Annotated in this window: 51 protein-coding genes and 1 pseudogene (2 of these 52 cut by a window edge); 23 read left to right on the forward strand and 29 right to left on the reverse strand. The window is 55.2% G+C overall.

All coding sequences use genetic code 11. From position 1 onward, the window contains the following. A protein-coding gene (tdh, locus tag JZ655_RS00555) for an L-threonine 3-dehydrogenase (protein ID WP_040077852.1) crosses the window boundary here: on the forward strand, positions 1–732 show its 3' portion. The gene continues 297 nt to the left of window position 1, outside the view; only the last 732 of its 1,029 coding nucleotides appear in the window; its start codon lies off the left edge, out of view; it ends in the stop codon at positions 730–732. 241 nt (positions 733–973) lie between these two features. Next, positions 974–2,008, forward strand: a complete 1,035-nt coding sequence (locus tag JZ655_RS00560) for a glycosyltransferase (RefSeq protein ID WP_046886294.1) — start codon at positions 974–976, stop codon at positions 2,006–2,008. Here the strand turns inward: JZ655_RS00560 and JZ655_RS00565 are convergent. From JZ655_RS00565 to gpmM, 3 genes are read right to left on the reverse strand one after another with little or no spacing between them, the layout of a single operon-like run. Then, positions 1,995–2,960, reverse strand: coding sequence for a divergent polysaccharide deacetylase family protein (locus JZ655_RS00565; RefSeq protein ID WP_207292742.1), 966 nt, complete (start codon positions 2,958–2,960; stop codon positions 1,995–1,997). The two genes, JZ655_RS00560 and JZ655_RS00565, sit on opposite strands and share 14 nt — an antisense overlap. A 3-nt stretch (positions 2,961–2,963) precedes the next feature. Next, positions 2,964–4,223 carry a murein hydrolase activator EnvC gene (envC, locus tag JZ655_RS00570; RefSeq protein WP_242637326.1) on the reverse strand — a complete coding sequence of 420 codons (1,260 nt, stop codon included), beginning with the start codon at positions 4,221–4,223 and terminating at the stop codon, positions 2,964–2,966. A 33-nt stretch (positions 4,224–4,256) separates the two neighbouring features. After that, positions 4,257–5,801 (reverse strand): 2,3-bisphosphoglycerate-independent phosphoglycerate mutase, encoded by a 1,545-nt coding sequence (gene gpmM, locus JZ655_RS00575; RefSeq protein WP_207292743.1) that lies wholly within the window; start codon positions 5,799–5,801, stop codon positions 4,257–4,259. A gap of 247 nt (positions 5,802–6,048) precedes the next feature. Between gpmM and JZ655_RS00580 the strand changes: the two genes are divergently transcribed. The 5 genes from JZ655_RS00580 to cysE all read left to right on the forward strand — a co-directional run bounded on the left by JZ655_RS00580 (position 6,049) and on the right by cysE (position 9,233). Further along, positions 6,049–6,480: a rhodanese-like domain-containing protein gene (locus tag JZ655_RS00580; protein WP_207292744.1), complete on the forward strand. Its 432-nt coding sequence runs from the start codon at positions 6,049–6,051 to the stop codon at positions 6,478–6,480. A gap of 14 nt (positions 6,481–6,494) precedes the next feature. Beyond that, complete coding sequence (grxC, locus tag JZ655_RS00585; protein ID WP_040077862.1) at positions 6,495–6,746, forward strand: glutaredoxin 3; 252 nt, start codon at positions 6,495–6,497, stop codon at positions 6,744–6,746. Between the two features lie 34 nt (positions 6,747–6,780). Continuing rightward, on the forward strand, positions 6,781–7,248 hold the full coding sequence (gene secB, locus JZ655_RS00590) for a protein-export chaperone SecB (protein ID WP_014168079.1): 468 nt from the start codon (positions 6,781–6,783) through the stop codon (positions 7,246–7,248). Then, entirely contained in the window at positions 7,248–8,279 is a 1,032-nt protein-coding gene (gene gpsA, locus JZ655_RS00595) for an NAD(P)H-dependent glycerol-3-phosphate dehydrogenase (RefSeq protein ID WP_046886289.1), read from the forward strand. Before secB ends, gpsA begins: the two co-directional genes overlap by 1 nt. Before the next feature lie 132 nt (positions 8,280–8,411). Further along, a complete protein-coding gene (cysE, locus tag JZ655_RS00600) occupies positions 8,412–9,233 on the forward strand; it encodes a serine O-acetyltransferase (RefSeq protein WP_040077864.1) in 822 nt (273 codons plus the stop codon). Here cysE and trmL read toward each other — a convergent pair. The 10 genes from trmL to JZ655_RS00650 form a co-directional block, all read right to left on the reverse strand. Then, positions 9,230–9,703: a tRNA (uridine(34)/cytosine(34)/5-carboxymethylaminomethyluridine(34)-2'-O)-methyltransferase TrmL gene (gene trmL, locus JZ655_RS00605; protein ID WP_040077865.1), complete on the reverse strand. Its 474-nt coding sequence runs from the start codon at positions 9,701–9,703 to the stop codon at positions 9,230–9,232. The genes cysE and trmL overlap by 4 nt on opposite strands. 43 nt (positions 9,704–9,746) lie before the next feature. Further along, positions 9,747–10,934 carry an FMN-dependent L-lactate dehydrogenase LldD gene (lldD, locus tag JZ655_RS00610; protein ID WP_040077866.1) on the reverse strand — a complete coding sequence of 396 codons (1,188 nt, stop codon included), beginning with the start codon at positions 10,932–10,934 and terminating at the stop codon, positions 9,747–9,749. After that, complete coding sequence (gene lldR / locus JZ655_RS00615) at positions 10,931–11,704, reverse strand: transcriptional regulator LldR (protein ID WP_040077867.1); 774 nt, start codon at positions 11,702–11,704, stop codon at positions 10,931–10,933. The genes lldD and lldR overlap by 4 nt, the downstream gene beginning before the upstream one ends. After that, on the reverse strand, positions 11,701–13,356 hold the full coding sequence (gene lldP, locus JZ655_RS00620) for an L-lactate permease (RefSeq protein ID WP_207292745.1): 1,656 nt from the start codon (positions 13,354–13,356) through the stop codon (positions 11,701–11,703). The genes lldR and lldP overlap by 4 nt, the downstream gene beginning before the upstream one ends. 276 nt (positions 13,357–13,632) lie before the next feature. Next, a complete protein-coding gene (locus JZ655_RS00625) occupies positions 13,633–13,890 on the reverse strand; it encodes a hypothetical protein (RefSeq protein ID WP_207292746.1) in 258 nt (85 codons plus the stop codon). Positions 13,891–13,897: 7 nt separating this feature from the next. After that, positions 13,898–15,045 (reverse strand): IS3 family transposase gene (locus JZ655_RS00630; RefSeq protein ID WP_089620201.1). Its coding sequence is split into 2 segments (ribosomal slippage): positions 13,898–14,808 and positions 14,808–15,045, totalling 1,149 coding nucleotides; the frame shifts between segments, so codons are not numbered across the junction. A gap of 244 nt (positions 15,046–15,289) precedes the next feature. Then, positions 15,290–15,652, reverse strand: a complete 363-nt coding sequence (locus JZ655_RS00635; protein WP_040077869.1) for a YibL family ribosome-associated protein — start codon at positions 15,650–15,652, stop codon at positions 15,290–15,292. Between the two features lie 59 nt (positions 15,653–15,711). Beyond that, the gene (gene mtlR, locus JZ655_RS00640; RefSeq protein ID WP_040077870.1) at positions 15,712–16,302 is read right to left on the reverse strand and encodes a mannitol operon repressor MtlR; all 591 of its coding nucleotides are present in this window, start codon (positions 16,300–16,302) and stop codon (positions 15,712–15,714) included. Continuing rightward, a complete protein-coding gene (gene mtlD, locus JZ655_RS00645) occupies positions 16,299–17,447 on the reverse strand; it encodes a mannitol-1-phosphate 5-dehydrogenase (RefSeq protein WP_483423525.1) in 1,149 nt (382 codons plus the stop codon). The genes mtlR and mtlD overlap by 4 nt, the downstream gene beginning before the upstream one ends. 102 nt (positions 17,448–17,549) lie before the next feature. Then, positions 17,550–19,457, reverse strand: coding sequence for a PTS mannitol transporter subunit IICBA (locus tag JZ655_RS00650; RefSeq protein WP_040077872.1), 1,908 nt, complete (start codon positions 19,455–19,457; stop codon positions 17,550–17,552). Between the two features lie 516 nt (positions 19,458–19,973). On the opposite strand from JZ655_RS00650, the gene JZ655_RS00655 reads away from it, so the two are divergent. The 3 genes from JZ655_RS00655 (at position 19,974) to selB (ending at position 23,918) form a co-directional block, all read left to right on the forward strand. After that, on the forward strand, positions 19,974–20,582 hold the full coding sequence (locus JZ655_RS00655; RefSeq protein WP_040077873.1) for a glutathione S-transferase: 609 nt from the start codon (positions 19,974–19,976) through the stop codon (positions 20,580–20,582). Between the two features lie 103 nt (positions 20,583–20,685). Then, entirely contained in the window at positions 20,686–22,065 is a 1,380-nt protein-coding gene (gene selA / locus JZ655_RS00660) for an L-seryl-tRNA(Sec) selenium transferase (protein WP_207292748.1), read from the forward strand. Beyond that, on the forward strand, positions 22,062–23,918 hold the full coding sequence (selB, locus tag JZ655_RS00665) for a selenocysteine-specific translation elongation factor (RefSeq protein WP_207292749.1): 1,857 nt from the start codon (positions 22,062–22,064) through the stop codon (positions 23,916–23,918). Before selA ends, selB begins: the two co-directional genes overlap by 4 nt. Here selB and JZ655_RS00670 read toward each other — a convergent pair. After that, on the reverse strand, positions 23,915–24,802 hold the full coding sequence (locus JZ655_RS00670) for an ROK family protein (RefSeq protein WP_046886282.1): 888 nt from the start codon (positions 24,800–24,802) through the stop codon (positions 23,915–23,917). The genes selB and JZ655_RS00670 overlap by 4 nt on opposite strands. Positions 24,803–24,966: 164 nt before the next feature. On the opposite strand from JZ655_RS00670, the gene aldB reads away from it, so the two are divergent. Next, positions 24,967–26,505 carry an acetaldehyde dehydrogenase ExaC gene (gene aldB, locus JZ655_RS00675; RefSeq protein ID WP_207292750.1) on the forward strand — a complete coding sequence of 513 codons (1,539 nt, stop codon included), beginning with the start codon at positions 24,967–24,969 and terminating at the stop codon, positions 26,503–26,505. On the opposite strand, the gene JZ655_RS00680 is transcribed toward aldB, so the two are convergent. After that, positions 26,502–27,464 (reverse strand): LysR family transcriptional regulator, encoded by a 963-nt coding sequence (locus JZ655_RS00680; RefSeq protein ID WP_207292751.1) that lies wholly within the window; start codon positions 27,462–27,464, stop codon positions 26,502–26,504. The genes aldB and JZ655_RS00680 overlap by 4 nt on opposite strands. Before the next feature lie 117 nt (positions 27,465–27,581). Between JZ655_RS00680 and JZ655_RS00685 the strand changes: the two genes are divergently transcribed. Next, the gene (locus JZ655_RS00685; protein ID WP_207292752.1) at positions 27,582–28,322 is read left to right on the forward strand and encodes a MipA/OmpV family protein; all 741 of its coding nucleotides are present in this window, start codon (positions 27,582–27,584) and stop codon (positions 28,320–28,322) included. Positions 28,323–28,431: 109 nt separating this feature from the next. Here JZ655_RS00685 and JZ655_RS00690 read toward each other — a convergent pair whose 3' ends face one another. Together JZ655_RS00690 and JZ655_RS00695 are read right to left on the reverse strand one after the other, a co-directional pair. Continuing rightward, entirely contained in the window at positions 28,432–30,387 is a 1,956-nt protein-coding gene (locus JZ655_RS00690; RefSeq protein ID WP_207292753.1) for a glycoside hydrolase family 127 protein, read from the reverse strand. A gap of 10 nt (positions 30,388–30,397) precedes the next feature. Continuing rightward, positions 30,398–31,798 carry an MFS transporter gene (locus JZ655_RS00695; protein ID WP_207292754.1) on the reverse strand — a complete coding sequence of 467 codons (1,401 nt, stop codon included), beginning with the start codon at positions 31,796–31,798 and terminating at the stop codon, positions 30,398–30,400. 226 nt (positions 31,799–32,024) lie between these two features. Here JZ655_RS00695 and JZ655_RS00700 point away from each other — a divergent pair, with 226 nt between their 5' ends. Together JZ655_RS00700 and JZ655_RS21295 are read left to right on the forward strand one after the other, a co-directional pair. After that, positions 32,025–32,843, forward strand: a complete 819-nt coding sequence (locus JZ655_RS00700) for an AraC family transcriptional regulator (RefSeq protein ID WP_040077884.1) — start codon at positions 32,025–32,027, stop codon at positions 32,841–32,843. A gap of 126 nt (positions 32,844–32,969) precedes the next feature. Then, positions 32,970–33,044 (forward strand): annotated as a pseudogene (locus JZ655_RS21295) (4Fe-4S binding protein); the annotation flags it as partial. Between the two features lie 68 nt (positions 33,045–33,112). On the opposite strand, the gene avtA reads toward JZ655_RS21295, so the two are convergent. Both avtA and JZ655_RS00710 read right to left on the reverse strand, forming a co-directional pair. After that, the gene (avtA, locus tag JZ655_RS00705; RefSeq protein ID WP_207292755.1) at positions 33,113–34,366 is read right to left on the reverse strand and encodes a valine--pyruvate transaminase; all 1,254 of its coding nucleotides are present in this window, start codon (positions 34,364–34,366) and stop codon (positions 33,113–33,115) included. 175 nt (positions 34,367–34,541) lie between these two features. Next, positions 34,542–36,572 (reverse strand): alpha-amylase, encoded by a 2,031-nt coding sequence (locus JZ655_RS00710; protein ID WP_207292756.1) that lies wholly within the window; start codon positions 36,570–36,572, stop codon positions 34,542–34,544. 313 nt (positions 36,573–36,885) lie between these two features. On the opposite strand from JZ655_RS00710, the gene JZ655_RS00715 reads away from it, so the two are divergent. After that, the gene (locus JZ655_RS00715; protein ID WP_207292757.1) at positions 36,886–37,707 is read left to right on the forward strand and encodes a protein bax; all 822 of its coding nucleotides are present in this window, start codon (positions 36,886–36,888) and stop codon (positions 37,705–37,707) included. A 59-nt stretch (positions 37,708–37,766) separates the two neighbouring features. Here JZ655_RS00715 and xylR read toward each other — a convergent pair whose 3' ends face one another. From xylR to xylF, 4 genes are read right to left on the reverse strand one after another with little or no spacing between them, the layout of a single operon-like run. After that, the gene (gene xylR, locus JZ655_RS00720) at positions 37,767–38,945 is read right to left on the reverse strand and encodes a D-xylose utilization transcriptional activator XylR (protein ID WP_040077890.1); all 1,179 of its coding nucleotides are present in this window, start codon (positions 38,943–38,945) and stop codon (positions 37,767–37,769) included. Between the two features lie 43 nt (positions 38,946–38,988). Beyond that, positions 38,989–40,170 carry a xylose ABC transporter permease XylH gene (xylH, locus tag JZ655_RS00725; RefSeq protein WP_040077891.1) on the reverse strand — a complete coding sequence of 394 codons (1,182 nt, stop codon included), beginning with the start codon at positions 40,168–40,170 and terminating at the stop codon, positions 38,989–38,991. Then, the gene (locus tag JZ655_RS00730) at positions 40,148–41,689 is read right to left on the reverse strand and encodes a xylose ABC transporter ATP-binding protein (protein WP_207292758.1); all 1,542 of its coding nucleotides are present in this window, start codon (positions 41,687–41,689) and stop codon (positions 40,148–40,150) included. Before JZ655_RS00730 ends, xylH begins: the two co-directional genes overlap by 23 nt. A gap of 58 nt (positions 41,690–41,747) precedes the next feature. After that, positions 41,748–42,740, reverse strand: a complete 993-nt coding sequence (xylF, locus tag JZ655_RS00735; RefSeq protein WP_040077894.1) for a D-xylose ABC transporter substrate-binding protein — start codon at positions 42,738–42,740, stop codon at positions 41,748–41,750. Positions 42,741–43,111: 371 nt separating this feature from the next. Between xylF and xylA the strand changes: the two genes are divergently transcribed. Continuing rightward, complete coding sequence (gene xylA, locus JZ655_RS00740; RefSeq protein WP_207292759.1) at positions 43,112–44,434, forward strand: xylose isomerase; 1,323 nt, start codon at positions 43,112–43,114, stop codon at positions 44,432–44,434. A gap of 63 nt (positions 44,435–44,497) precedes the next feature. Further along, positions 44,498–45,952, forward strand: a complete 1,455-nt coding sequence (gene xylB, locus JZ655_RS00745) for a xylulokinase (RefSeq protein WP_207292760.1) — start codon at positions 44,498–44,500, stop codon at positions 45,950–45,952. Positions 45,953–45,983: 31 nt separating this feature from the next. Here xylB and JZ655_RS00750 read toward each other — a convergent pair whose 3' ends face one another. Then, the gene (locus tag JZ655_RS00750) at positions 45,984–46,979 is read right to left on the reverse strand and encodes an acyltransferase (protein ID WP_207292761.1); all 996 of its coding nucleotides are present in this window, start codon (positions 46,977–46,979) and stop codon (positions 45,984–45,986) included. A 190-nt stretch (positions 46,980–47,169) separates the two neighbouring features. On the opposite strand from JZ655_RS00750, the gene JZ655_RS00755 reads away from it, so the two are divergent. The 4 genes from JZ655_RS00755 to JZ655_RS00770 all read left to right on the forward strand — a co-directional run bounded on the left by JZ655_RS00755 (position 47,170) and on the right by JZ655_RS00770 (position 52,460). Then, the gene (locus JZ655_RS00755; RefSeq protein ID WP_412098751.1) at positions 47,170–47,466 is read left to right on the forward strand and encodes a YsaB family lipoprotein; all 297 of its coding nucleotides are present in this window, start codon (positions 47,170–47,172) and stop codon (positions 47,464–47,466) included. A gap of 159 nt (positions 47,467–47,625) precedes the next feature. Continuing rightward, the gene (glyQ, locus tag JZ655_RS00760; protein ID WP_003860141.1) at positions 47,626–48,537 is read left to right on the forward strand and encodes a glycine--tRNA ligase subunit alpha; all 912 of its coding nucleotides are present in this window, start codon (positions 47,626–47,628) and stop codon (positions 48,535–48,537) included. Positions 48,538–48,546: 9 nt separating this feature from the next. Next, on the forward strand, positions 48,547–50,619 hold the full coding sequence (gene glyS, locus JZ655_RS00765) for a glycine--tRNA ligase subunit beta (protein WP_207292763.1): 2,073 nt from the start codon (positions 48,547–48,549) through the stop codon (positions 50,617–50,619). Between the two features lie 221 nt (positions 50,620–50,840). Beyond that, positions 50,841–52,460: an ABC-F family ATP-binding cassette domain-containing protein gene (locus JZ655_RS00770; protein WP_207292764.1), complete on the forward strand. Its 1,620-nt coding sequence runs from the start codon at positions 50,841–50,843 to the stop codon at positions 52,458–52,460. Between the two features lie 37 nt (positions 52,461–52,497). On the opposite strand, the gene JZ655_RS00775 is transcribed toward JZ655_RS00770, so the two are convergent. Beyond that, entirely contained in the window at positions 52,498–52,788 is a 291-nt protein-coding gene (locus JZ655_RS00775; protein WP_046886264.1) for an HTH-type transcriptional regulator, read from the reverse strand. 330 nt (positions 52,789–53,118) lie between these two features. On the opposite strand from JZ655_RS00775, the gene JZ655_RS00780 reads away from it, so the two are divergent. Together JZ655_RS00780 and cspE are read left to right on the forward strand one after the other, a co-directional pair. Then, complete coding sequence (locus tag JZ655_RS00780; RefSeq protein WP_040077902.1) at positions 53,119–53,829, forward strand: DUF3053 domain-containing protein; 711 nt, start codon at positions 53,119–53,121, stop codon at positions 53,827–53,829. Positions 53,830–54,073: 244 nt separating this feature from the next. After that, positions 54,074–54,286: a transcription antiterminator/RNA stability regulator CspE gene (cspE, locus tag JZ655_RS00785; protein WP_032615822.1), complete on the forward strand. Its 213-nt coding sequence runs from the start codon at positions 54,074–54,076 to the stop codon at positions 54,284–54,286. Between the two features lie 58 nt (positions 54,287–54,344). On the opposite strand, the gene ghrB is transcribed toward cspE, so the two are convergent. The 4 genes from ghrB to JZ655_RS00805 all read right to left on the reverse strand — a co-directional run. Then, positions 54,345–55,319: a glyoxylate/hydroxypyruvate reductase GhrB gene (gene ghrB / locus JZ655_RS00790; protein ID WP_207292765.1), complete on the reverse strand. Its 975-nt coding sequence runs from the start codon at positions 55,317–55,319 to the stop codon at positions 54,345–54,347. Between the two features lie 25 nt (positions 55,320–55,344). Then, positions 55,345–56,625 (reverse strand): MFS transporter, encoded by a 1,281-nt coding sequence (locus JZ655_RS00795; RefSeq protein ID WP_207292766.1) that lies wholly within the window; start codon positions 56,623–56,625, stop codon positions 55,345–55,347. Between the two features lie 75 nt (positions 56,626–56,700). Beyond that, positions 56,701–57,639 carry a sugar kinase gene (locus tag JZ655_RS00800; protein ID WP_207292767.1) on the reverse strand — a complete coding sequence of 313 codons (939 nt, stop codon included), beginning with the start codon at positions 57,637–57,639 and terminating at the stop codon, positions 56,701–56,703. 3 nt (positions 57,640–57,642) lie between these two features. Further along, on the reverse strand, positions 57,643–57,671 hold the end of the coding sequence (locus tag JZ655_RS00805) for a sugar phosphate isomerase/epimerase family protein (RefSeq protein ID WP_040077906.1). 721 nt of this gene lie beyond the right edge of the window; 29 of the gene's 750 nt are visible here — the last part of the coding sequence; its start codon lies beyond the right edge, outside the window — the gene reads right to left on this strand; the stop codon is at positions 57,643–57,645.

Consider the following 57,671-nt stretch of genomic DNA (forward strand, 5'->3'; position numbering starts at 1 on the left):
CGCGGTGGACGTACGCACCTGTGTCGTAATACCGTCGGTGTAGGGGTGAACCGTCCGGGTTGTTTCGCAGAATATCTGGTGATCCCGGCGTTCAACGCCTTCAAAATCCCGGACAACATCTCTGACGATCTGGCCTCCATCTTCGACCCGTTCGGTAACGCGGTCCATACCGCCCTCTCTTTCGACCTGGTGGGCGAAGATGTGCTGGTCTCCGGTGCCGGCCCGATTGGGATTATGGCGGCTGCGGTTGCGAAGCACGTGGGTGCGCGTAACGTTGTTATCACCGACGTGAATGAGTATCGCCTGTCGCTGGCACGTAAAATGGGCGTGACCCGCGCGGTAGATGTTTCGAAAGAAAGTCTGAATGATGTCATGGAAGAGCTGGGTATGACCGAAGGTTTTGACGTCGGTCTGGAAATGTCCGGCGCGCCGCCAGCGTTCCGTACCATGCTCGACACCATGAACCACGGCGGTCGTATCGCGATGCTGGGTATTCCGCCTTCGGATATGTCTATCGACTGGAACAAGGTCATCTTCAAAGGGCTTTTCATCAAAGGCATTTATGGCCGTGAGATGTTCGAAACCTGGTACAAGATGGCGGCGCTGATCCAGTCTGGCCTGGATCTGACTCCGATTATCACTCATCACTTCTCTGTCGATGAGTTCCAGAAAGGCTTCGACGCCATGCGTTCCGGTCAATCCGGCAAAGTCATCCTCAGCTGGGACAAATAATAAAAAAGGCCGAGTTATTCGGCCTTTTCTTATAAGGCTTGTCTGAAATGTTGTAAATAAATGTCATTTGTCATAAATATTGCGTAATTGAGTTATTGTCTCGTTGTGCTGCTAATTTTAATTACCTAACCTGAACGTCAATACACTTTACACTTAGACGCCGCATACATTGCCAGCCTTAATACTTTCTTAATATAAGGGCTGTACAATGCCGCGTAACCTCAAGGGTATTTGGTAAGTGATGATGAATAGTTCAATCAGGCTCAGTGTGATTATTCCGTTGTACAATGCGGCAAAGGACTTTAATGCCTGCATGGAATCATTAATCGGGCAAACATGGACTGCTCTGGAAATTATTATTGTCAACGACGGTTCTACAGATAACTCCGTTGAAATTGCACAATATTATGCTGACAACTACCCCCACGTTAAGCTGATTCATCAGAGTAACGCCGGGGCCTCTGTCGCCCGTAACCGCGGGCTTGCCGTCGCTACAGGCGACTACGTCGCCTTTGTCGATGCGGATGACCTGGTCTATCCAAATATGTACGAAACGCTGATGAAGATGGCGCTGGAGGACGATCTTGATGTCGCCCAGTGTAATGCTGACTGGTGCGTGCGAGAAACGGGCAGTACCTGGCAATCCATCCCCACCGATCGTCTGCGTTCTACGGGTGTATTAACCGGCCCGGACTGGTTGCGCATGGCACTGGCATCACGCCGCTGGACGCATGTTGTCTGGATGGGTGTATATCGGCGTGAGGTTATTCTCAAAAACAAAATCATGTTTGTTCCGGGTTTACACCATCAGGACATTGTGTGGACCACTGAATTTATGTTTAACGCTGTCCGCGCAAGATATACCGAAGAATCTTTATATAAATATTTTTTACATGACCAGTCAGTAAGTCGTCTTAAAAGACAAGGGGATAAAAACCTTAATTACCAGCGTCATTATATGAAGATCACACGATTACTTGAGAAATTAAATCGTGACTATGCAAATCGCATTACGATTTATCCTGAGTTTCATCAGCAAATCACCTATGAAGCATTGCGCGTATGCCACTGCGTACGTAAAGAAAAAGATATCTCAACGCGCCAACGTATGATTGCTGAGATTTATGCTTCCGGGATGTATAAACGTATGGTCATGAACGTGCGCAGCGTGAAACTGGCCTGGCAGGCGATGCTGTGGACATATCGCCTGTGGAAATGGCGCGACAAAACGCTGTCGCCCCACCGTATTACCCGCAAAGTGCTCAATCTACGCTAACGTTTTTGCTACCGGGGGATCGCCCCCATCCCTGCCACTGATGCTGGAAATAGCTCACCAGCATGCTTTGAGCGATGCTGTCGCTCAGTACGCTAAAGAATCGGTCTGCATATACCGGCGCAGGCGCCCCCTTCGGTTTACAGATATTCACGCCGCGGAACGGATTTCGCGGGGTGTCAGGTGCATTGCCTTTCGGCGGCGTCATATTGGGTGTGGAAGTATCCACCTGCGGCTCGTTTAACAGGCTGCTTGGGCGCACCAGCGTAATGTCAGAGGGCAGCGTCGGTAGCATCTGCTGCAATACGCGTACGGTAGAAGGGTGGGGATGCCCAATCGCAATGGCAGAACCATTGCGGCGTGCCAGCTGAACGGCACGATTAAACTGCACGCGGATATCCGCCTCGTTTTGCGTATCGTCCAGGAACACTTTGCGCTTAATCACTTTCACGCCTGTACCCTGTGCCGCACGCATCGCCTGGCTGTTGCCAATGGTCATGCTGTCGAGGAAATAGAGGTTATAGCGCTCCAGCGCCTGCATCACCTTCTGCATTCCAAACAGGCTTGAGGTCATGGCGCTGCCCATATGGTTGTTCAGCCCCACCGCGTACGGTACTTTGCCGTAGGCCTCCCGGATGATCCGTTCAACCTCGTCGCTGCTCATTTCCGGGCGCAGTGTATCTTTTTCTAAGGGCTGTTTGCTTAGCGGTGCCATCGGCAAATGAATCAAGACCTCGTGACCGCTATTGTGCGCTTTGGTGGCCATTTCGCGAGCGTGGGGCGCGTTCGGTAATACCGCTACGGAGATAGCGGGAGGCATCGCCAGCACCTGATTTTCATTGTGCGGACGATAACCGAAGTCATCAATGACGATGGCAAGTTTGCCTGCGTAAACGGGTGCAACCAGCGCCAGTGCGCTGGCGACGGAGAGAACGATACGACGAAATTGAAGCAAAACTTATCTTCCCAACCACGGCTGTGGATTGACCGCCTGACCCTGGCGACGAATTTCGAAATAGAGTGACGGGCGGCCCTGACCGCCACTGCTGCCCACAAGGGCGATGGGTTGGCCGGCGCGCACCTGGGTGCCCACGCTGACCAGAGCGCTCTGGTTATAGCCGTAAAGACTCATATCGCCTTTACCGTGTTCCACCACTACCACCAGCCCGTAACCCTGCAGCCAGTCGGCCAGAATTACGCGGCCATCGGCAATGGCTTTCACTTCGCTACCTTCAGACGCACCGATAACAATCCCTTTCCAACGTAGCTCACCCTGCAGTTGTTCGCCATAGCGATGCAGAATTGTACCGCGTACAGGCCAGTAAGCCTGACCGCGCGGGGAGCCCAGGCCACCGGTACGCGACATCAATGAACGTTCGCTTTCAGTTGGTTTGTAGGTGGTGCCTTTACGGGACGCTTCCTGCTGTTTGTTACGTACAGCCTGCGCCTCGCGCGCCTCTTTTTCGGCACGCGCTTTGGCAGCCGCTTCCGCACGGGCAATGCTGTTACGCAATTTAGATTCGTTAGCGCGCATTTCGCTGAGCTGACTCTGACCAGCCTGAATGGAAGACTCCAGCCCGCTCAGCGTTTTTTTACGCTCGTTGCGCGCCTGCTCCAGCTTCGCCTGCTGCGCCTGCTGTTCGTAGAGCAAGGTCTGCTGCTGGCTCTGCTTCTCTTCCAGCTCGGCTTTTTGTGAGGAGACCTCTTCGCGCGTCTGTTTCAACTGCGCAATGGTCTCCTGACGCGCCTGGTTCAGATAGCCAAAATAGGCCTGCAAACGCTGGCCACGCTGACTCTCTTCACCGCTCAAAATCAATTGAATGCCGGTATGTTCGCCCTGACGGAAGGCCGCGTCGAGCTGCGCCGCAAGATTACGCTCCTGGCTAATGCGCTGGCGTTCAAGTTTGGCGATCGACGCGTTCATTTCATCGATTTGCTTATTGAGCTGAGTGAGGGTGTTTTGAGTTTCGCGCAATTTACGCGTCGCGGCAGAAATCGCCTCTTCCTGCTGCTTAAGTTGCGCAAGCAGTGCGGCGCGTTGCTGCTGTTGCTGGCGTACCGCACGCTCTTTCGCGGCGATATCGGCCTGAATAGATTTAAGCTGATCCCGGTCATCCGCATGGGCGGACGCAGCGCACAGCAATACGCCAGCGCTGAGCGCGCTGGCGTAAAGCAGAGGTCTGACTGATAACCGTATCGGCTTCACGACCCATGTGATTGAAAAAATCGCCTTTCCCCTCATGGGGAAGGATTATTCCACGATGAACAGCGCCTTGCCAGTCATCTCTTTCGGGATTTCCATACCCATCAGCGTCAGCATAGTGGGCGCGATGTCAGAAAGCTTGCCGCCTTCGACCGCTTTCACTGATTTATCACCCACGTAGATCAGCGGAACGGGCAGGTTCGTGTGCGCCGTATGTGCCTGCCCGGTAGATGGATCGCGCATCTGCTCGGCATTGCCGTGGTCGGCGGTGATCAGCAGTTGTCCACCCACCGCTTCCACCGCTTTCGCGACCTGCTCAACGCAGTGATCCAGGGCTTCCACGGCTTTCACCGCGGCTTCCATTACGCCGGTATGACCAACCATGTCGCCATTTGGGTAGTTACAGATGATGGTGTCGTATTTCCCGCTCTCGATTGCCGCCACCAGTTTTTCAGTCAATTCTGCAGAGCTCATTTCAGGCTGCAGATCGTAGGTCGCTACTTTCGGGGAGTTAATCAGAATACGATCTTCGCCGCTGAACGGCTCTTCAACGCCGCCATTAAAGAAGAAGGTAACGTGAGCATATTTCTCGGTTTCGGAGATACGTAGCTGGGTTTTGTCATTCTTCGCCATCCATTCACCGAAGGTATTCTCCAGCGAAGCAGGGGGATAGGCGCAAGGGGCATTGATGTCAGCGGCGTATTCGGTCAACTGGATGTAGTCGAGGTTAACCACTTTCTTACGGGCGAAGCCGTCGAAATCGTGATTTACAAACGCACGGGTAATTTCACGGGCACGGTCGGCGCGGAAATTCATGAAGATCAAAGCATCGCCATCGTTCATGGCGGCATCAGGCTGGCCTTCAGCGCGAATGACGGTCGCTTTCACGAATTCGTCGTTTTCATCCCGTGCGTAAGCGGCTTCCAGGCCTTCGACGGCGGTCGCGAACTGGAATTCACCTTTTGCCAGCGTCATCAGGTCATAGGCCTGCTCAACGCGGTCCCAGCGATTATCGCGGTCCATGGCGTAGTAACGGCCGATGAGAGAAGCTACGCGCCCCTTACCCAGAGCAGCAAACTTCTCTTCAAACAGCTGCAGAGAGTGTTTAGCGCTACGCGGTGGGGTATCGCGACCATCAAGGAAGGCGTGAAGATAGATTTTTTCTGCACCGCGTTCTGCCGCCAGCTCGACCATCGCCAGAATATGATCTTCGTGGCTGTGTACACCGCCTGCAGAGAGCAGACCCATAATGTGTACCGCTTTGCCTGCCGCTACCGCTTTATCTACCGCGCCGCACAGGGTCGGGTTAGCAAAGAAAGTCCGTTCTTTAATTTCAACATCCAGACGGGTGAGATCCTGGTAAACAATGCGCCCGGCGCCCAGGTTTACGTGTCCGACTTCGGAGTTGCCCATCTGGCGATCCGGCAGACCGACTTCCAGACCGGAAGCATCAATCAAGGTATGAGGGCGTTTAGCCCACAGTGCATCCATGACCGGGGTTTTGGCGTTGAGAATGGCGTTATCCTGGCTCTCTTCACGGTAGCCATAGCCATCCAGGATCACCAGTACCATAGGTTTTTTAGAAACCGACATTGCGACAACCTCTGTGCGTAATAGACAAAAAATTTGCGTAATTTTACTACAGCTGAATCGTGCAAATAGCCGCAGAAGATCAAAGAAATCCGCGGGGCAGAGGTTCTTCAGGGCAATTTTGGTCTTTTTTTTCGTGGCAGGCCGCAGAAAATGGATTAGCTTAGTGTCGCTGGCTGTATTTGCTCCAACGCGCAGGTATACTCCTGTCCTGGTTTTTTATTCACTTAGTCGGGAGTCGTTACCCCCCATGCAAGAAATTATGCAATTTGTTAGCCGCCACCCCATACTTTGTATCGCGTGGATTGGTTTACTGGCCGCTGTGCTGTTCACTACTTTCAAAGGCCTCACGTCTAAAGTGAAAGTGATCACTCGTGGCGAAGCAACGCGTCTTATTAATAAAGAAGACGCGGTGGTTGTCGATCTGCGTCAGCGTGACGATTTCCGTAAAGGGCACATTGCAGGCGCTATCAACCTGCTGCCCGCTGAAATCAAAGCAAACAATTTTGGCGAACTGGAAAAGCATAAAGACAAACCGATTATCGTTGTGGACGGTACCGGCATGCAGGCTCAGGAGCCCGCCAATATTCTCTACAAGGCAGGCTTTGAAAAAGTGAGCGTCCTGAAAGAGGGTATCTCCGGCTGGAGCGGCGAGAATCTGCCTCTGGTTCGCGGCAAATAAACAGGAGTCAAGTCATGGCCAATATCGAAATCTATACCAAAGCGACCTGCCCGTTCTGCCATCGCGCAAAAGCGCTGCTGGACAGCAAAGGTGTCTCTTTCCAGGAGTTGCCGATTGATGGCGACGGCGCGAAGCGTGAAGAGATGATTAAGCGAAGTGGCCGCACGACGGTTCCGCAGATTTTTATCGATGCGCAGCACATTGGCGGCTGTGATGATTTATATGCGCTCGACGCGCGCGGCGGGCTTGATCCTCTGCTGCGCTAAGGCGTTTTAAGACAATAAAAAAAGGGTTTTTTTCATGTCAGAACAAAACAACACCGAAATGACTTTCCAGATCCAGCGCATTTATACCAAGGATGTCTCGTTTGAGGCTCCAAATGCGCCGCATGTTTTCCAGAAAGACTGGCAGCCAGAGGTTAAACTTGATCTTGATACCGCATCTACCCAACTGGCGGATGACGTGTATGAAGTCGTGCTGCGTGTGACCGTAACTGCTTCTCTGGGCGAAGAAACGGCGTTCCTGTGTGAAGTACAGCAGGGTGGTATCTTCTCTATCGGTGGCATTGAAGGCAACCAGATGGCGCATTGCCTGGGTGCATACTGCCCGAACATTCTGTTCCCGTATGCCCGTGAGTGCATTACCAGCCTGGTGTCTCGTGGTACATTCCCGCAACTGAACCTTGCGCCGGTGAACTTCGATGCGCTGTTCATGAACTATCTGCAGCAGCAAGCTGGCGAAGGTACTGAACAACATCAGGATGCCTGATGAGTACTGTTAATGCGTCAATGACTGTGATCGGTGCCGGCTCTTACGGCACCGCTCTTGCCATTACTCTGGCAAGAAATGGCCACCAGGTTGTGCTCTGGGGCCATGACCCAAAACATATCGCAACGTTGCAAGCCGATCGCTGTAACGTGGCGTTCCTCCCTGATGTGCCTTTCCCCGACTCACTGCACCTTGAAAGCGACCTCGCGACGGCGCTGGCGGCCAGCCGTAACATTCTGGTTGTGGTACCCAGCCATGTGTTTGGCCAGGTTCTGCGTCAGATAAAACCGCTGATGCGAGCCGATGCGCGTATCGTCTGGGCGACCAAAGGGCTGGAAGCCGAAACCGGACGTCTGCTGCAGGATGTGGCGCGCGAAGCGCTGGGGGATGAGATACCGCTGGCGGTGATCTCCGGACCGACATTTGCGAAAGAGCTGGCAGCGGGTCTGCCTACGGCCATCTCTCTGGCGTCCACCGATGAGACTTTTGCCGACGATTTGCAGCAGCTTCTGCACTGCGGTAAGAGCTTCCGTGTCTACAGCAACCCCGATTTTATCGGCGTGCAGCTGGGTGGTGCGGTGAAGAATGTGATTGCCATCGGTGCCGGGATGTCCGACGGTATTGGCTTTGGTGCCAATGCGCGAACAGCGCTGATCACCCGCGGCCTGACCGAGATGTCCCGACTGGGCGCTGCGCTGGGTGCCGATCCTACAACCTTTATGGGCATGGCGGGGCTGGGCGACCTGGTGCTTACCTGCACCGACAACCAGTCACGTAACCGCCGCTTCGGCATGATGCTCGGACAGGGCATGGATGTCACGGGCGCGCAGGAGAAGATTGGTCAGGTGGTTGAAGGCTACCGCAATACCAAAGAAGTTCGCGAATTGGCGCACCGTTTTGGTGTCGAAATGCCAATAACCGAGGAAATTTATCAGGTATTGTATTGCGGAAAAAATGCGCGCGAGGCAGCATTGACCTTATTAGGTCGTGCGCGAAAGGACGAGCGCAGCAACGAAGCCTCCCCGAAATAACCGGGGCCGCAGGGTAATAACCAATAACCCTGCAGCCTGATGTCGGACGGGGATAATCGCAGGGATCCTTTGTCATCCAACGACACGGCCAGCAGAGACTGGCCGGTCGTACCATTACGTCTGGAGTAAGCAATGCCGTGTGAAGAACTGGATATCGTCTGGAACAATATTAAAGCCGAAGCCCGGGCTTTGGCCGACTGTGAGCCTATGCTGGCCAGCTTTTATCACGCGACGCTCCTCAAGCATGAAGATCTTGGCAGTGCCCTGAGTTATATGCTCGCCAATAAGTTGTCTTCCGCCATTATGCCCGCCATTGCCATTCGCGAAGTGGTCGAAGAGGCCTATGCCGCCGACCCGGAAATGATCGCCTCTGCCGCCTGTGATATTCAGGCTGTACGCACGCGTGACCCGGCGGTGGATAAATACTCCACCCCTCTGCTTTACCTGAAAGGGTTTCATGCGCTGCAGGCCTACCGCATCGGCCACTGGCTGTGGAATGAAGGCCGCCGCGCACTGGCGATTTTTCTGCAAAACCAGGTTTCGGTCACCTTCCAGGTCGATATTCACCCGGCCGCGAAGATTGGCCGGGGCATCATGCTCGACCACGCCACCGGTATTGTGGTGGGTGAAACGGCGGTGATCGAAAATGATGTTTCGATCCTGCAGTCGGTGACCCTGGGCGGTACCGGTAAAACCAGCGGCGATCGCCACCCGAAAATTCGTGAAGGGGTGATGATTGGTGCCGGGGCGAAGATTCTGGGGAATATCGAAGTGGGGCGCGGTGCGAAAATTGGTGCCGGCTCAGTGGTATTGCAACCTGTTCCTCCTCATACCACCGCCGCAGGCGTTCCGGCGCGTATTGTCGGCAAGCCCGATAGCGACAAGCCGGCGATGGATATGGATCAGTTCTTCAACGGTATTCACCATACCTTTGAGTATGGTGATGGCATTTAACTTCTGAGGATGGCGCCGGCATAACCTAGCTGGCGCCAGGCTTCATAAACCACCACCGACACCGCATTAGAGAGGTTCATACTGCGGCTGTCCGGCATCATGGGAATACGAATTTTTTGCTCAGCAGGCAGCGCATCCAGAATCGTTGCTGGCAGACCGCGCGTCTCTGGGCCAAACAGCAGATAATCCCCTTGCTGATAGCTCACGGCACTGTGCGCTGGCGTACCTTTGGTGGTCAGTGCAAACATGCGCTGGGGTTTCTCTGCATCCAGAAAAGCCGCGAGATCCCGATGGCGAACCACGGCGGTAAATTCATGGTAATCCAGCCCCGCGCGACGCAGGCGTTTGTCGTCCCACGTAAAGCCCATTGGCTCAATGATATGCAGGCGAAAACCGGTGTTAGCGCACAGGCGGATGATATTGCCGGTATTCGGCGGAATTTCTGGTTCGAAGAGTACGATGTTAAGCATGCTGACTGCCCCCTTATTTGCGGGGGGCAGGATAGCATTTTCACTACGCCGCGTCGCCCTGCGACAAGGGTGCCAGTGCAGCCGGAAGCTTACTTAACTCTTGCACCAGAGAGTCTTTGCTGATCTCACTAATCGACCTCGCGCCGGTTAGCGTCATCGCCACCCTCATCTCTTTCTCGATCAGGTTCAGCAGATTCGCCACGCCCGCCTGGCCGTGCGTCGCCAGCGCATAGAGATAAGCGCGCCCCAGCAGCACGCTGTCTGCGCCCAGCGCAATCATGCGTACCACATCCAGCCCGTTGCGGATGCCACTGTCGGCCAGGATGGCGATATCCCCTTTCACCGCGTCGGCAATGGCAGGCAATGCCCGTGCTGAAGAGAGCACCCCATCCAGCTGGCGGCCACCGTGGTTAGAGACCACAATGCCATCGGCACCAAAACGGACCGCATCGCGGGCATCTTCCGGATCGAGGATCCCTTTGATCACCATAGGGCCGTCCCAGAATTCACGGATCCACTCCAGGTCTTTCCAGGAGATGGAGGGATCGAAGTTATTCGCCAGCCAGCCGATGTAATCCTCCAGCCCGGTGGGTTTCCCCAGATAGGTAGAGATATTCCCCAGATCGTGTGGACGGCCGTTAAGTCCCACATCCCATGCCCACTGAGGATGGGTCACAGCCTGCCAGTAACGACGCATCGCTGCATTGGCGCCGCTCATACCTGAGTGGGCATCACGATAGCGCGCGCCGGGGGTGGGCATATCCACCGTAAAGACCAGCGTCGAACAGCCGGCCGCTTTAGCGCGCTCCAGCGCGTTGCGCATAAAACCGCGATCGCGCAGGACATACAGCTGGAACCACATCGGGCGCTTAATGGTCGGCGCCACCTCTTCAATGGGGCAGACGGAAACGGTGGAGAGGGTAAAGGGAATACCTTTCGCATCGGCCGCCGCCGCGGCCTGCACCTCTCCACGCCGGGCATACATGCCGCACAAACCCACCGGCGCCAGAGCCACCGGCATCGAGAGCGTTTCGTTAAACAGCGTTGTCTCGAGGCTAAGATCGGACATATTCTTCAGCACGCGCTGACGCAGGGCCACTTCCGACAGGTCTTCTACATTACGGCGCAGCGTGTATTCGGCATAAGCACCGCCGTCGATATAGTGAAACAGGAACGGGGGCAGGATGCGCTTCGCTGCGGCGCGGTAGTCACTGGCTGCGGAAATAATCATGCTTTGGTCTCCCTGGTAGTGTCGTTGTCGCCAGGCAGACGGGTAATACGCGCCTGTCGGGCCTGATCTTCATCGAATTGTTTGATGGTGGTGTGGACAAAGCCCAGGTGTGCCATCATCGCCTTGCGCGCCGCTTCGGCATCTCCGTTCAGAATGGCGTTCAGCACCGCCTCGTGCTGCTCAGTCAGGCGGGCAAAGACCGGCGGCACCTGGTACATACGCTGGCGGCTCTGCTTCACGGAGGATTGCAATAGGTCGAAAAAACCGCGCATGGTCTGTAGCAGCACCACGTTGTGCGAGGCTTCAGCAATGGCAAGGTGAAAACGGACATCCGCCTGGGAGGCGATATCCGGGTCGGGGCTTTGCGTCGCGTCGAAGCAGGCTTTAAGCTTCTCTTTGTCGGCCTCCGTCGCCCGCATGGCCGCATGCCATGCCGTGCTGGTTTCGATCGCGTGACGCGCTTCCAGGATATCGAAGCTGTAGTCCGGATCGTTCTCCATCAGCGTTTTTAACGGTTGAACAATGTTTTGTTCCGACCAGTCATCATGCTGCCAGCGCACAAAAGTGCCGCCGCCACGACGGCTCAGCAGCACCCCTTCATTCACCAGCGTCGCCAGGGCTTCACGTAACGAGTTACGCGAAACGCCAAGCTGGGCTGCCAGCTGGCGCTCGGCGGGCAATTTCATGCCCGCCTCCAGCTGTTGTTCTTTAATCAGCGTCTTTACGCGAGAGGCAATCTCGTCGGAAAGACGTCTGGGCATCACTATCATGGAATCATCCAGGTTAAGACGTAGGCCTGTAGCGTGGTGATCACGCCCACCATACAGGTGAATATCAGGCTGTGTTTGACGGTAAAGCGGAACAAATCGGACTCCTTGCCCACCAGGCCTACCGCCGCACAGGCGATAGCGATGGACTGCGGCGAGATCATTTTGCCGGTCACCCCGCCGGTCGTGTTAGCCGCGACAAGCAGGACGTCGGAGACGCCAATCTGCTGGGCCGCCGTCGCCTGTAGCGCAGCAAACAGGGCGTTGGACGAGGTATCTGACCCGGTCAGGAACACACCCAGCCAGCCGAGGAACGGCGAGAAGAAGGTAAATGCGTGCCCGGTATGCGCCAGGGCCAGGGCCAGCGTCGACGACAGCCCGGAGTAGTTCGAGATAAACGCGAACGCCAGAACCATCCCGATGGAGTAGATCGGCAGCGCCAGCTCTTTCAGCGTGCTGGCAAACGTCTGCACCGCGGCGGCAGGCTTCATGCGCAGCCACACCACAGAAAGAATAGCGGCAAACAGGATGGCCGTACCGGTGGCGGAGAACCAGTCGAACTTATAGACCGCCGCATAGGGTGTCGCCTCGCTAACCACCGGCGGCATACGCGCGACCATCTTGTCGAGGAAGGGCACGGAGATATTAATCACCATGTCATACAGCGCGCCGCCTGGGGCGAACAGGGCTTTAAACGGCGGAACGCTCCACAGGGTGACGGTTGCCGTCAGGAACAGGAAGGGCGACCAGGCGCGAATGATTTGTCCAGGAGTATAACCGGTACGCGCCAGGGTCTGATCGACGTGTGAGGCGCCCATATCGGCAAAACGGAAAATACGCACCGGCTGCCAGCGCTTGAGGAACAGCGTCAGGCATACCAGAGAAACCAGCGACGAGATAATGTCCGGCAGCTCCGGGCCGAGGAAGTTGGAGCTGAGGTACTGAGCGATGGCGAAGGAACCGCCTGCGACCATCACCGCAGGCCAGGTCTCTTTCACGCCGCGCCAGCCGTCCATAATCGCCATGATCCAGAACAGCACAATAATGGTCAGGAACGGCAGCTGACGTCCTACCATCTGGCCAATCTCAAAGCTGTCCAGCCCGGTCACCTGACCGGCCACCAGAATCGGGATCCCCATTGCGCCAAAGGCGACCGGCGCGGTGTTAACGATCAGACAGAGACCGGCGGCATAGAGCGGGTTAAAGCCTAAACCTACCAAAAGGGCTGCGGTGATGGCCACCGGCGCGCCAAAGCCAGCCGCCCCCTCCAGGAATGCCCCAAAAGAGAAGCCGACAATCAGCATTTGCAGGCGCTGGTCCGGCGTGATGGAGAGAATCGACGAACGGATAATGTCGAACTGACCGGTTTTTACCGAGATTTTATAGACAAATACGGCGGCAATAATAATCCAGGCGATGGGCCATAGACCGTAGAAGAAGCCATAGACAACCGAAGCCAGCGCGCGATCGACCGGCATTTTATAAAAGAACAGCGCGACCAGCAGGGCGATGGCGACAGTCCAGGTCGCGGCAAGGTAGCCCTTCAGCTTGAGCTTAATCAGCGCAAAAAAGAAGAACAGAATGGGTAGCGATGCGATCAGGCTCGATAGCCAGATATTGCCGGCCGGATCGTAGTTTTGTTGCCAGAGGCTCATTGCAGGTCTCCTGAGGACCACCCGCCCTGTACGCGGTGAGTCTGCGCTCATCTCAACGTCACAATACGTGTAAAAGTGGTCCTGCCAATAGGGGGATGTAGGGGTAATGACAATGAATGGTTAACCAGATGTTATGGTTGGGCAACGATTTTGTGATGGAAAATAATGGAAATGTGAACCAGTGGACAGTCAAAGAGGGGATTGGTTGGGCCAATTTAGAGCGGGGCCCATCGTATAAAGTTGGGCCCCGCATAATCGTCAGTAGAAAATCATTTTTTAAACAGCACTTTGGGCAGAAGCAGGGTCTCCGATGACAATCAAACCATCTTGCTGTTTAAGATGGTTATCTTTAATTTCCTGCTCAATAACATCAGAGATTACTTTTCGAAGAACACTACTGGTTGATTTAAAACCCAGCATTCTTGAGACGGATGTAATGATTTCATCTTCAGTTGCTCCAAGGCTTGTGCTAACAATGTCAAAAGCACCGGAAGCTATTTCGATAGGCGCAATCAGTTCAGGTTGAATCGCCACAGATAATCTAGACACTTCCGAGCCGCTGATAATATTGTTTTTCGTATTCAGTTGGTGGCATATGATCACTCGAACCATGCCGACGCTTACTGTTATAAAATATTTCGATGTAATCAAAAATATCACCGCGAGCTTCTTCTCGCGTTCCGTAGATCTTTTTCTTTATCCGTTCACGTTTCAGTAGCTGGAAAAAACTTTCTGCGACTGCGTTGTCATGACAGTTACCGCGACGGCTCATACTGCCCTCCAGCCCGTGTGATTTCAGGAACGACTGCCACTCATAGCTTGTGTACTGACTGCCTTGATCAGAATGAACCAGCACCTGCTTTTGAGGATTACGTCGCCACACGGCCATCAGAAGTGCATTCAGGACAATATCCTTTGTCATCCGGGGCTGCATTGACCAGCCAATAACTTTGCGCGAGAACAGGTCAACAACCACAGCCAGATACAGCCAGCCTTCGTGAGTCCGGATGTAGGTGATGTCCGTTACCCAACGCTCATCCGGTGCTTCCGGGTTGAACTGCCGCTGGAGCCTGTTGGGCGTCACGATGCTGGTTTCACCCTTACGTGCCCGTGGGCTACGGTACCCGACCTGAGCCCTTATCCCGGCACGCTTCATCAGTCGCCAGACACGGTTAACTCCGCACTGTTGTCCGGTATCCCGCAGGTCGAGGTGGATCTTGCGATAACCATAAACGCAACCCGACTCCAGCCAGAACTGCTTTATCAGCCCCGTCAGCCTCAGGTCAGCATGATGCCGCCGTGAATCCGGCTGCTGAAGCCAGGCGTAAAAACCACTCGGATGCACATCCAGCACCCGACAAAGCAGTCGGACAGGCCAGCAATAGGTGTTGTCACGGATAAAGGCGTACCTCAGTCGGACAGCTTTGCGAAGTACGCCGCGGCTTTTTTTAATATGTCCCGTTCGTCGGTAACCCGCTTCAGCTCTTTCTGGAGGCGTCGGATCTCAGCCTGAGCGTCTGACTGGACTTTATTGGTTGAGGAATCCGGGCCATATGCCTTTATCCAGGCATAAAGACTGTGGGTGGTGATACCGAGACGTGTTGCCACGCTGGAAACAGAATGGCCGCGATCAACAACCTGTTTTACCGCTTCAATTTTAAACTCTTCGGGATAACGCTTACCGCTCATGGGCACCTCTCTTTAAGTCATCTTAAATGACTCTGAGGTGTCTGTTAAACCCGTGGCGATTCAAGTTAGATTTCAAGAAATGGATAACTACTTTACTCTTATGATACAAAATTGGGAACCTACTGATTGTAATATTACTGATTACCGCATCGGAATAGCAGAAAAATATTTTGCGCCCATAAAAAAGCCCAACGCATTCTTATGTGAATTTATTGGGCCGCTATTTCTAACTTAACTTAAATTATCAGAATGGCGTCTTACAAAAGCCCGTCATCTCTTTCAGGCCCATTTCACGGCCAAGTTCGGTCATCGGGTGCACGACGACCAGACCACGAACGCTTTTCTTCAGCTTGCCCATATCAGCCTGCTCTTTTTTGGTGATCGGGCGGCGGTGCGGCATGTCCATCAGCTTCTGCGCTTCTTTACTCAGCTTGTGGTTTTTCACTGCGCGCAGGCGATCAATTTCGGCTTCCAGCGTCGCGGTCTCTTTTTCCAGCTCGGCATACTTCTCGGCGGACTCAACCAGCGAGAGGCCAGCCATCTGGTGGCGGATCAGATCCAGGCGGTCGCTCAGGCGTTTAATTTCGTTCTTTTCGACTTCTTTCATCACAAATAACTCTAAAAACGGGGGAGATTACAGGGAAGGATACACCAATGTGCGCAGGCTTACTTCTGAAACGCTTTTTTTAAGCTGATCCGGGAAATCAGCTCAGTTAAAGAGAGCACCATGGTGGAGCGCACCATCTGCTGATAACGCTGCTTCTGCATGGCGTAAAGCTCAGGATCGCTGGTATCGAACTGCGGCGCCGGGGGAAGGGCCGTGACGCAATGTAGCTCACCCAGCGGCCCGAGGATCTCGTCGTCGGTGAAACCATACTCATTGCCGTCGTGATTTAGCTCTTCCCGCAAGGCCATCAACAGCTCGGCATCTTCGTACTCCGGTCGGCTAATAACGCCCAGACCGTAGATTAACTTCAGGCGGACAGATAAATCGCCCAGCGGTCCGTCGCCGTCCAGTAACGGTTCTACCGCATATTTCACCGCGTAATCGTCTTTGCGAAACACCTGAAGCACCAGGATATTCACCGCCTCGGTGAGTAACTCGACGGCGGAAATCAGGAAACTTCGTACAGTTTTGCCAGCATTCAGACGTTCAAGCACACGATTTTCAAAGGCCTGGGTTTGTTCCATTATTGCCTGCATATCTGACAATCTTTTATCCGGGCGCAGGATGACCTGCGCCAGTTCCTGCATCATTTGGTTGCGTTGTAAACGTTAACCGCCTCCACAACCACTTCGCTATTTGCATCCAGTCCGGATACCTGCGCCAGTGCGGCCTGTGGGCCATTATCGTTAATTAATTGCGCCAGTTCCTGAGCCTGCGGATCCTCTGCGCTACGGTAATGCATGGCGGCGGCAATCCCCTTGACCAGGTTTTTGTTAGGCAGGCCATATTCCAGGGTGCCCAGTACCGGCTTAATCAGACGGTCGCCTGCGCTTAGCTTACGCAGCGGCTGACGGCCCACGCGCTCGACGTCATCTTTCAGATACGGGTTTTCAAAACGGCCGAGGATTTTCTGAATGTATGCCGCATGTTTTTCGGCATCAAAACCGTAGCGTTTGATCAGCACCGCGCCGCTCTCTTCCATGGCACCTTTTACCACAGCGCGAATTTTCTCATCGAGAATCGCGTCACGGATGGTCTGATGGCCGGCCAATTTTCCGAGGTAGGCGGTTATAGCATGCCCGGTGTTCAGCGTGAAGAGTTTGCGTTCGACAAAGGCCATCAGGTTGTCGGTCAACTCCATACCTGGAATGGTGGGCAGGGCGCCTTTGAACTGGGTTTTATCGACGATCCACTCGCTGAAGGTCTCAACGGTCACTTCCAGCGGGTCATTGGTCGCGGAGGCAGACGGCGGCACAATACGGTCTACGGCAGAGTCCACGAAACCAACGTGCTCTTCAACCCAGGCTTTATCTTCTTCAGCCACGGCGGCCAGCACATGGCCTTTCAGCTGGGAGGTGCCACGCACCATGTTTTCACAGGCGATAATGTTCAGCGGCGCGTTGTTGCCCTGGGCTTTACGTTTGGCCAGCCCTTTTGCTACGGCGGGGGCGATACGTTCCAGGACGACAGGGCCAACGGCGGTGGTTACCAGGTCGACTTCAGCGATCAGGTCAATGACCTCGTCGCCAATGCTGCTAACCGCGTTAACACCGCTCACGGTATCTACCTGTTCGTTTTCACCCACCACGTGCACCTGATAGCTATGACGGGCATTCAGGGCATCGAGGACTACCTGATTCACATCGGCGAATGTCAGCGTAATGCCCGCGTCTGCCAGCAGTTTGCCGATAAATCCACGACCGATATTACCTGCGCCAAAATGTAATGCTTTCATAGTGTTAACCTTCATTAATGTTTTACCCGAGAGGGCTGGGGTGAGGAACTTTTCCCCTCACCCTAGCCCTCTCCCCCATGGGGGAGAAGGAAGAGAACGAACTTACTTATTCAACAGCGCCAGCACTTCTTCAACGCTGGTGGTGTTAGCCAGACGCTCAATGACGGTTTCATCGTCGAGGGCGTTGGTCAGGCTGGTAATCACCTGGATGTGCTCGTTGTTGCGTGCGGCGATACCAATCACCAGACGGGCGATGTCATCTTCTTCTTCACCGAAACGTACGCCCTGCGGATACTGGCAGAACACAACGCCGGTTTTCAGCACGCGGTCTTTCGCCTCAACCGTACCGTGTGGAACCGCAATGGATTCGCCCAGGTAGGTCGGGGTCAGTTTTTCACGTTCCAGCATCGCTTCAACGTATTCTGGCTGAACGTAACCGCCGGCAACCAGCTGCTCACCCGCAAAGCGAATGGCTTCTTCTTTCGTAGTAGCAGTACGGCCAAGGAAGATGTTTTCCGCGCCCAGTCGGAACAGATGCGCGTTGCTCTCGTCGAAGCTGTCCTGCAGGCTGGTACGCACTTTCACTTCGTTGCTTTCGTGACGCTGCGCAGCAACCAGACGTTCGGTCAGGCTGGTATACAGGCCGCTGTCGAGGAAGTTGGTCAGCGAAATGTGCTGCGCCTGCGGCACCTGGCGCATCGCGCGTTCGGTCAGGTCGCGGTGGGTGATGACCAGGTCAACGTCCCCTGGCAGGCTGTTAATAGCACTGTTGGTGACGGAGATGTTGGTCAGGCCCGCGTCCTGCACTTTCTTACGCAGTACGCCTGCACCCATTGCGCTGGAGCCCATACCGGCGTCGCAGGCAACGATGATTTTACGCACGTGGCTCAGGTCGTTAGAGACATCGCCTGCCGCCAGCGGGGTTGCGCCTTTGGATTCCGCTTTCATGTCGTGCATACGACGGGTTGCCGCTTCGATATCGTCTTCTTCTTTCACCTTGCTGGTTTTCAGCAGGATAGCCGAGACCACGAAGGAGACCGCCATGGCTGCACAGATAGCGGCGATGTTAGCGAAGTAAGCGCCTTTCGGGGTCATCGCCAGTACCGCCAGGATAGAACCTGGGGAGGCCGGAGAAACCAGACCACCGCCCAGCACGCTCAGGGTGAACACGCCGGTCATACCGCCAAGGATAACGGCAAGGATCAGACGTGGGTTCATCAGCACGTACGGGAAGTAAATTTCGTGGATACCACCCAGGAAGTGGATGATCGCCGCGCCGCCTGCAGACTGTTTTGCACTGCCGCGACCGAAGAACATATACGCCAGCAGCACGCCCATACCCGGGCCCGGGTTGGCTTCAATCAGGAAGAAGATGGACTTGCCGAGGTCATGCGACTGCTGAATACCCAGCGGGGAGAAGATACCGTGGTTAATGGCGTTGTTGAGGAACAGGATTTTCGCCGGTTCAACAAAGATAGACGCCAGCGGCAGCATGTCGTGCGCCACCATGAAGTTAACGCCTGCCGCCAGAATTTTGGACAGAACTTCAACCGCAGGGCCAATGCCGAGGAACGCCAGAATCGCGAGGATCATCCCGATGATGCCCGCAGAGAAGTTGTTCACCAGCATTTCGAAGCCGGACTTGATCTTACCATCCACCCAGACGTCGAATTTCTTAATCGCCCAGCCGCCCAGAGGACCGGCAATCATCGCGCCGAGGAACATTGGCATATCTGCACCGACGATCACGCCCATAGTGGTAATGGCACCTACTACGCCGCCGCGGTCACCGCCTACCAGACGACCACCGGTATAACCGATGAGCAGTGGCAGCAGGTAAGTAATCATTGGGCCAACAAGTTTTGCCAGCGTTTCGTTAGGCAACCACCCTGTCGGAATGAACAATGCAGTGATGATACCCCACGCGATAAACGCGCCGATGTTTGGCATCACCATATTGCTGAGGAAACGACCAAAGCTTTGAACTTTGATCTTGAAATCGGATGACATAAAACACCCCTTCTTCTGTGTACGCAGGCTAGTAGCCCGAGGTTTGTTGTTAATGCGGTGGCAGAGGTAGCCCAGCCCTGTTCGAATGTGTGAAATCTGGCACTGAATCGTTATGGTGTCCAGCGAGCGGAATTTTGTGTGATCTCAATCACGTAAATGTAGGGGGTGCGCAGATTATTGACGTGATCCGTGTCACAAATATGACGTGTAAAAAAAATACAGTGGTCAATAAAGTGGCTGATTAGGCACTAAAATGTGAGGTTTGTCACATAATGCTGGCGCTGGTTTGTTTATGAATTGTGATGAAATTCACAAAATATTTTTATGCAGATTACTCTGGATGTGATCGGGCGCAGAGTCTGTCATGGGAGAACTAAACGGTATGAAAGTGAGCAACATTATCTGTGAGTTGAATGATCTCTGCCTGGCACCCGTAATCTCACCGACGGAGGTGACCTGCCTTTTTCTCTTTGCCTGAGCCATACTTAACCTTTTGTTGGTATACAGGAGCAGGCAATGAAACTTATCGGCAGTTATACCAGTCCCTTTGTCCGGAAGATCTCCATTCTTTTGCTGGAGAAGGGGATCACCTTCGAGTTCATCAACGAACAGCCCTATAACGCCGACAATGGCGTGGCGCAGTACAACCCGCTGGGCAAAGTACCCGCGCTGGTGACGGATGATGGCGAATACTGGTTTGATTCACCGATCATTGCCGAATACATAGAAAAGCTGGATATCGCCCCGGCGATGGTGCCGCGCGAGCCGAAGGCGGCGCTCTACATCCGCCAGATCGAAGCGCTGGCCGACGGCATTATGGATGCGGCTCTGGCCTCCGTGCGTGAGCAGGCCCGCCCGCCCGCACAGCAATCAGAAGCAGAGTTGCTGCGTCAGCGTGAAAAAATCAGCCGCAGCCTCGACTGGTGCGAAACCCTGATTCGCGAGGGCAAGCTGGCCACCGACAGCGTTAACCTGGCGACCATCGCCATTGCCTGCGCCATTGGTTATCTCAATTTCCGCCGCGTCTCGCCGGGCTGGTGCGTCGAGCGTCCACTGCTGGTCAAACTGGCCGAAACCCTCTTCCAGCGCGAAAGCTTCGCTCGCACTGAACCGCCAAAGGCGTGATGTCGCCTATAACACTTCCTGGCGCCAGGCTGTACAATCCCTCTTCATATTGACTCCCTCTCCCGTCGGGAGGGGGGAAGAGACCCAACAGCCAGGCACTTTCATGACTACTCAGCACTCTCTCTACAGCCAGCTACCCGCCACCGATCGTCTGCTTCGCGACCCCAGGCTTCTCCCCGTCGTGGAGAAGTTTGGTCACGTCCGCACGGTCGAAGCGTTGCGCCTGTTACAGGCAGAAGCCCGCGACGCTATTCGTCAACAGCAGGCGCTGCCGCAGTGGGACTGGTTTCTGGAAGTGGAAAAACGGCTGGCGGCGGACACGCCTCCAGGGCTACGCCCGGTGTTTAACCTGACGGGCACCGTACTGCACACCAATCTGGGACGTGCGCTGCTGGCGGAGGAGGCGGTTGCGGCGGTCACCCAGGCGATGCGCCAGCCGGTGACGCTGGAGTACGACCTGGACGGCGCCGGGCGAGGTCATCGGGATCGCCCGCTGGCAGAGTTGCTGTGTCAACTCACCGGCGCGGAAGACGCCTGCATCGTGAATAACAACGCGGCCGCCGTGCTGCTGATGCTGGCGGCGACGGCGGCACAGAAAGAGGTGGTGGTGTCGCGCGGTGAGCTGGTTGAAATTGGCGGCGCGTTCCGCATTCCGGACGTCATGCTGCAGGCGGGATGTAGTCTGCGGGAAGTAGGCAGCACCAACCGTACTCACGCCAAAGACTATCGCGCGGCAATCAATGAAAATACCGCGCTGCTAATGAAAGTGCACACCAGCAATTATGCGATTGAAGGCTTTACCCACGCGGTGGATGAAGCCGAACTGGCGCAAATGGGTCGGGAGATGAATGTACCGGTCGTTGCCGATTTAGGCAGCGGCTCGCTGGTGGATCTGAGCCAGTTTGGTCTGCCGAAAGAGCCGATGCCGCAGGAGTTGATTGCCGCGGGGGTAAGCCTGGTGAGCTTCTCCGGCGACAAGCTACTCGGTGGTCCGCAGGCCGGCATTATCGTCGGTAAACGTGAGCTGATTGCCAAATTGCAGCAGCACCCGCTGAAGCGCGCCCTGCGCGCCGACAAAATGACGCTCGCCGCGCTGGAAGCGACGCTGCGGCTCTATTTACACCCAGAGAAGCTGACCGAACGCCTGCCCACCTTGCGTCTGCTAAGCCGTGATGCCGCCTCGCTACATCAGCTGGGCGAGACGCTTCTGGCGCAGGTTGCCCCGCACTATTCGGACTTTGAGGTGCGCGTTGAGCCTTGCCTGTCACAGCCCGGCAGCGGTTCCCTGCCGGTGGAGAGATTGCCTGGCGCAGCGCTGACGTTCACCCCGCGCGATGGACGCGGCAGCCAGTTAGAGGCACTGGCCTCACGCTGGCGGGCGCTGCCCGTTCCGGTGATTGGCCGTATCAAAAATGGCCGGCTGTGGCTGGATCTACGCTGTCTGGAAGATCAAACCCTGTTTCTGGAGATGTTGCTGAAATGATTATTGCCACTGCGGGTCACGTTGACCATGGCAAAACGACGTTGTTGCAGGCGATTACGGGGATTAACGCCGATCGCCTGCCGGAAGAGAAAAAACGCGGCATGACCATCGACCTCGGGTATGCCTACTGGCCGCAGCCGGATGGCCGCGTGCTGGGGTTTATTGACGTTCCGGGGCATGAAAAATTTCTCTCGAATATGCTGGCGGGGGTGGGGGGTATCGACCATGCGCTGCTGGTGGTGGCCTGCGACGATGGCGTGATGGCGCAAACGCGTGAGCATTTGCACATTCTGCAGCTCACCGGAAGTCCCCAGCTCACCGTGGCGCTGACCAAAGTCGATCGCGTTGACGATGCGCGCGTGGCGGCGGTGCGTGAAGAGGTGCAGGCGACCCTGGCGGAATATGGATTTAGCGATGCGGCGCTGTTTGTCACTGTCGCAACCCAGGGGCAGGGTATTGACGCCCTGCGCGACCATCTGCAACAGCTTCCGGCCCGCGAGCAGGCGGGGCATCAACGTTTTCGTCTGGCCATTGACCGGGCCTTTACCGTGAAGGGGGCGGGGCTGGTGGTCACCGGCACGGCCCTGAGCGGTGAAGTGAAGGTGGGTGATAGCCTCTGGCTGACCGGGGTCAATAAAAGCATGCGTGTGCGCGGTCTGCATGCGCAAAATCAGCCCACGGAGCAGGCCCATGCCGGGCAGCGTATTGCCCTGAACATTGCGGGCGATGCTGAGAAAGAAGAGCTTAGCCGGGGCGATTGGCTGCTGTCTGACGCACCGCCGGCGCCGTCGACGCGGGTGATCGTGGCCCTGCAGGGCGAATTGTCCCTGAGTCAGTGGCAGCCTCTGCATATTCACCACGCCGCCAGTCACGTGACCGGCCGCGTGTCGCTACTGGAAAACGATCTGGCCGAGCTGGTACTGGATAACCCGTTGTGGCTGGCTGATAACGATCGGCTGGTACTGCGGGACATCTCGGCACGCGTTACGCTGGCGGGGGCGCGCGTCGTTACCCTTCATCCGCCGCGCCGTGGCAAACGTAAACCTGAATATCTGCACTGGCTGGCGCAGCTTGCGAAAGCACCGGACGATCGTGCTGCGCTGCGTCAGCATCTGGAGCGCGGGGCGGTCAATCTGCTGGAGTTCGCCTGGGCGCGCCAGCGCAGTGAGGAAGGGCTACGCGAGCTGACGCGTCATCCCGATTTTATCCAGGCCGGATCCATGCTGCTGAGTACCGAGATTGCCGCCCGATGGCAGCGTAAAATTCTTGATGTGCTTAGCGCTTACCATCATCAGCACCAGGATGAGCCGGGGCCAGGCCGTGAACGCCTGCGGCGTATGTCACTGCCAACGGAAGATGAAGCCCTGGTCCTGCTGCTAATAGAAAGGATGCGCGAGAATGGGGATCTGCACAGCTATCATGGCTGGCTGCACCTGCCGCATCACAAAGCCGGCTTTACCGATGCGCAGCGCGCCATCTGGCAAAAGGCGGAAGGGCTATTTGGTGATGAGCCCTGGTGGGTGCGCGATCTGGCGCGCGAGACCGCGACCGACGAGCAGGAGATGCGCCAGATACTGAGGCTGGCCGCGCAGCAGGGGCTCATTACGGCGATCGTCAAAGATCGTTACTACCGCAATGATCGCATTGTGGCGTTCGCCAGTTTGATCCGTGAGCTAGATCAGGAGCGAGGGTCAACCTGCGCCGCCGACTTCCGTGACCGGCTGAACGTGGGGCGCAAGCTGGCGATCCAGATCCTGGAGTACTTCAACCGCATCGGCTTCACCCGCCGTCGTGGGAACGACCACCTGCTGCGCGATGCGCTGCTTTTTGCTGCGGACAGGCCGCAACCTTAAGCCTCGCGTCGGGAAAGTGCCTGTTTTGCCAGCCAGACGGCGCCCAGCCGGCCCGCCTGGTTACCCAGTTCACAGGGCAAAATAGGCACCTGCAGCGCCTCCCACTCGTCAAAGGATTGCAGCTTACGGTCAAGCAGCTGATAAATTTTCTCCTGCTCGCTGATGCCGCCGCCGATTAATACCACCTGCGGATCAAACATCGAGATTACGCTGTAAATGCCACGCGCGAGGAAGCGCGCCCACTCTTCCACCGCTTCCCGCAGATGCAGATCGTTTTCCATCAGTTTGAAGAGCGCTTCGCCTTTTGGCATCTCCTCTTCAGAGACCGCCAGCGCCCGGCGACAGGCCTCCATCAATCCTCTGGCAGAGGCGACTTCGTGCATCCCTTCGCCATTATTGCCGACCGGAATCACTCCAAACTCACCGGCGCGGTAGTGCGAACCACGCCAGAGATCGCCTTCTACAACGATGCCACCCCCTATGCCGGTGCCAAGCGTAATGCAGACAAAGTGCTGATAATCGCGCCCTGCACCCCGCCACAGTTCGCCCAGCGCCGCGCAGTTCGCGTCGTTTTCGGCGGTGACGGGGAGATCGGTAAGCTCTGCAAACAGGTCGTAGAGGTTTACATCGTCAAGGAAATCCAGCGCCCCGGCCTTAGCCGCTTTGCCGGTATGCGTATTGATATGGCCCGGGAAACTCACGCCAATGGCCGCAATCTCATGATCTTTCTGGTAAGCCTGCACCACCTCGCGCCACTTTTGCCTGAAGGTCTCTTCATCTTCTGGCGTATCAAATTGATCTTCCGCCAGTTCGTTACCATCTTCATCGATCACGCCATGTTTTATGTGCGTTCCACCGACATCAAAACCGATAAATAGCCGCATTTACGCTTCCTTTATGAGCCTGTGCACCTTAATTATGGCTCAGACCAAAAAACGGAACGTAAAGTAAGGTAATGCGTGAAGGGGCTCGCAAAGCAGACGCTGGCTGGCGCTGTTTTCACCGCCGCGGTCTACCTTTGAAGGACACTTCACGCAAGGAGATGGCCATGACCAACAATCCTCCCTCATCACGCATTCTGCCCGGCGAGTATGGTTTTCCTCTTAAGCTAAAAGCCCGTTATGACAACTTTATTGGCGGCGACTGGGTTGCTCCGGCCGACGGCGATTACTATCAAAATGTCACCCCGGTCACCGGACAGCCGCTGTGCGAAATCGCCAGCTCCGGCAAGCGGGATATCGACCTGGCGCTGGATGCCGCCCACAAAGCGAAAGATCGGTGGGGGCAAACCTCGGTGCAGGACAGGGCTGCCATCCTGTTTAAAATTGCTGACCGCATGGAGCAAAACCTTGAGCTGTTAGCCACGGCAGAGACCTGGGATAACGGAAAACCCATCCGTGAAACCATGGCTGCTGACGTGCCGCTGGCTATCGATCATTTCCGTTATTTTGCCTCCTGTATTCGCGCCCAGGAGGGGGGTATCAGCGAGGTAGATAAAGATACCGTGGCCTATCACTTCCATGAGCCGCTGGGGGTGGTGGGGCAGATCATTCCGTGGAACTTCCCGCTGCTGATGGCGAGCTGGAAGATGGCGCCAGCGCTGGCAGCCGGTAACTGCGTGGTGCTGAAACCGGCGCGTCTCACGCCGCTATCGGTATTGCTGTTGATGGAGGTGATTGGCGATCTGTTGCCGCCGGGCGTTGTGAACGTGGTGAACGGTGCGGGGGGCGAGATTGGCGAATATCTGGCGACCTCGAAACGCATCGCTAAAGTGGCCTTTACTGGCTCCACGGAAGTGGGACAACAGATTATGCAGTACGCGACCCAGAACATCATTCCGGTGACTCTGGAGCTGGGCGGTAAATCCCCTAACATCTTCTTTGCCGACGTGATGGATGAAGAGGATGCCTTTTTCGATAAGGCGCTGGAAGGCTTTGCCTTATTTGCCTTCAACCAGGGGGAAGTCTGTACCTGCCCGAGTCGTGCCCTGGTGCAGGAGTCTATCTATGAACGCTTTATGGAGCGCGCAATTCGCCGCGTAGAGTCCATCCGCAGCGGCAACCCGCTGGACAGCGTCACCCAGATGGGGGCGCAGGTTTCTCACGGGCAGCTGGAAACCATCCTTAACTATATTGATATCGGTAAAAAAGAGGGGGCGGATGTCTTGACCGGCGGGCGCCGCAAACAGCTTGGCGGCGATTTAAACGAAGGTTACTACCTCGAGCCGACGATCCTGTTTGGTAAAAACGATATGCGTGTCTTCCAGGAGGAGATCTTCGGCCCGGTGCTGGCAGTGACCACCTTCAAAACCATGGACGAGGCGCTGGAGCTGGCGAACGATACCCAGTATGGCCTGGGGGCAGGCGTCTGGAGCCGTAACGGTAACCTGGCTTATAAAATGGGACGCGGCATACAGGCAGGGCGCGTATGGACCAACTGCTACCATGCTTACCCGGCACACGCCGCCTTCGGCGGTTATAAGCAGTCGGGCATCGGACGTGAAACTCACAAGATGATGCTGGAACATTATCAGCAGACGAAGTGCCTGTTGGTAAGCTATTCCGATAAGCCCCTCGGGCTGTTTTAACTTCCCTGAGCAGGCTGCCCCACGGCGGCCTGCTCAATCTGCTTACGCAGCGTATTCATTACGCCATCCAGCACATACTGCACGCGGAGTGGCTGGTATTCGCGTTTACGGAAGATGGTCACCAGATCCAGCCACCACTCCTCCTGATGGGTAAAGCAGGGCACCATCAAACCCTGCTCTATCTCTTTTTGCAGGCTCTCTTTTGGCGCGAAGACGATCCCCAGATGATTACGCGCCAGTTCGAGCGCCGCATGGGTGTTGTCACAAATATAGTTACCCGTGACTTTGTAATCGCGTATCTGGTCGCTCTGATGTGCGCGGAATCGCCAGATGTTGGCGTCATCGACGATCATAGAATCGATAAGAATACAGGAGTGGTTAATGAGATCGTCCGGGCTGTTAATAGGATGATTTTTTATATATTGCGGAGTAGCAAACGCAGTAATGGAATATTTGGTGAGGGTGCTGGCGACCAGGTTTTCATCTTTCGGTTGCGCATAGGTAATTAATATATCGCAGTCATCAGGGAAGGTGACGCCTTCGTAGAATTCGTTGGTGCTGAGATTATAGGTCTTCAGGCTAATATGAATGTCTTCGAGATTTTTAATTTCATGGATCACGTAGCGAGCCAGATAGGTAATAATTCCTGTTGGCGCATATATTGTCACTTTTCCGCGCTTTTCGTGCTTGTAATCACCAATGAAATTGATCAGTCGCTCGTTTTGTTTGAGTGAACGGTTAATGTAAGGCAACAGTGATTCGCCAAACTGAGTCAATGCCAGATGGCGGGTAGTACGCTCAAATACCTTAAGCCCGACCCGTGCCTCAAAATCAGAGAGATATTTGCTGACATTGGCCTGCGCCATGCCTAACAGAGCGGCAGCATCGCCGATACTGCGGGTCGCAGCGATGACCGAGACGATCTTTAATTCACGCGGTTTGATCTGCAGTTTGCGCATGGGTAACGCCCATCTATATGATTTCATATATAATATTATATAAACAACTTAATTGCACCGCGAATTTTGTAACCATTACTATGCGCCGGGTCGTAATATTATTAATGGACGCATGGAATGGCTTTTAAAAATAAATTTATCCTCGCCGCGCTTTTATTTTCACCGTTTTCCGTCATGGCGGCAGAATTTTCCCTGGGCATGGGGGCTGCATATAATGAATCGCCTTACAAAGGGTATAACGATACGCTCTCTGCCGTGCCGCTGGTCAGCTATGAAGATCATCATTTTTATGTGCGCCAGGCTTCTTTGGGCTGGATTATCTGGAAAGATGAGAAAAACGAACTGAGTTTGACCGCTTCCTGGATGCCACTGCACTTTGACCCTGACGATAATGACGACGCTCACATGCGCCAGCTGGATAAACGCCGGGCCTCTGCCATGCTGGGGGGCGCATTTTATCGCCACGAGCGCTGGGGTAGCCTTAAATTGACTCTTGCGGCAGATGCCGGGGACGAAAGCGGTGGTGTGATGGGGGAACTGGCTTATTTCAAGCCTGTTCGTATGGCGCGTTTTACTCTGACGCCCACCGCGGGCGTTTATTATTACGATGAGAGCCTTAACGATAAGTACTATGGCGTATCCGCCTCTGAATCACGCCGCAGCGGCCTGCAGCAGTACGCCGCAGGCGACAGCTGGATGCCTTACGTCGGGCTTTCGGCCCAATATGCGCTTACGTCGCAACTCCTGCTGAACGCCAGCGCCCGCTACGCCGCATTGCCTGATGCGGTGAGAAAGAGCCCGATGATCGATCGTGACGATAGCGTTACGCTGATAATCGGGCTCGCCTGGCGCTTCTGATGATGCGAATCTGCCGCCAGGAAAAAGGGCATCCTTCATTCGCCGGGCGGTGCTACCCCTGCCTGGCGGTTCGCCCGGCGGGGTTGATGTCGCGTCGCACGGGGCGGGTTTATGCCTCGTCTACCCAGATCCGCATTTCCCCTTCGCCGCGATTAGCCCAGCTAAACCACGGAATAAACGTCAGCGTCTGTGCCTGCGGTGGGCAGGGGGCGCGATCGTACTGCCAGAGCGGCGCGTTTGTGCCGTCTTCGCTATTTCGGCAGTATCCTTCTGCTTGTATTAGCATTTTATGGGCGAAAATCCCCTTTCCTTCAAAGACACGGAATGTACTGTCGGCGGGCAGGGTTAAGTTATGCAGACCCTCGCCGTTATCGGCCTGCTCCAGGCAGTAAACCAGAGGGCCGCGCTGGATGGCCACCTTGCCCGCCTGCTGACGCACCTGCCCGTTGCCATACACCCGGCGAACCGGCATCGGTAGGGTGAGCACCAGCGCATCTCCCTCCTGCCAGCGGCGATTGAGGTACAGATACCCCTGGCGCACCTCACCTTGCAGCGTCTCACCGTTCAGCGTTAATTGCGGAGCATCGCACCAGTCCGGCAGGCGCAGCGCCAGGGTATGTTCCACCGGTACCGGAGAGGTAATGGTGATAGTGACCTGATCCTGCCACGGATAGTTACCGCTGATGCGCAACTGCAACTCCTGGTCTCCTACCGGGAACGCCATACTGTTGCCCACGTATAAATTGATGAACAACGCGTCGTCACGGACTGTATAGATGTAATGACCAATCGAGGTCAGCACGCGGGCGATGTTCGGCGGACAGCAGGCGCAGCCAAACCAGCGCTGGCGAACAGGCTTCACGTGGTCGTAAATATGGTTAAAAGGCACGGACTTAGGATGCACCTCTAGCGGGTTGACATAGAAGAAGTGCTTGCCATCGAGCGCCATGCCGCCCAGCACAGTATTGTAAAGCGCGCGCTCCATCACGTCGGCGTACTGGCTATTGGCTTCCATCTCCAGCATGCGTCGGGCAAACATCATCAGCCCAATGGAGGCGCAGCTTTCGGCGTAGACGGTGTCGTTCGGCAGATCATAATCGCTACTGAACGCTTCGCCGCTGCTTTGTGAACCAATACCGCCGGTGATGTACAGCTGGCGTTGCGCCATATTGTTCCACAGGCGCAGACAGTCCTGACGCTTGCCTTCGTCCTGGCTTAGGCGTGCCAGATGCGCCACGCCGGTCATCAGATAGACAAAACGCACCGCGTGACCGATGGCCGTCTGCTGTTCGGCAATAGGCTGATGCGCCTGGCTATAGGCTTTATCTTTCACCATCCACGCCGGGCCGTAAGTATTCCAGTACGACGTTTTTCCGCGCTTCTCATACTCGATGTCGTAAAAGTGCGGCTGCGCGCCGCGCTCCTCGACGAAATATTTTACCAGCGCAAGGTAGCGAGGCTCCTGAGTGACATCGTACAGGCGCATCAGCGCCAGCTCGATTTCAGGGTGGCCGGGATAACCGTGGAGCTGCGTATCATGCGGGCCAAAGACGCTGTCGATATGGTCTGCCAGTTTGCACACCACCTCCAGCAGGTTACGTTTACCGGTGCCCTGGTACCAGGCCACGCCCGCTTCGATCATATGCCCTGCACAGTAAAGTTCATGACATTCAGCCAGGTTGGTCCAGCGCTCGTCCGGTGCTTTGACTGTAAAGTACGTATTGAGGTAACCATCGTAACACTGCGCCGCAGCGACCAGAGCAATCACCTCATCGGCCGTTTTCTCCAGCTCGGGGTCAGGTTTCTGGCACAGAGACCATGCGACGGCTTCCAGCCATTTCGCGACGTCGCTATCCTGGAAAACCATGCCGTAAAAGTCACCGTGCTCCAGCCCCGCTGCGATACGAAAGTTTGTGATAGCGTGGCTCGGTTCCGCCTCGGCAATCCGGTCGTTCAGGGCATCCCACTGATAGGGGATCACCACATCGCGAACAAGCCGCTGATACTGACCCAGGAAAGGGTCACTGATTTTTAATTTATGCAGGTCGGGTTCCATTATGGACATCTTCTACTCCTCAGGACTGAACATGGCGCTGACGCAGGTCGGTCGCTATGCGCGCCATCATGGGGTTACTGAGTCTGCACCAGCGAATCGCGATCGCCAGTAGCAGGTGGAACAGGGCCGGCAGCAGGGTCTCCATCATGGTGATCCCCTGCAATGACGCAGCGGTCTGATTGCCTGCGCCCGGCTGATAAGCGACAAATATAAATACCAGGCTGATGATCCCGGCGCTGGAGGCCCAGGCCAGCTTGATAAAGAACAGGTTAAAGGCGAAGTTCATTCCGGAAGAGCGCACGCCGGTTTTCCACTCGCCGTAGTCGTCGGCAAACGCCATTAGCGAGAAGTGCAGCGGCAGGGTAAAACCAAGGATCACGCCGTTGCCGAGAATCACCGCCAGCCACAGGGTTTGATGTTCCGGCCCGCCGGGCAGGAACCACATCCCTACCGCCAGCCCAGCCAGCACCAGGTTGGTGTAGTAGTAGAGTTTGACCGTATCGCTACGTCGTGAGAGATAGTTAACGATCACCGCGCCGAAGATCGCCGCGAAGGTGACCATGGTGAAGAAGAGCGAGGTATAAGCTGTGCTGCCCTTCAGCACATAGGTGATGAAATACATGTAGCCGCCGCCGCGGATATTAAAAACATTGATGAGCAAGAACGACATCACCAGCATCAGCAGTAGCTGATCGTTTTTACGCAGCCCGGAGAGGTGCTCGCGCAGGGTAAATTTGCCCATCAGCGCCAGGGGTACGCGCTCCCGCACCCAGAAGAAGCAGCAGAGGAACATGACTACCGCCACGGCGCAGAGCACCCCTACGCCAAGCTGATAACCCTGGGCCGCATCACCTTTACCGAGCACCGCCACCAGCCATGGCAGTCCCACGGAGACTAAAAAGCCCGCCACCCCGCACAGCACAAAGCGCCACGCCTGGCAGGAGATCACTTCACTGTGGCGCGTGGTCATGGTGTTGATGAGTGCGCAGTAGGGGACGTTGATGGCGGTATAGCCCACCGATAACAGCAGGTATGTGCCAAACGCCCACATGATTTTGACGCCCATGCCGGCATCCGGCACGGTGAAGGTGAGCACCCCGATAATCCCAATCGGCAGGGCAATCCACAGTTGCCACGGACGAAAACGTCCCCAGCGGCTTTGGGTGCGGTCAGCAATAACGCCCATGATGGGATCGGAAATAGCGTCGAATACGCGTAAGGCAATAAACAGCGTGCCTACCAGCGCGGGGGTTAAGCCAAAGATATCGGTATAGAAAAAGGTCAAAAAATTCATGATCAGGCAGGTGATGACGGTGCCACCGGCATCACCCAGGCCGTAGCCTATTTTTTCGCGGACAGAGAGGCGATCGTCAGCGGCCTGCCCGGCGATATCTCTCTGCGTAATCGAAGTAGAAGTCATGAGGTAACTCCTCGGTAATAGAATTTTTATAGGTGTTACTGTGGGGTACCTCATTCATTCTGCACTGAAAGTCTGGGGCGACAAGGGAAGGGAAAAGTATAAAAAGGTGAGGATTCCGACTTCGTCGTCAAAGTGTGATTTCGATCGGGAAGAAAACGGAATAGCTGTTAATAATCAATGGAAAAGGCGTGTTTAAAAGCCATTTTCAGCGAGATAGTGAATATCCATGCTTGAATTATCCATAACACTTCCGATTAGCGTTCAGAATGGCGGGTACTTTATCTCCCGGGGTATTGGCCGGCACCCGGCGCGTAAACTCACCTCGTGGGAGATTATCTTTGTTGAAAAAGGGAAATTAACGATCCAGGAAGAGAATAGGGTTTTCGAGGTGCAGGCGGGAGAAAGCTTATTGCTCTGGCCCCAGCGTCGCCATCAGGGCATTGAGGATTTCCCCCCCGATTTACGCTTTTACTGGCTGCATTTTGACGTGAATGAGCAAGCGTTGCGATCGCCACTGGGGACGCAGCTGGCAGTGCATCAACACGGCAAAAGCGGTGATCCTTCGTCGGTGATTTCGCTGTTCAGACAGTTTCTTACCGAGCAGGAGAAGTTACAGCGCAGTCCGGCGCTGGAGTACCTTTTACTGCTGATTCTACAACAAATCTCTCTTACGGCCGGCCCCCAACAGCCGCCCGATGAGGCGGGTGTGAGCCTAGCCTGGAAGGCCCGCCAGATTATTAGCACCCGCTTCCATTTGCCCCTGAGCACCTCCCAGTTGGCAAAAGAGCTTCACTGTAATGCCGATTATCTGGGGCGGGTCTTTCGCCGGGTGTTCCATCTCACGCTAACGGAGGCCATTCATCGCCAGCGGGTGAGGGCGGCGGAAAAATTGCTGCTTAACGGTGCGGTTTCGCTTAAAGAGGTGGCAACCCGCTGTGGTTTTAATGAGGTGGGCTATTTCCGACAGATTTTTCGCAAACATACAGGCTTAACGCCCGCCGTCTGGAAGCGGCGTTACTGCAAAGAACACATTAATTCGGCCTGACCTTAGGGCAATTTCCCAGTTTTGCTGGCAAGAACCCTAAATCCGCCGTTTACCGTAGTGGGATCAAGGCGGCTTCCCCGTTCACTCTGGCAACCTGACTTTTTTCCAACGTGGATGGAGCAGGAGATGAACCCGTATATTGTCGCGGACCCGGCAAAGTGCATCGGTTGCCGCACCTGTGAAGTGGCCTGCGTGGCGGCCTGCCCGACTCATGCGTTACGCTGTCTTGACCCGGTGACACTCCGCGCAGCGCGGCTGCGAGCGCGAGCTTAGGCCTCGTCGCGCCAGGCGCGATCGATCTCTTCGGCCAGAATTTTTACCCCGGCTTCGATTTTCTCCGGGTCTGGCACGTAGTTCATACGCATACACTGATGCGTGTGCGGCCAGGGTTTATCCAGCCCCGGGAAGAAATAATCGCCCGGCACCATCAGCACGCCGCGTTTTTTCAGGCGCTGATAAAGCAGTTCTGTGGTGATAGGCAGATCTTTAAACCATAGCCAGAGAAAAATCGCCCCTTCCGGTTTGTGGATCAGGCAGCGCTCTTCCGGCAGGTAACGACGAATCATGGCGATCGTCTCCTGCACGCGCTGATAGTAGAACGGCTTAATCACCTCGTTCGACAGGCGCAGCAGGTCGTTGCGCTTAATCATCTCGCACATCATTGCCGGGCCAATGCCGCCAGGCGAGAGGCTAATAATGCCGTTCATGTTGGTGATGGCAGTGATGATTTTTTCATTGGCAATGATAATCCCGCAGCGGCTCCCAGGCAGACCGAGCTTGGAGAGGCTCATGCACAGCACAATGTTCGGGTTCCACAGCGGGCGCGCTTCGCTAAAGATGATACCGGGGAACGGTACGCCGTAAGCGTTATCAATGACCAGCGGGATACCGTGCTGATTGGCCAGCACGTCGAGTTTCATTAACTCTTCGTCGGTAATCACGTTGCCGGTGGGGTTGGTGGGGCGAGAGACGCAGATCATGCCGGTCTCTTCGCCAATGTGCAGGTGTTCAAAATCCACGTGATATTTGAACTGGCCTTCCGGCAGCAGCTCGATATTTGGACGCGCGGAGACGAACAGATCCTCTTCCAGGCCGGAATCGGCATAGCCGATATACTCCGGCGTCAGCGGGAAAAGCACCTTTTTGGTGCTGCCATCGGCACGACGTCCGGCGAAAAGGTTAAACAAGTAGAAAAACGCGCTCTGGCTGCCGTTTGTCAGTGCAATATTCTGTGGCCCGATCTCCCAGCCCAGTTCGTTGCGCAGCATATCCGCCAGTGCGGTGAGCAGCTCGGTTTTGCCTTGCGGCCCATCGTAATTACAGAGGGCGTCCGTGGCTTTGCCGTTTTCGAGCATATCGGCCAGCAGGGTGCTGAAGTAGCTGTTCATGGCCGGGATTTGCGCCGGGTTTCCGCCGCCCAGCATGATGGCCCCTGGTGTGCGCAGGCCGTCGTTGAGATCCTCCATCAGGCGCGTAATGCCTGAATGGCGGGTGAATTTGTCGCCAAAAAGTGAAAAGGTCATAGCAGGTGGTCTATCGGGCTTGTAGTAAATTTGGCTCACCTTAACGCTACAACTGCGCAGGTGCAAATCGAAGCCGCTGGGCTTGTTTGCGTCTATATAGGGCAAAAAACCCTTAGGGAAGTGAATTATGCTGTTTTAGCGCGCCTCGCCGAGGCGGCGAAGCGCGCATTTGGATTCAGTGTTGCCCAGCCCACACCACCATCACTTTGTCGTCATGATGCTGGCGCACAAAACCGTACCCCTGGCTCAGCGTCAGGGCGGTTTGCTTGCCTTCACCTATTGCCGGATGGCGAGCGCGGAACTGCCCAAGCAACTGCCAGTGCGCCACGGACTGCGCCTGTTTGCCGGTCACCTCCTGCCAGTTCATCTCCGAGCGGGTGCCCTGCAAAGGGTCCGAGCCGGTTGGGCCAAACGGGCGGGCAGACTCATCGCCATAGAAGATTTGCACCGTGCCGGGCGCCAGCAACAGCAGCTCCGCCGCCCGCGAACCGCCTTCGCGGAACAGGCGCGTATCATGTGACGAGAGGTAGCTCAGCACATTGAAGTCCTGTAATTTCTCTGCCATTTGCTGCCAGGTGAGATCCATGTCGGACAGGCAGTCCACCGCTTTGGCCGCTTGCTCCTGATAATCGAAATTGATCATCGCATCAAAACCGTGCTGGTAGTAATCGCTGCGCATTACGCCATGGCCCCAGGCTTCACCGGTCATCCAGAAGGGGGCGTCATCCAGCTTTTTATCGGGATTCGCCTGCTTCCATGCGACCAGCGCCTCGCTCGATCGCGCTTTTAACTGCTGCCAGGCCGCAAGCTCCACGTGTTTGGCAGTATCAACCCGGAAGCCGTCGATACCGTAATCCCGCACCCACTGACTGAGCCAGGTGACGAGGTAATCACGCGGGGTGGCATCGGGAAGCTGTTTCGCATGGGTATCGGGTTTGTGCTGATAAAAGTTTGGTAAACCCGATGGGGTGGTGGATTCGGTTTTTAAATCCGGTAAGAAGGCGAGCGACATGGTCTGGTCATCAAAGCCGGGGTTGTCGTAATCGCCAATGTCGGTTCGAATCCACTGCTTGCCCCACCATTTATCCCAGGCGGCTTTGTCGCTGAAATTGATGTAATCATTAAAGCTATGCCAGCTCTGTCCGGCGGCAGGTTTCCAGTCGGTCCAGCGTTCACCCAGAATCTTTTTTTGCTCATCGCCCTTAAGGTAAAGGGCGCCAAACTTAAACGCCTGCATATCCGCAAGGGTGGCATAGCCCGTGTGGTTCATCACCACGTCAAACAGGATACGGATGCCGCGGCGGTGCGCTTCGTCGACCAGTTGTTGCAGGTCTGTCTCATTGCCCATATTGGCATCAAGCCGGGTCCAGTCCTGCGTGTAGTAACCATGGTAGGCGTAATGGGGGAAGTCGCCTTTGGTGCCGCCGCCTACCCAGCCGTGGATCTGTTCCAGCGGGGAGCTGATCCATAAAGCATTCACCCCGAGCTGCTGCAGGTAATCCAGCTTGCTGGTGAGCCCTTTTAAATCGCCGCCGTGGAAAGTACCGATCTCCTGCATACCGTCTTTATGGCGACCGTAGCTATTGTCGTTGGTGGGGTCGCCATTCACATAGCGATCGGTTAAGACAAAATAGACGGTGGCGTTTTGCCAGCTAAAGGGGGCCGCTTTATCAGTTTCGGCGCGCTCGAGCAGCAACAGGCCATTACTATTGGCCGCAGGTCGCAGGGTAATTTTGCCCTGTTGAACGGTGGCAGTCTGCTTGCTGTAGAAATCCCGTACGACGCTGCCCTCCGGAAATGTGCTGCTGACATCCAGGGTCACCGGCGCGCCGTCCCATTTCGGACATTGACGGGTGACGCTGGCAACAGTCTGCGCGCTGGCGGTTTTGACACTCAACATCAGCGTCGGCGTGCCAGAGCGGGTATCGATCTGCATTTGATACTCACCGTCGCGAAACAGGCGCCACTGAGGCTTATCACCTTCACAGGGTTTGAGCGACAGCATCTCATTGAGTTTGACGGGGCCGGCCGGCTGCCAGCACGTCTGGTCAAAAATGAGGCTTAAAGGGCGTGTACCCTTCGCAAGCTTTGCATGGGCGGTGTACAGACCTGTGCCTTCTGCCTGAAAGGCAGGAAAACCGTCGGCCGACCAGTCGGCGCAGGCCATGGCAGGCAACAACACAAGCGCTAAAGCTGAGTGTTTCATTTTACATTCCTGTCGCAGCGTTTTGCCTATTTTGCCAGCAGGCTGGCAGCGCAAACTCCTCCCTGGACGAAAGGCTGAGGGAGGAGACGCAAGGGTGAGTGATCTCGCGCTAATTTAGCCACTTATCTGCGATATCGCGCACAATTTGCAGAAAATGATGCTTAACTGAGCAGCGTCCTGATGACATGGTTTCGGATTTAGACTATTTCTAAGGGTGCTCTGGAAGGGTATTTTTGTTATGATTTGAGATTCACCTCTCAATTTTGTGAAAAAAATAAGGTGTTGGAATGTTCAAATCCGACCAGGAGACCTAATGATATCGATTCCCATACGACGATATGGGGCCGCGATACTCATGTTACTCACCATGACATTTTCAGGTGGGGTGCTTGCGAAGACGCACACGGATACAACGAGTCACAAAGCCCATATTAGTAAGACGGTAAGTAGTAAGGTTAGCAGTAAACAAGAGTATTCTCGCAATAGTGTAAAGAGCAGTTCACTTCCTGATTTGCGAAAATACCCTTCCGGGACACCAAGGAAAAAAGCGTTTCTCCGGACGGTAATGCCTTATATCACAAGCCAAAATGCTGCGATTACCGCCGATCGTAACTGGTTAATATCTAAACAGTACGCGAGCCGCTGGTCTCCAGCTGAGCGCTCACGTCTGAAAGACATCACCAAACGTTACAAGATCAGTTGGTCTGGCAATACCCGCCGTGTTCCTTGGAACACCTTGCTTGAGCGCGTGGATATTATTCCAGGCAGCATGGTGGCAACCATGGCCGCAGCAGAAAGCGGTTGGGGTACCTCTAAGCTGGCCCGTAGCAACAACAACCTGTTCGGCATGAAGTGCGGAAAAGGCAGCTGTAATGCACCGGGTAAAGTTCGTGGCTACTCGCACTTTGATTCTGTCAAAGATTCGGTCAATGCCTACGTGGTGAACCTGAATACGCACCCGGCGTACAACTCATTCCGTAAGTCCCGCGCTCAGTTGCGTAAAGCGGACCAGGAAGTGACGGCGAGTACCATGATTCACAAACTGAAAGGGTACTCGACGCAGGGGCAGCGCTATAACAATTACCTGTTCTCCATGTATCAGGATAATCAGCGCTTAATTGCCGCCCATATGTAATCTGTTATCTTATAAAAACGCCTTCCATCCGGAAGGCGTTTTTCTTTACTCATTCAGCGTTAAATTAATACTTCGCTATGACGATCGCGATAATCCTTCGGCGTGGTGTCGTACTCTTTTTTAAATACCGAATAGAAATACTGCAGCGACGGATAACCACACATTTGCGAAATTTCGTTGATAGAGAGTGAGGTCGAAATTAACAGACTGCGCGCTTTCTCCAGTTTCTCGGCGTGGATCACCGCGTGGATAGTCTCCCCCACCTCCTCTTTAAAACGCTTCTCCAGATTTGAGCGGGAAATCCCCACCGCATCCAGGACTTGATCCACCTTTATGCCTTTGCAGGCATGGTTGCGGATGTAGTGCATGGCCTGAATAACCGCCGGATCGTTAAGCGAACGGTAATCGGTAGAGCGACGTTCCACCACGCGTACCGGCGGCACCAGCAGGCGTTGCAAAGGGAGATGTTCATTATCCAGCAGGCGGTGCAGCAGCTTGGCGGCCTGATACCCCATCTGGCGAGTTCCCTGCGCCACTGACGATAACGCCACCCGTGACAGGTAGCGGGTCAGCTCTTCGTTATCGATGCCAATCACGCACAGTTTTTCCGGTACCGGGATGTGCAGATGCTCGCAAACCTGCAGCACATGGCGTGCGCGGGCATCCGTCACGGCGATGATGCCGGTTTGCGGCGGCAAGGTTTGCAGCCAGTCGGCCAGGCGGTTCTGCGCGTGCTGCCAGTTTTCCGGCGCAGTTTCCAGCCCCTGATAGACCACCCCGCGATACTTCTCTTTCGCCACCAGCTGACAGAACGCATACTCCCGCTCGGCAGCCCAGCGTTTGCCGCTGGAGGCGGGCAGGCCATAGAAGGCGAAGCGATGTACCCCTTTTTCTTTCAAATGCAGAAACGCGCTCTCAACGAGCGCGTGGTTGTCGGTCGCGATGTAGTGCACGCCGGGATAATTTTCCGGCGCGTGATAGGACCCGCCGACGCCCACAATGGGCAGGTCGACATCTTTCAGCAGTTGTTGGATGACGTCATCGTCGTAATCGGCGATCACACCGTCACCCAACCAGTCTTTAATGTTTTCGATGCGGGTGCGGAAATCCTCTTCGATAAAGATGTCCCACTCCGATTGCGACGCCTGCAAATATTCACCAACGCCCTCTACCACCTGGCGGTCGTAGGCTTTATTGGCATTGAACAACAACGTAATGCGGTGGCGCTTCTCAAACATGGCACGCTTTTCCCAGTGTCATTGACAGGTGACCGATTTATCTTCAGGCACGTCGCTTGGTGGCTGAATCCATCCATACCGCCAGCAGCAAAATGGCGCCCTTAACGATATATTGCCAGAATGTCGGCACGTCCATCATACTCATTCCGTTATCCAGAGACGCCATAATAAATGCCCCCATCACCGCACCCGCCACGCTGCCAATCCCCCCGGCGAGACTGGTTCCACCAATCACACAGGCGGCAATCGCATCCAGCTCGGCGATATTGCCCGCAGAGGGTGAACCGGCTCCCAGACGTGAGCTTAAAATCAGCCCGGCAATCGCCACCATCAGGCCGTTGATAGCAAAGACGGCGAGCTTAGTGCGCTCAACGTTAATGCCGGAAAGGCGAGCGGCTTCAATGTTGCCGCCGATGGCATAAATTCGGCGACCAAATGCGGTACGCGTCGCCATGAACATTCCCGCCAGCAGCAGTAAAACCAGCAACAGCACCGGCGTCGGTACGCCGCGATAGTCGTTAAGTAACCAGATAGCGCCCAGCACGATCACCGCCGTCAGCGCCTGACGCCCCACGAATGGTGCCGCGGTGGGGGCGGCGAGCCCCAGCGCCTGGCGACGCATTCTGCCACGCCACTGCCAGGCGACAAACGCCATCAGGCCAATGGCGCCCAGGGTAAAGCCGATACCATCGGAGAGGTAACTTTGACCAATCTGCGACATAGAGGCGCTGGTGGGCGACACGGTGGTGCCGTTGGTAATACCAATCAGAATGCCGCGGAAGGCCAGCATCCCGGCGAGGGTCACAATGAATGAGGGCACTTTACGGTAGGCCACCCACCAGCCGTTCCAGGTTCCGAGCAGCAAGCCGAGCAGCAGGGTAACAACCACGGTCAGCGGCAGCGGCCAGCCCAGCCAGACATCAAAAATCGCCGCCACGCCGCCCAGCAGCCCCATCATCGACCCGACCGAAAGGTCGATCTCCGCAGAGATAATCACAAACACCATGCCCACCGCCAGGATGCCAGTTATGGCGGTCTGACGCAGCAGGTTAGAGATATTACGCGCGCTGAGATAAGAGCCGTCCGTCATCCAGGTGAAGAACAGCATGATCGCCACAATCGCGGCGATCATCACAAAGACCTGCAAATTCAGCGCTTTTAGACCCGAAAAGGCCCCTGGCGTTGGCACGGCGACTTTCACTTCAGACGGGTTGCTTTTCGACATGACGTTCGCTCCTTAATGCGGCTTCCATTACCTGCTCCTGCGTCAGGTTCTGGTTTTTCAGGTTGGCTTTGAGTTTCCCTTCGTGCATAACCAGCACCCGATCGCTCAGCCCCAGCACTTCAGGCAGTTCTGAGGAGATCACAATGACGGCAATGCCCTGCTGCACTAACTGGTTAATCAATTTGTAGATTTCATATTTCGCGCCAATGTCGATGCCGCGCGTGGGCTCATCGAGAATTAAAATGCGTGGATTGAGTAGCAGGCAGCGGGCCAGAATCGCCTTCTGCTGGTTACCGCCGCTCAGGCGACCAATCGCCAGATCGGGCGATGAGGTTTTGACCTTCAGACGTTGTAGGGAGTGTAAAATACAGTGCTGCTCGGCAGCATCGTCCAGGCTGCTCAGGGTTCCGGAGAACTGATCCAGAGCCGCAAGGGTGATATTTTTCCCCACCGCCATGACCGGCACGATGCCATCTTTCTTGCGATCTTCCGGCACCATGGCGATACCCAGGGTGATGGCCTGCTGACAGTTGTTGATGGTGACCGGTTGCCCGTCGATAAAGAGGGCCCCTTCGCGCCGGCCGGGCCAGACGCCAAACAGGCACTGCATCGCTTCGGTACGCCCGGCGCCCACCAGGCCGGCGATACCGAGGATCTCTCCCCGATGCAAAGAGAAGGAGATATCGTTCACGCGTTTAATGTGGCGGTTCACCGGGTGCCACGCGGTGAGGTGCTCCACGCGCAGCACCTCTTCTCCAATGGTGTGGGGTTCGTTGGGGTAGAGCGCCGTCAGCTCACGTCCCACCATCATGGTAATGATGTCATCTTCACTCATCCCCTCTGCGGCACGGGTGCCAATATGCTGCCCATCGCGAATCACGCAGATGGTGTCAGAGATGGCTTTCACTTCGTTCAGCTTGTGAGAAATATAGATGCAGGCAATCCCGTGGTTTTGCAGGTCACGAATGATGTCCAGCAATACCGCGGTCTCCTGTTCGGTGAGGGACGCCGTAGGTTCGTCGAGGATCAACAAGCGCACCTGTTTATTGAGCGCTTTGGCAATTTCCACCAGCTGCTGTTGCCCCAGCCCTAAGTCGCCGACTCGGGTATCGGGCGAGATCGCCAGGCTCACCTGCGCCAGCAGTTTCTCGCAGCGCAAAGTCATGGTGTCGTAATCCAGTACGCCGTGGCGGCTTAGCTCGGCACCGAGAAAGATGTTTTCCAGCACCGTGAGGTGTTTCACCAGCGCCAGCTCCTGATGAATGATGGCGATGCCTTTGCGCTCCGTATCGCGAATGTGGCTGGCCTGTAATGTCTCGCCCGCGAAGACGATTTCGCCGTCATAGCTGCCGTGGGGATAAATGCCGCACAGCACCTTCATGAGCGTGGACTTGCCGGAGCCATTTTCACCGCATAACGAGACGATTTCCCCGGCATTTAAGCGCAGACTAACGTTATCGACCGCTTTCACGGCGCCAAACGCTTTGGTGATACTTTTCATTTCCAGTAGATAAGACATAACTGCCCCGCATGCCCTGAGGAGAGATCAGGCCCCCGGAGGTGGGGGCCATACTGGATTAGAGTTCGCTCTTTTTATGGAAGCCGTCTTTGATGACCGTGGCGTCAATGTTCTCTTTATTGACTTCGATAGGGGTCAGCAGGCGGGCAGGGACATCTTTCAGGCCATTATTCAACGACGCATCCGCTTTAGGCTGCTGACCGTTGCCCAGTTCAACGGCAATTTCTGCTGCGGTGGTTGCCAACTCGGTGATGGGTTTATAGACCGTCATGGTCTGCGTGCCGGCAACAATGCGTTTAACCCCAGCGAGGTCGGCATCCTGGCCGGAGATGGCGACTTTACCTGCCAGCCCCTGGGCGCTTAATGCCTGGATGGCACCGCCGGCGGTGGCATCGTTGGAGGCGACAACGGCATCAATATGGTTGTTATTTGCCGTTAACGCGTTTTCCATAATTTTCAGTGCGTTTTCGGGTAACCAGCCATCGGCCCACTGATCGCCAACCACTTTAATCTTGCCGCCGTCGATATAAGGTTTCAGCACTTTCATCTGTCCCTGGCGGAACAGTTTGGCGTTGTTATCTACCGGCGAGCCGCCCATCAGGAAGTAATTACCCTCAGGCACCTTGGCCACCAGGCTTTGCGCCTGCAGTTCACCCACTTTCTCATTATCAAAAGAAATATAATAATCGATATCGGCGTTATTAATCATCCTGTCATAAGCCAGGACTTTAATACCTTCTTGTTTTGCTTCTTTGATGACGTTACTTAATACTTGACCGTTGTAAGGAATAATGACTAATACGTCGACGCCGCGGTTAATCATATTTTCAATTTGCGACATCTGGGTCTCTTCATTGCCATTGGCAGACTGAACAAACACTTTGGCGCCTAATGCTTCTGCTTTATTCACAAAAATGTCGCGATCTTTTTGCCAGCGCTCCAGACGGAGATCGTCAATCGCCATTCCGATTTTGACTTCTTTCGCATGACCCGCCGCGCTCGCCAAAACGAGAGAGGCGCAGAGGGTGAGGCATAGATTCTTTATCTTCATAATTTTATAGCCTTTTTGTAGGGTGGTGATGCTGAGATAAAAGAAACCTTCACTGCAGGAGACGCAACAAATTCTTAACGGGGAAAGGCAGGCTGGCAATTACAGATTTTTATCTTCTCGTTATGATATTTGGTTTATTTTCGAATTTATGACCGCGATCGGATTTTAAAAAACGTAAGCCATTAATTACACATCGATCTGGAATTAATGCCGAAAAATTAGCTTGTCTGCAGATTAATTTTGCGAGCCAGCGCACGTTTGCGCATTCTCTCAATAGCAGTGTGAAATAACGTAATTGAGCAAGCGGAAATGTCTATTCACTATTACTCCAGAATCACTTTTTCGCCGTATCCCTGATTATGGAGCTCAATATGCAAGCTTATTTCGACCAACTCGAACGCGTTCGTTACGAAGGGCCAAAATCCGCTAATCCATTAGCGTTTCGTCACTACAATCCGGATGAGCTGGTGCTGGGTAAGCGCATGGAAGACCACCTGCGTTTCGCCGCCTGTTACTGGCACACGTTCTGCTGGAATGGCGCCGATATGTTTGGTGTAGGCGCGTTTGACCGCCCGTGGCAGCAGCCTGGTGAGGCGCTGGAGCTGGCAAAACGTAAAGCTGACGTCGCATTTGAATTCTTCCATAAACTGAACGTGCCTTATTACTGTTTCCACGATGTGGATGTCTCGCCGGAAGGCGCGTCGCTGAAAGAGTACCTGAATAACTTCGCCCAGATGGTTGATGTGCTGGCTGAGAAACAGCAACAAAGCGGCGTCAAACTGCTGTGGGGTACCGCTAACTGCTTCACGCATCCGCGTTACGGTGCGGGTGCGGCCACCAACCCGGATCCGGAAGTGTTCAGCTGGGCCGCGACTCAGGTGGTGACGGCCATGAATGCCACGCATCAACTGGGTGGCGAAAACTACGTTCTGTGGGGCGGCCGCGAAGGCTATGAAACGCTGCTGAACACCGATCTGCGCCAGGAGCGCGAACAGATTGGGCGCTTTATGCAGATGGTGGTCGACCATAAACATAAAATTGGTTTCCGCGGCACGCTGTTGATTGAACCGAAACCGCAGGAGCCGACCAAGCATCAGTATGACTACGATGTGGCGACCGTATATGGCTTCCTGAAGCAGTTCGGCCTGGAAAAAGAGATTAAAGTGAATATCGAGGCTAACCATGCCACCCTGGCAGGGCACTCGTTCCACCACGAAATCGCCTCTGCTATCGCGCTGGGTATCTTCGGCTCTGTCGATGCCAACCGTGGCGATCCGCAGCTAGGCTGGGATACCGACCAGTTCCCGGTGAGCGTGGAAGAGAACGCGCTGGTGATGTACGAGATTATCAAAGCGGGTGGCTTCACCACCGGTGGCCTGAACTTTGACGCCAAAGTGCGCCGTCAGAGCACCGATAAGTATGATCTGTTCTATGGTCATATTGGGGCGATGGATACCATGGCGCTTTCCCTGAAAGTGGCGGCGCGCATGATTGAGGACGGCGAGCTGGATAAGCGCGTGGCAAAACGCTACGGCGGCTGGAACAGTGAGCTGGGCCAGCAAATTTTGAAAGGCCAGTTATCACTGACGGAGGTGGCGAAGTACGCTGAACAGCATAACCTGGCACCGCAGCACCAGAGTGGCCATCAGGAATTGCTGGAAAACCTGGTCAATCATTATCTGTTTGATAAGTAATCGCCCAACCCGTATGCCCGGCCGCACTATGCTGCCGGGTCATTTTGTTAAGGAGCTATCACTATGTATATCGGGATCGATCTTGGCACATCGGGTGTGAAAGCTATCCTGCTTAGCGCCCAGGGAGAGGTGCTGGCTGCGCATACCGAAAAACTGGATGTCTCGCGCCCGCATCCGTTGTGGTCTGAGCAGGATCCTGAACAGTGGTGGCTGGCGACAGATCGCGCCATGAAGGCGCTGGGCGCGCAACATAGCCTGCATGAAGTTAAGGCGCTGGGCATTGCCGGACAGATGCACGGTGCCACGCTGCTGGACAAAAACCAGCAGGTACTACGCCCGGCGATTCTCTGGAATGACGGTCGCTGCGGTGAAGAGTGCGCGATGCTAGAAGCGCGGGTACCTGATTCGCGTGACATCACGGGCAATCTGATGATGCCGGGCTTCACCGCGCCAAAGTTATTGTGGGTGCAGCGCCATGAGCCAGAGATTTTCTCCCGGGTCGCAAAAGTGCTCTTGCCAAAAGATTATCTGCGTCTGCGGATGACCGGCGATTTTGCCAGTGATATGTCGGATGCCGCGGGCACCCTGTGGCTCGATGTGGCGAAGCGCGACTGGAGCGACACCATGCTGGATGCCTGTCAGCTTTCCCGTGAGCAGATGCCCAAACTCTATGAAGGCAGCGAAATCACCGGTGCGCTCACCCCCTCTGTCGCACAGGACTGGAATATGCCTGCCGTTCCGGTGGTGGCGGGCGGTGGCGATAATGCCGCAGGTGCGGTTGGTGTCGGTATGGCCGATGTCGGGCAAGCGATGCTGTCACTGGGGACCTCCGGGGTTTATTTTGCCGTGAGTGACGGCTATCGCAGCAATCCGCAGAGCGCTGTGCACAGTTTTTGTCATGCGCTGCCAGGGAAATGGCACCTGATGTCGGTCATGTTAAGTGCGGCCTCCTGCCTGGACTGGGCGGCGAAGCTGACCGGGCTGGGCACGGTGCCAGCGCTCATTGACGCGGCGCAGCAAGCAAATGATGAGGCGGACGCCGTCTGGTTCCTGCCCTATCTTTCGGGTGAGCGTACGCCGCATAACAACCCCAACGCTAAGGGCGTCTTTTTCGGTTTAACGCATCAACATGGCCCTGCCGAGCTGGCGCGTGCGGTGCTGGAGGGTGTGGGGTATGCGCTGGCTGATGGCATGGATGTGGTACATGAATGTGGACTGCGCCCCACCAGTATTACGCTTATCGGCGGCGGGGCGCGGAGTGCGTACTGGCGACAGATGCTGGCAGATATCAGCGGGCATCAGCTCGATTATCGTACCGGCGGTGACGTCGGCCCGGCACTGGGCGCGGCGCGGCTGGCGCAAATCGCAGTGAACCCGAACACGCCTTTAGCCAATTTGCTGCCACAGCTGGCGCTGGAGCAGCAGCACCCGCCTGAGGCCGCGCGTCACGCACGCTATGCCGAGCGACGCGAGGTGTTCCGCAAGATCTACCAGCAGCTGCAGCCGCTCATGTCCTGAAAATAGAGCCGGGCGTCACGCCCGGCCTTGATTAACTGACAAAACGGCGCGTATCAATACGCTGCAACAGCATCGATAGCAGCAGACTCACCGCCACCGTGACGGTAAAAATCCAGACGATATCCAGCAATGGCCAGCTCTTCAGCTCTATGCCGCGCGTACGCAGGGCGTGGATCACCAGCGCATGGAAACCATAAATCGCCAGCGAGTGGCGGGAGATCAGCCCCAGTATCGGCAAGGGCCGGCTGTTCATGGTGTTTTTGGCAATGATCAGAAGCGACACCGCACAGATAAAGACCGCAGGGCCACAGTAGAGATACCAGGTGTCCGCAAAGGCTCCGCGCCATTGCAGTTCGTGCATTGTACCCCGCGAGATAACCAGCACCGCCGCCAGGAACAGGGCGGTAGATAACCCGGTCAGCCAGGGTTTACGCGTATCCATCATGCCCAGCGCGCGGCCGAGCATACCGTACAGCACGTAGTAAAAAGTATCGCCATTGATATAGAGATTAATGGGCAGCCATTCAAAACCGCCGATCTTTTGCGATACCGTATTCGGGTTCGCCACCACGCCGACCACCACCATCAGCGCCAGTAGCATCCTCCCGCTGACGTTCTTGACCTGGATGAGCGGTGACATCAGGTAGATAACGATAATCGCGAAGAAGAACCACAAGTGATAGAAAACCGGCTTCTGCAGCAGGTTTGTCAGCGAAAGTTCGCTGTTAATTGAAGTGAACAGTGCGATGTAGAGGAAAGCCACCAGGCTATAAAACAGCAGGCAGAGCCCGATGCGTAAAAAGTGTCGTGGGCGGGCACTACGCTCACCAAAAAAGAGAAAACCGGAAATCATAAAAAAAAGCGGCACGCTGACGCGCGACGCAGAGTTCAAAATATTGGCAATATCCCAGTTAACCAGGCTGACACTGTGGGCGTTGGTAATATACCAGGTGGTAGTATGGATCATCACTACCATTAAACAGGCGATCCCTCGCAGATTATCAATCCAGCTAATTTTTTCCTGCATCCTTCCCTCGGTTTCCTCATTAAAAAGGGTATGACTCTTGATTATCACCAGCCGCTCACTGGATAAATCTGAGTTTAGGCCGGTCCGTCTTGCCCAGGCGTGGCCTGATTCGCAGAATAGGGCACCTTATTCTATAAAGCGTAGAGTGTAAAAATAACCGCCACCGCTAAGGGCGATAATAAATATGATGATGCGTGCAATGTTACTGCTGTTACCCGCGCTGTTGGCGGGGTGTAGCTCGTCAGATGCGCCACCGCCGCAAACCGCACAGAACATTAAGGTAAGCCCAACGCGGTCGCTGGATATGGAGGCGTTATGCCGTGGCGAAGCAGCTCACCGTTACAATACCGGTACGCAGACTATCGACGTGACTGGGTTTGAACAGTTCCAGGGCAGTTATGAGATGCGCGGCCTGACATCCCGCAATGAGAACTTTGTCTGTTCTTTTGATGCAGAAGGGCAGTTTTTACATCTTTCTATGCGTTAATCCCGCTGCAAACAGCCTGCCAGGCCGCTTTCTGCCGCGGGCTAGCCCGCTTATTTCCCAATTTTCCTTAAACACCCCCGTTTCGTACTGTATATCTTCCAGCCGACGGGTATACTGATCCCTTCCATTTAAAACCACACGTATCCAGCACGAAATACTATGCAAAAGTTTGATACCAAGACCTTCCAGGGCCTGATCCTGACGTTACAGGATTACTGGGCTCGCCAGGGCTGCACCATTGTTCAACCTTTGGACATGGAAGTTGGCGCCGGCACCTCACACCCAATGACCAGCCTGCGCGCACTGGGGCCAGAGCCAATGGCCACCGCCTATGTGCAGCCATCCCGTCGTCCGACCGATGGTCGTTACGGTGAAAACCCGAACCGCTTACAGCACTACTATCAGTTCCAGGTCGTCATCAAACCTTCTCCGGACAACATCCAGGAGCTGTACCTCGGGTCGCTGAAAGAGCTGGGTATGGATCCAACTATTCACGATATTCGTTTCGTGGAAGATAACTGGGAAAACCCAACGCTGGGTGCCTGGGGTCTGGGCTGGGAAGTGTGGCTGAACGGCATGGAAGTGACGCAGTTCACTTACTTCCAGCAGGTGGGTGGTCTGGAATGTAAACCGATCACCGGTGAGATCACCTACGGTCTGGAACGTCTGGCGATGTATATTCAGGGCGTAGACAGCGTTTACGACCTGGTCTGGAGCGACGGCCCGCTGGGTAAAACCACCTACGGCGACGTGTTCCATCAGAACGAAGTGGAACAATCCACTTATAACTTCGAATATGCGGACGTGGACTTCCTGTTCACCTGCTTCGAGCAGTATGAGAAAGAAGCGCAGCAACTGCTGGCGCTGGAGACTCCGCTGCCGCTGCCAGCCTACGAGCGTATTCTGAAGGCCGCCCACAGCTTCAACCTGCTGGACGCCCGCAAAGCTATCTCCGTGACTGAACGTCAGCGTTATATCCTGCGTATTCGCACCCTGACCAAAGCCGTTGCAGAAGCTTACTATGCGTCCCGTGAAGCCCTTGGCTTCCCGATGTGCAACCGAAACAAATAAGAGGCGGCCATGTCTGAGAAAACTTTCCTAGTGGAAATCGGCACCGAAGAGCTGCCACCAAAAGCCCTGCGCAGCCTGGCTGAATCTTTTGCTGCGAACGTGACTGCCGAGCTGGATAACGCCGGCCTGGCGCACGGTAAAATTGAGTGGTTTGCTGCACCGCGTCGTCTGGCGCTGAAAGTGGCCAGCCTGGCGGCGTCACAGCCGGATCGTGAAGTGGAAAAACGTGGCCCGGCCATTGCACAGGCATTCGATGCTGAAGGCAAGCCGAGCAAAGCGGCTGAAGGCTGGGCGCGCGGCTGCGGGATCACCGTGGACCAGGCTGAGCGTCTGACTACTGACAAAGGCGAGTGGCTGCTCTATCGCGCCCATGTCAAAGGCGAAAGCGCAGAAGCGCTGCTGCCAAACATGATCGCCACGTCGCTGGCGAAACTGCCGATTCCAAAACTGATGCGCTGGGGCGCGTCCGACGTGCACTTCGTGCGTCCTGTTCATACCGTGACCCTGCTGCTCGGCGATACCGTCATCCCTGCGACCATTCTGGGCGTTGCGTCCGATCGCGTGATCCGCGGCCACCGCTTCATGGGCGAGCCGGAATTCACCATCGATAACGCAGACCAGTATCCACAGATCCTGCTGGAGCGCGGTAAGGTCATTGCCGACTACGAACAGCGTAAAGCTAAAATCAAAGCGGACGCCGAAGAAGCGGCACGCCAGATTGGCGGAAACGCTGACCTGAGCGACAGCCTGCTGGAAGAGGTGACCTCTCTGGTGGAATGGCCGGTTGTGCTGACCGCGAAGTTCGAAGAGAAATTCCTGGCCGTTCCGGCAGAAGCGCTGGTTCACACCATGAAGGGTGACCAGAAGTACTTCCCGGTTTACGCCAACGACGGCAAACTGCTGCCGAACTTTATCTTTGTGGCGAACATCGAATCCAAAGATCCGATCCAGATTATCTCCGGTAACGAGAAGGTCGTGCGCCCACGTCTGGCGGATGCCGAGTTCTTCTTTAACAGTGACCGTAAAAAACGTCTGGAAGATCACTTGCCGCGCCTGCAAACCGTGCTGTTCCAGCAACAGCTGGGTACGCTGCGCGACAAGACCGACCGCATTGCGGAACTCTCCGGCTGGATCGCCCGTGAAATCGGTGCGGACGTCAACCACGCCACCCGTGCGGGCCTGCTGTCCAAATGCGACCTGATGACCAACATGGTCTTCGAATTCACCGACACCCAGGGCGTGATGGGCATGCACTATGCGCGCCATGACGGTGAAGCAGAAGATGTGGCCGTGGCCCTGAACGAGCAGTATCAGCCACGCTTTGCGGGTGACGATTTGCCGTCTAACCCGGTAGCCTGTGCCGTGGCGATCGCCGATAAGATGGACACCCTGGCGGGTATTTTCGGTATCGGTCAGCATCCTAAAGGCGACAAAGACCCGTTTGCGCTGCGTCGTGCCGCGCTCGGCGTGCTGCGTATCATCGTTGAGAAGAACCTCAACCTGGATCTGCAGACTCTGACCGAAGAAGCGGTGCGCCTGTACGGTGACAAGCTGACCAACGCGAAAGTCGTGGATGATGTTATCGACTTTATGCTCGGCCGTTTCCGTGCCTGGTATCAGGATGAAGGCTATACCGTTGATACCATTCAGGCGGTGCTGGCCCGTCGTCCGACCCGTCCGGCCGATTTCGATGCGCGTATGAAGGCGGTTTCCCACTTCCGTACCCTGGACGCCGCGGCCTCGCTGGCAGCAGCGAACAAGCGTGTTTCCAACATTCTGGCGAAGTCGACCGATAAGCTTAACGAACGCGTAAACGCTGCGACCCTGAAAGAGCCGGAAGAGATCGCTCTGGCGATGCAGGTTGTGGTGCTGCGAGACAAACTGGAACCGGTCTTCGCTGAAGGTCGTTACCAGGAAGCGCTGGTGGAGCTGGCAGAGCTGCGTGACGTTATCGATGCCTTCTTTGAGAAAGTGATGGTGAACGTAGAAGATAACGATCTGCGTATTAACCGTCTCTCTATGCTGGAAAAACTGCGCGAGCTGTTCCTGCGCGTAGCGGATATTTCGCTCCTGCAGCAGTAATATGGATGTGAGAAAAACCCGCCTGTTGGCGGGTTTTTTTATCGCTACAGGGTGGTGAAAAAATAACCTTGCCCCCGGCGGCGCACACGCGTTATCCTGACACCCGTTAAATTTCCCTCAGGAGCGCTCCCCCAAAATGAACAACCACGCCTAATGAACCTCGATCCTTGCCGCACGCGACCGCGTCAGCAGGGGATAACCGATTTCATTCAGGAGTGCTTATGGCTCATTTTGCGCAATCCCCCTCTTTTATATTGCAACAGGTCACCTGTCAGTTTCCCACAGGCGAAACGCTTTTCGGTCCGCTTACGCTGTCACTGGATAACGCCCTCTGCGCGCTGGTTGGCCGTAACGGCAGCGGCAAAACGCGTCTGCTTCGTCTGCTGGCCGGGCTCGAAAAACCGGCCAGTGGTCATCTGGAACGATCGGGCAACTGTCTGTATGTGGCACAGCAGCAAGACATCTCTCCAACCACCACGCTGGCCGGGCTACTGGGTTATGAGGCTATTTTTGCCGCCCGTAAACGGATCGACAGGGGAGATTATCAGCCCGAGGATCTGGAGCTGCTCGACGGGTGCTGGGATCTCCACGAGCGCCTGACTGAGGCGTTTATCGATGCCCGTCTTCCTGCCTTTGACCCCGATCGCTACGCTGCAGAGTTAAGCGGCGGCGAACGTATGCGCGCGCTATTGTGCGGGGCGTTTACCGCTAATGCTGACTACTTACTGCTGGACGAACCCACCAATCACCTCGATCAGCAAGGTCGGGCATGGTTTTATGCGGCGCTGGCCCAAAGAAAAGGTCGTGCGCTGGTGGCGACCCACGATCGTGAACTGTTGTCACAGGTGCCCCGTATTCTGGAGTTGGGCCCAGCGGGCCTGCGGAGTTACGGCGGGAACTATGCCGATTATCAACGCCAGCGTAATGCCGAACAGCAAGCTGCCCGCTCGGCGCTGGAGCATGCGGCGACGGAGCGCAAACGCGAGCGCGCGCGAATGCAGAAAGAGCATGACGACAGTCTGCGTCGATCGGCGAAAACCCTGCGTACGGTCGATAATCTCAATATTGCCTCCTTTGAACGCGTCAAATACAAAGCGGCGGCGAAGGAGCGGCCCGGTTCGTGGCGCAGGCAACATAACGAGCAAAATATCACCCTGAATACCGCCGTCAGCGAGGCGCGCAAGCGGGTTGAGGAGGATAGCCCGGTGATGTTTACCCTGCCCGGCAGCCAGATTGCGCAGGGAAAACAGGTCGTGGTTCTGGAAGAGCTTGTCCTGCCTTATCTCGCCTTGCCGCCGCTCAACTGGCGTCTGGAGGGGCCAATGCGCGTGGCGATACGCGGCCCAAACGGCTGTGGGAAATCGACCCTGCTGAAAGTGATTCTCGGGGAGTGTCCGCCAGTATCGGGTACATGCCGTGTATCGGTCAAAACGGCTTATCTTGATCAAAACCTTTCCCGGCTGGATTTGTCGCAATCGGTCATGACCCATCTCAATCTGCACAATACGCCGCTGGAAGAGGGGGTGCTACGAAGTCGGCTGGCGCAACTGCAGCTGGGAGCAGAAAGCGTCACGTTGCCGTTGGCTGAACTGAGCGGCGGTGAGCGGTTAAAAGCGGCGCTGGCCTGTGTGCTGTGGCGAGAGGAGACGGCCCAACTGCTGCTGCTGGATGAACCGACCAACCATCTCGATCTGGCATCCGTACAGGCAATTGAAGCGGCGCTGGCTGATTTTCCGGGGGCGGTGATAGTGGTTTCGCATGATAACGCGTTTCTGGAGAACCTGGCGTTGACCCATGAACTGCTGTGGCGCGAGGAGGGGTGGTACTGTCGTGCGCGCTAAGATCACAAACCCCCGCTTATGCGGGGGTTAAACTCATTTACTTCACTGTCTGCTTGCTGAGGGCAGGGCTTGCCTGAATCAGGCTCATTAGCTTCAGCTCACTTGGGGTGGGTTTTTCTCTTTTCGACTCCCACTCCTGCACCATAGCCACGCTAACACCCATTGCTCTGGCGAAATCATCTAACTTGAGGCCTGTTCCTTTACGTAAACGCTCGAATTCAGTAAAGGGATTAGACTTCTGCGTCAGGGTAACCGTCTGCGGTACATCCTTAAAAACAATTTGTTCAAGACTGCTCAGCAACTCAAACGTCGGATCTTTTAATTCCATTGAGAACTCCTCTTAAATCGCACAACGGGATCAAGAACATCAAAGAGCAAATTAAGAATAGTCGGTAAAACAGACAACAGATCGTCACGTGCGTGATTAATTGCAGGCCATACGTTTGGTTTGGATGATCCAGAGATAGATTTGCATGCTAATGATCTGATTTTTCGATAGTTGGTTTGACAATGTCGAATTTTGTAAATCGTAAGAATTTTATTCGCACAAGCCGTTTTATATGAAAAGAGTATCTTGCCGGCTTCAGCTGGACTATTCTTGTGGGCGTCGGGCACGCGTGTGCTGGTGTGCGTTTTTTGGGTGAAAGGAGTATTAAAAATGGCGACAGGAAAGTCCTGCTCTCGCTGGTTTGCGCCGATTGCGGCGTTACTGATTGTAGTTGGCCTGAGTGGGTGTTTCGATAAAGAAGGCGATCAGCGTAAAGCGTTTATCGATTTTCTGCAAAATACCGTGATGCGCAGTGGTGAGCGTCTGCCTACGCTGACTGCGGATCAGAAAAAACAGTTTGGTCCTTTCGTCTCCGATTACGCCATTCTGTATGCTTATTCACAGCAGGTTAATCAGGCGATGGATTCCGGCTTGCGTCCAGTGGTCGACAGCGTAAACGCCATACGTGCGCCGCAGGATTATATGACCCAGCGCGAACCGCTAAGCCAGTCAAATGGTGCGCTTGGGGTACTGAGCCAGCAGCTGCAAAATGCCAAAATGCAGGCCGATAGCGCCCATTCAGCCCTGAAGCAGGCCGACGATTTAAAACCGGTGTTCGACAAAGCCTTTGCGAAAGTGGTGACTGAACCTGCCCAGGCTATGCAGCCCCTCATTCCGGCTGCGCAGATCTTTACTCAGCAGCTGGTGCAGGTGGGTGACTTTATTACCCAGCAGGGCACGCAGGTGAGCTTCGTCTCGGGCGGTATTCAGTTCCCGACCTCCCAGCAGGCCAGTCAGTACAATACCTTGATCGGACCGCTGGCGTCTCAGCACCAGGCATTTAGCCAGGCGTGGAGTTCGGCAGTTGCTGCCACCGAATAAAATAAAAAACCCCGCAAGAAGCGGGGTTTTTTGTCTGTAGCTAAAATAAAGCTTGTCATTCATCTACCACATCGGTATAACTATCCCCGTCGGTTTGTTACACAGACCTAAAGCAGTTTAGTTAAGCAGTCCAGATGAGTTATCCATAGATACCCTTCGTAGTGACCCTTCCTTCATCGCTTAAAAATCTGTAACGCAACCATCGCGCCGGAAGGCACAACAAATTTTTAATAAGGTAATTTCTATGTCTGGTAAAATGACTGGTCTGGTAAAATGGTTCAACGCTGATAAAGGTTTCGGCTTCATCACTCCTGACGATGGCTCTAAAGACGTGTTCGTACACTTCTCTGCTATCCAGAACGATGGCTACAAATCTCTGGACGAAGGTCAGAAAGTGTCCTTCACCATCGAAAGCGGCGCTAAAGGCCCAGCAGCTGGTAACGTTGTAAGCCTGTAAGCTTCAACTCAGCAGCACATGAATTCAAAAACCCGCCTTCTGGCGGGTTTTTTCGTTTCTAGCCTTTTATCTGCGGGTTCACGCAGTTTTTCTCGACCTTACCCTCAAGGGCATTGATAAGGTTATCCACCGCCGTCGCCGCCATGTTGTAGCGAGTTTCGTGCGTGGCAGAACCAATATGCGGCAGCGCAACCACGTTCGGAAGTTGGAGCAGCGGTGAATCAACGGGCAGCGGCTCCTGCTCAAACACATCCAGACCTGCGGCATGGATCTCCCCGTTTTGCAGCGCTTCAATCAACGCTTTTTCATCCACGACCGGACCGCGACCCGCATTGATAAAGATAGCCGACGGCTTCATCTTCGCGAACGCGTCCTTACCTATCAGATGATAGGTCTCATCCGTCAGCGGCAGGATCAGACAGACGTAATCGGCTTCCTGAAGCAGGGTATCCAGCTCGCAGTAGCGTGCATTGAAACGCTCTTCAGCCTCGCTGTGGTGGCGCCGGGCGTTATAAAGAATCGGCATGTTAAAGCCGAAGTGCGCGCGCTGCGCCAGCGCCAGGCCAATACGACCCATGCCAACAATACCCAATGTCTTGCCGTGAACGTCCACGCCAAACCAGTCTGGTCCGATGCTTTTGGTCCATTCACCTGCTTTAACCCGTTCAGCCACCTCCACCACGCGGCGAGCGCTGCTCAGTATCAACGCCATCAGCGTGTCGGCCACGGTTTCGGTCAGGGCATAGGGCGTGTGCATCAGAAAGACATGGCGGGCATTCAGGGCATCCACGTCGAAGTTGTCATAGCCAACGGAGATGGTTGAGGTGGCACGTAGCGCCGGCATTTTTTCCAGCAACGCAGCATCTACTTTTTCGCTTGAACCCAGCAGACCGACGGCACGGCTAAAGGCATCGGCGTGCTGCGCCACGGTATCCGGGCTGAGGTCTTTTACCTGGGTCACCGTGAAGTGTGATTCAAGGCGTTTTTGCAGATCTTCAGGCAGTGCTTTATACAAAATGACGGACGGCTTCATGCTAATCTCCGTTGATGTTAAGGGTTCAGGCGTGGCGTGCGCCGGCAGGTAACTGCTGATTATTAGCAGGCTTAACAATCAGAGTAAGCCACACCGACACGAAAAGTGCTACCCCCATAAATATGTACGAGGCGGATGGACTGCCGGTGGCGCCGTTGAGATAGCCCACAAACCAGGAGCCTAAGAACGAGCCCAGCGCGCCCATACTGTTGATTAAGGCCATTGCGCCGCCTGCCACATTACGCGGCAGCATTTCCGGGATGATGGCAAAGAACGGGCCGTAAGGGGCATACATTGCCGCACCGGCGATCACAAGCAGGGTATAAGAGGCCCAGAAGTGGTTGGCACCTACCGCCCAGGAGCCGATAAAGGCACAGGCAGCAATCAGCAACAGCGGCCAGACGAAGAGTTTACGGTTCTGCAGTTTGTCCGATGCCCAGGAGGCGATGATCATCGCAATGGTGGCGGCCAGGTAAGGAACAGAAGAGAGCCAGCCCACTTCGACCATGCCGAGGTTTTCACCGCCGCTACGAATAATCGATGGCAGCCACAGCACAAAGCCATACACCCCGATGCTCCAGGCGAAGTACTGCATGCAGAGCAGGATAACGTTGCGTGAGCGGAAAGCTTCGCCGTAGTTTCGCACCGCTTTCAGCCCCTGCTGTTCTTTATCCAGCTGTGCCTGTAGAGCCGATTTTTCATCTTCAGAGAGCCAGTTCACCTGAGAGGGTTTGTCTTTTACCAGCACCCACCAGCAGAAGGCCCAAATCACCGCCGGGATCCCCTCGATGATAAACATTTCTCGCCAGCCGAAAGACTGAATGAGATAGCCTGAGACCACCGACATCCACAGTACCGTTACCGGGTTACCGAGGATCAGGAAGGTATTGGCCCGTGACCGCTCGGATTTTGTAAACCAGTTGCTGATGTAGATAAGCATCGCGGGCATGACCGCCGCTTCCACCACGCCGAGGATAAAGCGAATCGCCGCCAGCGCCGGTATATTGTTAACGACCCCGGTAAGGGAGGCACAACCGCCCCATAAAATCAGGCAGATGAAAATCAGTTTGCGCACGCTGCGACGTTCCGCATAGATGGCGCCCGGGATCTGGAAGAAGAAGTAGCCCAGGAAGAACAGGGCACCCAGCAGGGAAGAGATGCCCTTAGTGATCCCCAAATCTTCGGTGATCCCCGCGGCTGATGCGAAACTGAAGTTCGCGCGGTCAAGATACGCCAGGCTGTACGTGATAAACACGATCGGCATGATGTACCACCAGCGTTTTACTGCATTCGTCGAGCTGTTCATAGGCTTGCCTCTGTGGTTGAGGTAATGACCGCCGTTGTCTGTAGGGTACACGGTGGTTCTGTGATGTTGCGGGGGTTATTCCCCCAGTTGGCTACGCGTGGGTAATCCTTCGCTGTCGCCCTGCACCTGGATCGCCAGCGATCCGATTTTGTTACCGCGTGAGATAGCCTGTTGCAGCGTTTTGCCTTCCAGCAGGGCGCTAATCACCCCCACGGCAAAACCATCGCCTGCGCCAACCGTATCAACGACGTTGTCCACTTTTACCGCGGCCACGGCACCTTTCTCGCCGCTGCTGGTTTTAAACCAGGCGCCATCGGCACCGGTTTTCAGGACCACCGCCTTCACGCCTCTATCAAGGTAGAAATCTGCAATCCCTTCCGGCGTGCGTTGCCCGGTAAGGATGATGCCCTCGTTCACGCCGGGTAAGACCCAGTCAGCCTGGAAGGCTAACTGGTTAAGTTTTTCAACCATCTCCGCTTCGCTTTTCCACAGCACCGGCCGCAAATTGGGATCGAAAGAGAGGGTTTTGCCTGCGGCTTTCATTGCGCCTGCAGCGTGATCGAGCAGGGCCCATGAACTCGGCGACAACGCCGCAGCCACGCCGCTCAGGTGCAGATGTCGTGCGGTGGTAAAATAGGCCGGATTAAAATCCTCCACCGACAGATGGCTGGCGGCAGAACCTTTGCGGAAATACTCCACAATGGGATCGGTTCCATCCTCGACCTTAGATTTCAGCTGGAAGCCGGTTGCGAAGCAGCCATCCAGGGTAACGCCCGAGGTCTCTATCCCCTCTTTTTTCAGGGCGCTAAGGATGAAATGACCGAAGCTGTCGTCGCCCACGCGGCTGACCCAGCCCACTTTCAGACCCAGGCGCGCCAGCCCGGTGGCGACATTGAGTTCGGCGCCAGCTACACGTTTAAAGAAATGTTCAACCTGGCTTAGCTCGCCAGGCTCGCTGGCCACAAACATGGCCATGGCTTCGCCAATGGTGATGACATCCAGTGCTTGCGGCATGGCTTAGACCTCGCGCAGTAAATTAACGTAGT

The sequence above is a fragment of the Leclercia pneumoniae genome, from assembly GCF_017348915.1.
GTDB lineage: Bacteria > Pseudomonadota > Gammaproteobacteria > Enterobacterales > Enterobacteriaceae > Enterobacter > Enterobacter pneumoniae.

Coding starts and splice junctions, on each gene's coding strand:
- JZ655_RS00560 (WP_046886294.1), top strand. CDS start 974: ATGATGAATAGTTCAATCAGGCTCAGTGTGATTATTCCGTTGTACAAT.
- gpmM (WP_207292743.1), bottom strand. CDS start 5,801: ATGTCGGTTTCTAAAAAACCTATGGTACTGGTGATCCTGGATGGCTAT.
- JZ655_RS00580 (WP_207292744.1), top strand. CDS start 6,049: ATGCAAGAAATTATGCAATTTGTTAGCCGCCACCCCATACTTTGTATC.
- grxC (WP_040077862.1), top strand. CDS start 6,495: ATGGCCAATATCGAAATCTATACCAAAGCGACCTGCCCGTTCTGCCAT.
- secB (WP_014168079.1), top strand. CDS start 6,781: ATGTCAGAACAAAACAACACCGAAATGACTTTCCAGATCCAGCGCATT.
- gpsA (WP_046886289.1), top strand. CDS start 7,248: ATGAGTACTGTTAATGCGTCAATGACTGTGATCGGTGCCGGCTCTTAC.
- cysE (WP_040077864.1), top strand. CDS start 8,412: ATGCCGTGTGAAGAACTGGATATCGTCTGGAACAATATTAAAGCCGAA.
- trmL (WP_040077865.1), bottom strand. CDS start 9,703: ATGCTTAACATCGTACTCTTCGAACCAGAAATTCCGCCGAATACCGGC.
- lldD (WP_040077866.1), bottom strand. CDS start 10,934: ATGATTATTTCCGCAGCCAGTGACTACCGCGCCGCAGCGAAGCGCATC.
- lldR (WP_040077867.1), bottom strand. CDS start 11,704: ATGATAGTGATGCCCAGACGTCTTTCCGACGAGATTGCCTCTCGCGTA.
- lldP (WP_207292745.1), bottom strand. CDS start 13,356: ATGAGCCTCTGGCAACAAAACTACGATCCGGCCGGCAATATCTGGCTA.
- JZ655_RS00635 (WP_040077869.1), bottom strand. CDS start 15,652: ATGAAAGAAGTCGAAAAGAACGAAATTAAACGCCTGAGCGACCGCCTG.
- mtlR (WP_040077870.1), bottom strand. CDS start 16,302: ATGATGCAGGAACTGGCGCAGGTCATCCTGCGCCCGGATAAAAGATTG.
- mtlD (WP_483423525.1), bottom strand. CDS start 17,447: ATGAAAGCATTACATTTTGGCGCAGGTAATATCGGTCGTGGATTTATC.
- JZ655_RS00650 (WP_040077872.1), bottom strand. CDS start 19,457: ATGTCATCCGATTTCAAGATCAAAGTTCAAAGCTTTGGTCGTTTCCTC.
- JZ655_RS00655 (WP_040077873.1), top strand. CDS start 19,974: ATGAAACTTATCGGCAGTTATACCAGTCCCTTTGTCCGGAAGATCTCC.
- selA (WP_207292748.1), top strand. CDS start 20,686: ATGACTACTCAGCACTCTCTCTACAGCCAGCTACCCGCCACCGATCGT.
- selB (WP_207292749.1), top strand. CDS start 22,062: ATGATTATTGCCACTGCGGGTCACGTTGACCATGGCAAAACGACGTTG.
- JZ655_RS00670 (WP_046886282.1), bottom strand. CDS start 24,802: ATGCGGCTATTTATCGGTTTTGATGTCGGTGGAACGCACATAAAACAT.
- aldB (WP_207292750.1), top strand. CDS start 24,967: ATGACCAACAATCCTCCCTCATCACGCATTCTGCCCGGCGAGTATGGT.
- JZ655_RS00680 (WP_207292751.1), bottom strand. CDS start 27,464: ATGCGCAAACTGCAGATCAAACCGCGTGAATTAAAGATCGTCTCGGTC.
- JZ655_RS00685 (WP_207292752.1), top strand. CDS start 27,582: ATGGCTTTTAAAAATAAATTTATCCTCGCCGCGCTTTTATTTTCACCG.
- JZ655_RS00690 (WP_207292753.1), bottom strand. CDS start 30,387: ATGTCCATAATGGAACCCGACCTGCATAAATTAAAAATCAGTGACCCT.
- JZ655_RS00695 (WP_207292754.1), bottom strand. CDS start 31,798: ATGACTTCTACTTCGATTACGCAGAGAGATATCGCCGGGCAGGCCGCT.
- JZ655_RS00700 (WP_040077884.1), top strand. CDS start 32,025: ATGCTTGAATTATCCATAACACTTCCGATTAGCGTTCAGAATGGCGGG.
- avtA (WP_207292755.1), bottom strand. CDS start 34,366: ATGACCTTTTCACTTTTTGGCGACAAATTCACCCGCCATTCAGGCATT.
- JZ655_RS00710 (WP_207292756.1), bottom strand. CDS start 36,572: ATGAAACACTCAGCTTTAGCGCTTGTGTTGTTGCCTGCCATGGCCTGC.
- JZ655_RS00715 (WP_207292757.1), top strand. CDS start 36,886: ATGATATCGATTCCCATACGACGATATGGGGCCGCGATACTCATGTTA.
- xylR (WP_040077890.1), bottom strand. CDS start 38,945: ATGTTTGAGAAGCGCCACCGCATTACGTTGTTGTTCAATGCCAATAAA.
- xylH (WP_040077891.1), bottom strand. CDS start 40,170: ATGTCGAAAAGCAACCCGTCTGAAGTGAAAGTCGCCGTGCCAACGCCA.
- JZ655_RS00730 (WP_207292758.1), bottom strand. CDS start 41,689: ATGTCTTATCTACTGGAAATGAAAAGTATCACCAAAGCGTTTGGCGCC.
- xylF (WP_040077894.1), bottom strand. CDS start 42,740: ATGAAGATAAAGAATCTATGCCTCACCCTCTGCGCCTCTCTCGTTTTG.
- xylA (WP_207292759.1), top strand. CDS start 43,112: ATGCAAGCTTATTTCGACCAACTCGAACGCGTTCGTTACGAAGGGCCA.
- xylB (WP_207292760.1), top strand. CDS start 44,498: ATGTATATCGGGATCGATCTTGGCACATCGGGTGTGAAAGCTATCCTG.
- JZ655_RS00750 (WP_207292761.1), bottom strand. CDS start 46,979: ATGCAGGAAAAAATTAGCTGGATTGATAATCTGCGAGGGATCGCCTGT.
- JZ655_RS00755 (WP_412098751.1), top strand. CDS start 47,170: ATGCGTGCAATGTTACTGCTGTTACCCGCGCTGTTGGCGGGGTGTAGC.
- glyQ (WP_003860141.1), top strand. CDS start 47,626: ATGCAAAAGTTTGATACCAAGACCTTCCAGGGCCTGATCCTGACGTTA.
- glyS (WP_207292763.1), top strand. CDS start 48,547: ATGTCTGAGAAAACTTTCCTAGTGGAAATCGGCACCGAAGAGCTGCCA.
- JZ655_RS00770 (WP_207292764.1), top strand. CDS start 50,841: ATGGCTCATTTTGCGCAATCCCCCTCTTTTATATTGCAACAGGTCACC.
- JZ655_RS00775 (WP_046886264.1), bottom strand. CDS start 52,788: ATGGAATTAAAAGATCCGACGTTTGAGTTGCTGAGCAGTCTTGAACAA.
- JZ655_RS00780 (WP_040077902.1), top strand. CDS start 53,119: ATGGCGACAGGAAAGTCCTGCTCTCGCTGGTTTGCGCCGATTGCGGCG.
- cspE (WP_032615822.1), top strand. CDS start 54,074: ATGTCTGGTAAAATGACTGGTCTGGTAAAATGGTTCAACGCTGATAAA.
- ghrB (WP_207292765.1), bottom strand. CDS start 55,319: ATGAAGCCGTCCGTCATTTTGTATAAAGCACTGCCTGAAGATCTGCAA.
- JZ655_RS00795 (WP_207292766.1), bottom strand. CDS start 56,625: ATGAACAGCTCGACGAATGCAGTAAAACGCTGGTGGTACATCATGCCG.
- JZ655_RS00800 (WP_207292767.1), bottom strand. CDS start 57,639: ATGCCGCAAGCACTGGATGTCATCACCATTGGCGAAGCCATGGCCATG.